Annotated in this window: 60 protein-coding genes (1 of these 60 running past the window's edge); 46 read left to right on the top strand and 14 right to left on the bottom strand. The window is 43.6% G+C overall.

All coding sequences use genetic code 11. The features are described from left to right. The 7 genes from L1286_RS19305 to L1286_RS19275 form a co-directional block, all read left to right on the top strand. Positions 1-651, top strand: partial view of an alpha/beta hydrolase gene (locus L1286_RS19305; protein WP_235408656.1) — the 3' portion only. Its footprint begins 195 nt before the window's first position; the window shows 651 of its 846 coding nt (coding positions 196-846); its start codon lies off the left edge, out of view; the stop codon is at positions 649-651. 10 nt (positions 652-661) lie between these two features. Next, positions 662-1894 (top strand): serine hydrolase domain-containing protein, encoded by a 1233-nt coding sequence (locus tag L1286_RS19300; protein ID WP_235408655.1) that lies wholly within the window; start codon positions 662-664, stop codon positions 1892-1894. Positions 1895-2045: 151 nt separating this feature from the next. Then, the gene (locus L1286_RS19295) at positions 2046-2201 is read left to right on the top strand and encodes a hypothetical protein (RefSeq protein WP_235408654.1); all 156 of its coding nucleotides are present in this window, start codon (positions 2046-2048) and stop codon (positions 2199-2201) included. Positions 2202-2738: 537 nt separating this feature from the next. Next, positions 2739-3878 (top strand): cytochrome c oxidase subunit II, encoded by a 1140-nt coding sequence (gene coxB / locus L1286_RS19290; RefSeq protein ID WP_235408653.1) that lies wholly within the window; start codon positions 2739-2741, stop codon positions 3876-3878. Beyond that, complete coding sequence (ctaD, locus tag L1286_RS19285) at positions 3878-5467, top strand: cytochrome c oxidase subunit I (protein ID WP_235408652.1); 1590 nt, start codon at positions 3878-3880, stop codon at positions 5465-5467. The genes coxB and ctaD overlap by 1 nt, the downstream gene beginning before the upstream one ends. Continuing rightward, positions 5464-6054: a cytochrome c oxidase assembly protein gene (locus tag L1286_RS19280; protein ID WP_235408689.1), complete on the top strand. Its 591-nt coding sequence runs from the start codon at positions 5464-5466 to the stop codon at positions 6052-6054. The genes ctaD and L1286_RS19280 overlap by 4 nt, the downstream gene beginning before the upstream one ends. Then, the gene (locus tag L1286_RS19275) at positions 6047-6922 is read left to right on the top strand and encodes a cytochrome c oxidase subunit 3 (RefSeq protein WP_235408651.1); all 876 of its coding nucleotides are present in this window, start codon (positions 6047-6049) and stop codon (positions 6920-6922) included. Before L1286_RS19280 ends, L1286_RS19275 begins: the two co-directional genes overlap by 8 nt. On the opposite strand, the gene L1286_RS19270 is transcribed toward L1286_RS19275, so the two are convergent. Next, on the bottom strand, positions 6810-7130 hold the full coding sequence (locus tag L1286_RS19270) for a DUF2909 domain-containing protein (RefSeq protein WP_235408650.1): 321 nt from the start codon (positions 7128-7130) through the stop codon (positions 6810-6812). The two genes, L1286_RS19275 and L1286_RS19270, sit on opposite strands and share 113 nt — an antisense overlap. A 45-nt stretch (positions 7131-7175) precedes the next feature. Here L1286_RS19270 and L1286_RS19265 point away from each other — a divergent pair, with 45 nt between their 5' ends. The 13 genes from L1286_RS19265 to L1286_RS19205 all read left to right on the top strand — a co-directional run bounded on the left by L1286_RS19265 (position 7176) and on the right by L1286_RS19205 (position 19638). Further along, entirely contained in the window at positions 7176-7871 is a 696-nt protein-coding gene (locus tag L1286_RS19265) for an SURF1 family protein (protein WP_235408649.1), read from the top strand. Beyond that, entirely contained in the window at positions 7864-8334 is a 471-nt protein-coding gene (locus tag L1286_RS19260) for a transmembrane cytochrome oxidase associated protein (protein WP_235408648.1), read from the top strand. The genes L1286_RS19265 and L1286_RS19260 overlap by 8 nt, the downstream gene beginning before the upstream one ends. Before the next feature lie 9 nt (positions 8335-8343). Further along, complete coding sequence (locus L1286_RS19255; protein ID WP_235408647.1) at positions 8344-9339, top strand: COX15/CtaA family protein; 996 nt, start codon at positions 8344-8346, stop codon at positions 9337-9339. Further along, positions 9336-10241, top strand: coding sequence for a heme o synthase (cyoE, locus tag L1286_RS19250; protein ID WP_235408646.1), 906 nt, complete (start codon positions 9336-9338; stop codon positions 10239-10241). The genes L1286_RS19255 and cyoE overlap by 4 nt, the downstream gene beginning before the upstream one ends. Before the next feature lie 26 nt (positions 10242-10267). Continuing rightward, on the top strand, positions 10268-10855 hold the full coding sequence (locus L1286_RS19245; RefSeq protein ID WP_235408645.1) for an SCO family protein: 588 nt from the start codon (positions 10268-10270) through the stop codon (positions 10853-10855). A 130-nt stretch (positions 10856-10985) separates the two neighbouring features. Further along, on the top strand, positions 10986-11258 hold the full coding sequence (locus L1286_RS19240) for an STAS domain-containing protein (RefSeq protein WP_235408644.1): 273 nt from the start codon (positions 10986-10988) through the stop codon (positions 11256-11258). Between the two features lie 9 nt (positions 11259-11267). Then, the gene (locus L1286_RS19235; protein WP_039607675.1) at positions 11268-11630 is read left to right on the top strand and encodes a response regulator; all 363 of its coding nucleotides are present in this window, start codon (positions 11268-11270) and stop codon (positions 11628-11630) included. Positions 11631-11649: 19 nt separating this feature from the next. Next, on the top strand, positions 11650-13800 hold the full coding sequence (locus tag L1286_RS19230; RefSeq protein WP_235408643.1) for a chemotaxis protein CheA: 2151 nt from the start codon (positions 11650-11652) through the stop codon (positions 13798-13800). Beyond that, positions 13797-14303 (top strand): chemotaxis protein CheW, encoded by a 507-nt coding sequence (locus tag L1286_RS19225; RefSeq protein WP_063373349.1) that lies wholly within the window; start codon positions 13797-13799, stop codon positions 14301-14303. The genes L1286_RS19230 and L1286_RS19225 overlap by 4 nt, the downstream gene beginning before the upstream one ends. A gap of 12 nt (positions 14304-14315) precedes the next feature. After that, positions 14316-17045 carry a methyl-accepting chemotaxis protein gene (locus L1286_RS19220; protein WP_235408642.1) on the top strand — a complete coding sequence of 910 codons (2730 nt, stop codon included), beginning with the start codon at positions 14316-14318 and terminating at the stop codon, positions 17043-17045. Between the two features lie 108 nt (positions 17046-17153). Next, the gene (locus tag L1286_RS19215) at positions 17154-17978 is read left to right on the top strand and encodes a CheR family methyltransferase (RefSeq protein ID WP_235408641.1); all 825 of its coding nucleotides are present in this window, start codon (positions 17154-17156) and stop codon (positions 17976-17978) included. After that, positions 17975-18598 carry a chemoreceptor glutamine deamidase CheD gene (gene cheD / locus L1286_RS19210; protein ID WP_063359162.1) on the top strand — a complete coding sequence of 208 codons (624 nt, stop codon included), beginning with the start codon at positions 17975-17977 and terminating at the stop codon, positions 18596-18598. Before L1286_RS19215 ends, cheD begins: the two co-directional genes overlap by 4 nt. 11 nt (positions 18599-18609) lie before the next feature. Then, entirely contained in the window at positions 18610-19638 is a 1029-nt protein-coding gene (locus tag L1286_RS19205) for a protein-glutamate methylesterase/protein-glutamine glutaminase (RefSeq protein ID WP_235408640.1), read from the top strand. 5 nt (positions 19639-19643) lie between these two features. Here L1286_RS19205 and L1286_RS19200 read toward each other — a convergent pair whose 3' ends face one another. Then, positions 19644-20690, bottom strand: a complete 1047-nt coding sequence (locus L1286_RS19200) for a polysaccharide deacetylase family protein (protein WP_235408639.1) — start codon at positions 20688-20690, stop codon at positions 19644-19646. A 27-nt stretch (positions 20691-20717) separates the two neighbouring features. Here L1286_RS19200 and dinF point away from each other — a divergent pair, with 27 nt between their 5' ends. Then, positions 20718-21986: an MATE family efflux transporter DinF gene (gene dinF, locus L1286_RS19195; RefSeq protein WP_235408688.1), complete on the top strand. Its 1269-nt coding sequence runs from the start codon at positions 20718-20720 to the stop codon at positions 21984-21986. Here the strand turns inward: dinF and L1286_RS19190 are convergent. Together L1286_RS19190 and nfuA are read right to left on the bottom strand one after the other, a co-directional pair. Next, positions 21931-22206, bottom strand: a complete 276-nt coding sequence (locus L1286_RS19190) for a hypothetical protein (protein ID WP_235408638.1) — start codon at positions 22204-22206, stop codon at positions 21931-21933. The genes dinF and L1286_RS19190 overlap by 56 nt on opposite strands. A 9-nt stretch (positions 22207-22215) precedes the next feature. Further along, positions 22216-22791 carry a Fe-S biogenesis protein NfuA gene (gene nfuA / locus L1286_RS19185; protein WP_235408637.1) on the bottom strand — a complete coding sequence of 192 codons (576 nt, stop codon included), beginning with the start codon at positions 22789-22791 and terminating at the stop codon, positions 22216-22218. 144 nt (positions 22792-22935) lie between these two features. On the opposite strand from nfuA, the gene L1286_RS19180 reads away from it, so the two are divergent. Continuing rightward, positions 22936-25470, top strand: a complete 2535-nt coding sequence (locus L1286_RS19180) for a M14 metallopeptidase family protein (RefSeq protein WP_235408636.1) — start codon at positions 22936-22938, stop codon at positions 25468-25470. A 1-nt stretch (position 25471) separates the two neighbouring features. Here the strand turns inward: L1286_RS19180 and L1286_RS19175 are convergent, their stop codons facing one another. Next, a complete protein-coding gene (locus tag L1286_RS19175) occupies positions 25472-26149 on the bottom strand; it encodes a ComF family protein (RefSeq protein ID WP_235408635.1) in 678 nt (225 codons plus the stop codon). A gap of 57 nt (positions 26150-26206) precedes the next feature. Between L1286_RS19175 and bioH the strand changes: the two genes are divergently transcribed. The 3 genes from bioH to L1286_RS19160 all read left to right on the top strand — a co-directional run bounded on the left by bioH (position 26207) and on the right by L1286_RS19160 (position 28273). Continuing rightward, positions 26207-26944 (top strand): pimeloyl-ACP methyl ester esterase BioH, encoded by a 738-nt coding sequence (bioH, locus tag L1286_RS19170; protein WP_235408634.1) that lies wholly within the window; start codon positions 26207-26209, stop codon positions 26942-26944. Between the two features lie 103 nt (positions 26945-27047). Then, positions 27048-27356, top strand: coding sequence for a hypothetical protein (locus L1286_RS19165; protein ID WP_235408633.1), 309 nt, complete (start codon positions 27048-27050; stop codon positions 27354-27356). Between the two features lie 2 nt (positions 27357-27358). Next, positions 27359-28273 carry a putative metalloprotease CJM1_0395 family protein gene (locus tag L1286_RS19160; RefSeq protein ID WP_235408632.1) on the top strand — a complete coding sequence of 305 codons (915 nt, stop codon included), beginning with the start codon at positions 27359-27361 and terminating at the stop codon, positions 28271-28273. A 54-nt stretch (positions 28274-28327) separates the two neighbouring features. On the opposite strand, the gene L1286_RS19155 is transcribed toward L1286_RS19160, so the two are convergent. After that, complete coding sequence (locus L1286_RS19155; RefSeq protein WP_235408631.1) at positions 28328-30661, bottom strand: Tex family protein; 2334 nt, start codon at positions 30659-30661, stop codon at positions 28328-28330. An 85-nt stretch (positions 30662-30746) separates the two neighbouring features. Further along, on the bottom strand, positions 30747-31220 hold the full coding sequence (gene greB / locus L1286_RS19150) for a transcription elongation factor GreB (RefSeq protein WP_235408630.1): 474 nt from the start codon (positions 31218-31220) through the stop codon (positions 30747-30749). Positions 31221-31369: 149 nt separating this feature from the next. Here greB and ompR point away from each other — a divergent pair, with 149 nt between their 5' ends. Both ompR and envZ read left to right on the top strand, forming a co-directional pair. Next, positions 31370-32089, top strand: a complete 720-nt coding sequence (gene ompR, locus L1286_RS19145) for an osmolarity response regulator transcription factor OmpR (RefSeq protein WP_063373335.1) — start codon at positions 31370-31372, stop codon at positions 32087-32089. After that, positions 32089-33390 carry a two-component system sensor histidine kinase EnvZ gene (gene envZ, locus L1286_RS19140; RefSeq protein ID WP_235408629.1) on the top strand — a complete coding sequence of 434 codons (1302 nt, stop codon included), beginning with the start codon at positions 32089-32091 and terminating at the stop codon, positions 33388-33390. The genes ompR and envZ overlap by 1 nt, the downstream gene beginning before the upstream one ends. Positions 33391-33613: 223 nt before the next feature. Here the strand turns inward: envZ and L1286_RS19135 are convergent, their stop codons facing one another. The 3 genes from L1286_RS19135 to hslR all read right to left on the bottom strand — a co-directional run bounded on the left by L1286_RS19135 (position 33614) and on the right by hslR (position 36680). After that, positions 33614-35152, bottom strand: coding sequence for a phosphoenolpyruvate carboxykinase (locus L1286_RS19135; RefSeq protein ID WP_235408628.1), 1539 nt, complete (start codon positions 35150-35152; stop codon positions 33614-33616). Positions 35153-35413: 261 nt separating this feature from the next. Then, complete coding sequence (hslO, locus tag L1286_RS19130; RefSeq protein ID WP_235408627.1) at positions 35414-36259, bottom strand: Hsp33 family molecular chaperone HslO; 846 nt, start codon at positions 36257-36259, stop codon at positions 35414-35416. Between the two features lie 10 nt (positions 36260-36269). After that, on the bottom strand, positions 36270-36680 hold the full coding sequence (hslR, locus tag L1286_RS19125) for a ribosome-associated heat shock protein Hsp15 (protein WP_235408626.1): 411 nt from the start codon (positions 36678-36680) through the stop codon (positions 36270-36272). A 263-nt stretch (positions 36681-36943) separates the two neighbouring features. Here hslR and gspC point away from each other — a divergent pair, with 263 nt between their 5' ends. From gspC to L1286_RS19060, 13 genes are all read left to right on the top strand, one after another. Next, positions 36944-37840 (top strand): type II secretion system protein GspC, encoded by an 897-nt coding sequence (gene gspC, locus L1286_RS19120; protein ID WP_235408625.1) that lies wholly within the window; start codon positions 36944-36946, stop codon positions 37838-37840. A gap of 28 nt (positions 37841-37868) precedes the next feature. Next, positions 37869-39929: a type II secretion system secretin GspD gene (gene gspD, locus L1286_RS19115; protein ID WP_235408624.1), complete on the top strand. Its 2061-nt coding sequence runs from the start codon at positions 37869-37871 to the stop codon at positions 39927-39929. After that, positions 39922-41475, top strand: a complete 1554-nt coding sequence (gspE, locus tag L1286_RS19110; RefSeq protein ID WP_268832609.1) for a type II secretion system ATPase GspE — start codon at positions 39922-39924, stop codon at positions 41473-41475. The genes gspD and gspE overlap by 8 nt, the downstream gene beginning before the upstream one ends. After that, positions 41475-42701 carry a type II secretion system inner membrane protein GspF gene (gene gspF / locus L1286_RS19105; RefSeq protein ID WP_235408623.1) on the top strand — a complete coding sequence of 409 codons (1227 nt, stop codon included), beginning with the start codon at positions 41475-41477 and terminating at the stop codon, positions 42699-42701. Before gspE ends, gspF begins: the two co-directional genes overlap by 1 nt. 76 nt (positions 42702-42777) lie before the next feature. Beyond that, on the top strand, positions 42778-43203 hold the full coding sequence (gene gspG, locus L1286_RS19100; protein WP_235408622.1) for a type II secretion system major pseudopilin GspG: 426 nt from the start codon (positions 42778-42780) through the stop codon (positions 43201-43203). Beyond that, positions 43203-43799, top strand: coding sequence for a type II secretion system minor pseudopilin GspH (gspH, locus tag L1286_RS19095; protein ID WP_235408621.1), 597 nt, complete (start codon positions 43203-43205; stop codon positions 43797-43799). The genes gspG and gspH overlap by 1 nt, the downstream gene beginning before the upstream one ends. After that, positions 43796-44185 (top strand): type II secretion system minor pseudopilin GspI, encoded by a 390-nt coding sequence (gene gspI, locus L1286_RS19090; RefSeq protein WP_235408620.1) that lies wholly within the window; start codon positions 43796-43798, stop codon positions 44183-44185. The genes gspH and gspI overlap by 4 nt, the downstream gene beginning before the upstream one ends. Next, on the top strand, positions 44185-44952 hold the full coding sequence (gene gspJ, locus L1286_RS19085; RefSeq protein WP_235408686.1) for a type II secretion system minor pseudopilin GspJ: 768 nt from the start codon (positions 44185-44187) through the stop codon (positions 44950-44952). The genes gspI and gspJ overlap by 1 nt, the downstream gene beginning before the upstream one ends. Further along, positions 44949-45935 (top strand): type II secretion system minor pseudopilin GspK, encoded by a 987-nt coding sequence (gene gspK, locus L1286_RS19080; protein ID WP_235408619.1) that lies wholly within the window; start codon positions 44949-44951, stop codon positions 45933-45935. Before gspJ ends, gspK begins: the two co-directional genes overlap by 4 nt. Further along, entirely contained in the window at positions 45932-47140 is a 1209-nt protein-coding gene (gene gspL / locus L1286_RS19075; protein ID WP_235408618.1) for a type II secretion system protein GspL, read from the top strand. The genes gspK and gspL overlap by 4 nt, the downstream gene beginning before the upstream one ends. Beyond that, the gene (gene gspM, locus L1286_RS19070) at positions 47137-47613 is read left to right on the top strand and encodes a type II secretion system protein GspM (RefSeq protein WP_235408617.1); all 477 of its coding nucleotides are present in this window, start codon (positions 47137-47139) and stop codon (positions 47611-47613) included. Before gspL ends, gspM begins: the two co-directional genes overlap by 4 nt. Positions 47614-47615: 2 nt before the next feature. Continuing rightward, positions 47616-48377, top strand: coding sequence for a type II secretion system protein N (locus L1286_RS19065; RefSeq protein WP_235408616.1), 762 nt, complete (start codon positions 47616-47618; stop codon positions 48375-48377). Further along, positions 48378-48962 carry a YecA/YgfB family protein gene (locus L1286_RS19060; RefSeq protein WP_235408615.1) on the top strand — a complete coding sequence of 195 codons (585 nt, stop codon included), beginning with the start codon at positions 48378-48380 and terminating at the stop codon, positions 48960-48962. Between the two features lie 37 nt (positions 48963-48999). Here the strand turns inward: L1286_RS19060 and L1286_RS19055 are convergent, their stop codons facing one another. Both L1286_RS19055 and L1286_RS19050 read right to left on the bottom strand, forming a co-directional pair. Then, positions 49000-49203: a hypothetical protein gene (locus L1286_RS19055; RefSeq protein WP_235408614.1), complete on the bottom strand. Its 204-nt coding sequence runs from the start codon at positions 49201-49203 to the stop codon at positions 49000-49002. Next, positions 49203-49559 (bottom strand): hypothetical protein, encoded by a 357-nt coding sequence (locus L1286_RS19050; RefSeq protein ID WP_235408613.1) that lies wholly within the window; start codon positions 49557-49559, stop codon positions 49203-49205. Before L1286_RS19050 ends, L1286_RS19055 begins: the two co-directional genes overlap by 1 nt. A gap of 215 nt (positions 49560-49774) precedes the next feature. Here L1286_RS19050 and ccoG point away from each other — a divergent pair, with 215 nt between their 5' ends. From ccoG to L1286_RS19030, 4 genes are all read left to right on the top strand, one after another. After that, positions 49775-51202: a cytochrome c oxidase accessory protein CcoG gene (gene ccoG, locus L1286_RS19045; RefSeq protein WP_235408612.1), complete on the top strand. Its 1428-nt coding sequence runs from the start codon at positions 49775-49777 to the stop codon at positions 51200-51202. A gap of 155 nt (positions 51203-51357) precedes the next feature. Next, positions 51358-52332 (top strand): serine/threonine protein kinase, encoded by a 975-nt coding sequence (locus L1286_RS19040; protein ID WP_235408611.1) that lies wholly within the window; start codon positions 51358-51360, stop codon positions 52330-52332. Between the two features lie 19 nt (positions 52333-52351). Further along, complete coding sequence (locus L1286_RS19035) at positions 52352-52978, top strand: thiol:disulfide interchange protein DsbA/DsbL (RefSeq protein ID WP_235408610.1); 627 nt, start codon at positions 52352-52354, stop codon at positions 52976-52978. A 13-nt stretch (positions 52979-52991) separates the two neighbouring features. After that, the gene (locus L1286_RS19030; protein ID WP_235408609.1) at positions 52992-53624 is read left to right on the top strand and encodes a thiol:disulfide interchange protein DsbA/DsbL; all 633 of its coding nucleotides are present in this window, start codon (positions 52992-52994) and stop codon (positions 53622-53624) included. A 50-nt stretch (positions 53625-53674) separates the two neighbouring features. Here L1286_RS19030 and trmA read toward each other — a convergent pair whose 3' ends face one another. After that, positions 53675-54772 (bottom strand): tRNA (uridine(54)-C5)-methyltransferase TrmA, encoded by a 1098-nt coding sequence (gene trmA / locus L1286_RS19025; protein ID WP_235408608.1) that lies wholly within the window; start codon positions 54770-54772, stop codon positions 53675-53677. A 161-nt stretch (positions 54773-54933) separates the two neighbouring features. Here trmA and L1286_RS19020 point away from each other — a divergent pair, with 161 nt between their 5' ends. Both L1286_RS19020 and murI read left to right on the top strand, forming a co-directional pair. Continuing rightward, the gene (locus tag L1286_RS19020; RefSeq protein ID WP_235408607.1) at positions 54934-56046 is read left to right on the top strand and encodes a DUF5610 domain-containing protein; all 1113 of its coding nucleotides are present in this window, start codon (positions 54934-54936) and stop codon (positions 56044-56046) included. Between the two features lie 75 nt (positions 56047-56121). Further along, a complete protein-coding gene (gene murI / locus L1286_RS19015) occupies positions 56122-56895 on the top strand; it encodes a glutamate racemase (RefSeq protein ID WP_235408606.1) in 774 nt (257 codons plus the stop codon). On the opposite strand, the gene L1286_RS19010 is transcribed toward murI, so the two are convergent. Beyond that, a complete protein-coding gene (locus L1286_RS19010) occupies positions 56879-57352 on the bottom strand; it encodes an RNA recognition motif domain-containing protein (RefSeq protein WP_235408605.1) in 474 nt (157 codons plus the stop codon). The two genes, murI and L1286_RS19010, sit on opposite strands and share 17 nt — an antisense overlap. Positions 57353-57671 lie beyond the last annotated feature (319 nt).

Here is a 57671-nt window from a genome sequence, read left to right as displayed (position 1 = left end):
ATCTATTACACTGATGCGGTATGGCAGATTGATCTGTTATCGGCTGCCACCACATTTTTGATGGATGAGGTCATTTTAGTTGGGATATCTTGGCAAAAAGACATGGATGAACAGATGCTGAGTGCGTCAGGGGCCCATCTTAGCCGTTTTCGTGACTATACCGTGACATCATCTAAAGATTTAAAACGTCAAGCAAAGTATCAATTTGGCAAAGCGAACGAACATTTGGCCTTTATCCGCCAAGATGTATTTAACTTGGTGGAGAAGCGTTATCGCACAAGACCAGCGCAACGCGCTTATTTTGGTTATTCGCTCGGAGGCCAGTTTGGCCTGTATGCATTGCTCGCACACCCAGACACTTTCAAGTATTACATTTTGGGCAGTCCTTCTATTGGTGGCAGTGTCGATTATTTGAGCATGCTTTTGGATAAAAAAAACAACATCAGCGCCAATGTATTTATTTCGTATGGCGATAAAGAGGGACGGTTAAGTCAGCACGTAGACACCTTACTTACCAAGCTTAAATCCAGTAGCCAGAGCAACATGTCACTGACACATGAAGTCATGAGGGGGGATCATTCTCAAGCCGTGCCTATGACGGCGGCACGCGGTGTAGCTTGGTTATCACAACACCAGAGTACAGTGCATTAAGGAGGCAACCATGTTTGAGTGTATTAACAGCACCGTGAAAAAGGCGATGATCGTAATGAGCTGTTTCTTTGCTATTGCACAGGCAGCAGCAATACCGGCTCCCGATTTAGCGCTTGCTCCACGCGCATCTCAGGCTGAAACTGAGTTGCCCTTTAGGAAACTACCGGATTTAATTGAACCGTTTGTTGATCTCTCTCCACAAAAGAAAGAAGACGGGATTATGGTGGGGGAGTTGGATAAAAATGGCGCGCGTAGAACTAAGATCATCACGCTGGCAAAGGCACTTTCAACACCACAGTTTGGTCGCTATGACAGTGTGTTGATTGCACAGCACGGTAAGTTGGTTTTTGAATCATATTTTCGACGTGGGCGCGCGGACCTTCCTCATTGGCAGGCATCGACAACCAAGGCGTATCTCAGTTTGGCGGTAGGCAGAGCGATTCAGTTGGGGTATCTAAGTATGGCCGATTTAAATAAGCCGATAGTGAGCTTTTTGGCAGAGTTAGACCCCGAGAAGTTTGTCGAAGGGGTGACAACCATTACGCTTCATCAAGCAATGACGATGCGTTCAGGGCTAAGGATCAATGCGCAACAAAAAGAAGTGCTACAAAACAGTCAAAGTAAAATGAAAGGCCAAAATCAAGTACAAGCATTTTTTGAAGCAACAGCGCCGATTACTGCACAACAACAAGTCTTTCATTATCAAAGTGAAGATCCCATTTTAGTGATGCAAGTGTTAAATGCCGTTGTGCCAGGTGGCGCACGAAACTTTATTGAGAATGAGCTATTAAAGAAATTGGGAATTAACAACTTTAACTGGCGAGATGATGTAAGCGGCTTGCCGATGGGACCGTATGGGTCGCAATTATTGTCTCGCGATATGTTGAAGATTGGGTTACTGGCTTCTAATGGTGGTAAATGGCAAGGCACACAACTTATCCCAGAAGTTTTTATGACGCGCTCTACTCATAAAATCATTGAGCACAAAGATGCCGATATCTTTTTTACTGGCGAGACTGTTCTCAATGCGGGTTACGGCTACTATTGGTGGCAAGCTGATATGAAGGTGGGCAGGCAATATTATAGTACGCGATCTGCGCAAGGGGGCGGTGGTCAATATATTGTTCTCGTTGATGATTTGGATTTAATTGTCGTGACAACGGCACATGAACGTAATGATGAAACAATGAAGTTAGTGTCTGAAAATATCCTTCCTATCTTTGCGGATGTGACAATAAATTAGCGACTCTAATTTTTATAATTAATAATGCCTATTTTAAAAATAAGCCTGATGTAGAGAATTAAATAATTTATAAATTATTATTTTTCATTGACTTAAATTATTCGCAAGGCTAGTTTGATATTTCCAACTACGGAAATAAAAAGGAATATTTATGAACATTAAAATTAAAAAAACACCGCTTAAAAACCTAAATCAAAGTAAAAAGTCTCTTTCTTTGGATGTAACGCCAAACATTGGCGGAGCAGGGCATCACAGGACGGCAAGCCACTGCATTACACAGCACGACAACACATTACCCTGTGCGTAATTAAGTTATTTAAAACTAAGTAAATGCACTTTCATGAAGCAGCCACACAGGCTGCTTTGTTCGATTTATGCTTCACAGTCATTGAGATTAAAGTTTGTCACGAATGTTAATCTTCTTTCACGTTTATACCTCAACTAGGTAAAGAACATTTTATTTAAATTGTTAACTCACAACTTATCCTTAACCGTCGTTAGCCTCACCGTGGTTGTTCCTTTTTCAACAGAGATTAAAAAGCGTTTTTAAATTAAAGTAACTGAAATTTTTAGCTATATTTTTTTATGACGTTTTAATTTAAAAAAAGAGGGACACTGTATTATTAGCAATGCATCTTATTCTCGTATCTGTACCTGAGTTTTTGTTGAGAATAGTTAACCTAAATAAAACTGGATATTCACAGTAATAAAACTTGCAAGCTGTTTATTTATTGACTAGTTGTTAAGGGAGTCGTGCGGTATTGGCAATAAATTATGCCTTTTGACAGTCACCCAATAATAAAAATCCTTTGAGCTTATCTCGACAGGAAAGCGGAGACGCCACATGAATCTTTATAAATTACAGGCTTTTGTTTTGTTATGGCTTTTTAGCACTCGTGCACTGTCTAGTGACTATAACCTACGTCAGGGTGTGACTGATGTGAGTCATGAGGTTTACGAGCTTCATATGACCATCTTTTTGATTTGTTGCGTCATTGGGATCATTGTTTTTTCTGTGATGTTTTGGGCCTTGATACACCATCGTAAATCCAAAGGTGCGGAGCCTGCTCAGTTTCACGAAAGTACTAAAGTTGAGATATTTTGGACTGCGGTGCCGTTTCTCATTTTAGTGGTGATGGCCATTCCGGCGACAAAAACCCTCATCGCGATGGAAGACACCAGTAAATCAGATCTCACAATCAAGGTGACGGGCTCGCAATGGAAATGGCATTACGAGTACATGGGGCATGACGTTGACTTTTTTTCTGTGCTCTCTACGCCCAGAGAGCAAATTAATAATCAAGAAACAAAACAAGAGCATTACTTGCTGGAAGTAGACAAACCGCTGGTCATCCCAACCGACCGTAAAGTTCGATTTTTATTAACCTCCGATGACGTTATCCACTCCTGGTGGGTACCTGACTTTGCAGTAAAAAAAGATGCGAATCCGGGCTTTATCAACGAGGCGTGGACCCGCGTAAATGAGGAGGGGTTGTATCGAGGCCAATGTGCCGAGCTGTGCGGCAAAGACCATGGCTTTATGCCGATCGTTGTTGATGCACGTAACCCAGAGGCGTTTGAACTTTGGTTAGCTGAAGCGAAACAAGCCAAACAGCAAGCGGCTGCGGCAGAAGCGGCTTCTGCCACAACAACCTTGTCTAAAGAAGCGTTAATGGCCGAAGGGGAAAGAGTGTATATGGCGTATTGTGCGGCATGCCATCAACCAACGGGTATGGGGTTGCCTGGCGTGTTTCCTGCGATGAAAGGAAGTCCTGTGGTCAATGGAGAACTCAAAGCGCACATCGATATTCTCGTCAATGGTAGACCTGGGACTGCGATGCAGGCATTTGGTAAGCAGCTGACACTGACCGAGATTGCAGGTGTGATTACCTACAAGAGAAATAGTTGGGGAAATGAAACTGGGGAAGTCATTCAACCAGGACAAATTCAAGCCTTTATCGATGCGACTGAGGAGAAAGAGTAATGTCTATTACTGCAGAAGAACAACAAGCATCGCACGAACATACTCACGGCGCACCTTCGGGATTAAAGCGTTGGCTCTATACCACAAACCACAAAGATATTGGGTCATTGTATTTACTGTTTTCACTGTTGATGTTTTTAACTGGTGGGGCCATGGCCATGGTGATCCGCGCGGAATTATTTCAGCCAGGTATGCAACTCGTTGATCCGCATTTCTTTAACCAGATGACGACAGTGCATGGACTGGTTATGGTCTTTGGGGCGGTGATGCCAGCTTTTACGGGTCTCGCGAACTGGATGATCCCAATGATGATTGGCGCACCAGATATGGCACTACCTAGAATGAATAACTGGAGCTTTTGGATTTTACCATTTGCTTTCGCAATTTTATTAATGTCACTTTTCATGGAAGGTGGTGGCCCTGCATTTGGTTGGACATTCTATGCACCGCTGTCTACCACTTACAGTAATGACAATACAGCGCTGTTTGTTTTCGCCGTGCACATTATGGGGATTAGCTCCATCATGGGGGCGATCAATGTCATTGTCACCATCGTAAACATGCGTGCTTCGGGGATGACGTGGATGAAGCTGCCTCTATTCGTCTGGACATGGTTGATCACGGCATTTTTATTGATTGCAGTTATGCCGGTACTGGCCGGCGCTGTAACCATGGTACTCACCGACAAATACTTTGGTACGAGTTTTTTTGATGCGGCAGGTGGTGGCGACCCAGTGATGTTTCAGCATATTTTTTGGTTCTTCGGACATCCCGAAGTATACATCATGATATTGCCTGCTTTTGGCATCATCTCGACCATCGTACCTACTTTTTCCCGCAAGAAATTGTTTGGTTATGCGTCGATGGTTTATGCAACGTCTTCAATCGCACTGCTGTCATTTGTTGTGTGGGCCCACCATATGTTTACAACAGGTATGCCATTGGCGGGAGAGTTGTTCTTCATGTATGCAACCATGCTTATATCGGTGCCGACAGGCGTAAAGGTGTTTAACTGGGTGGCGACAATGTGGCGTGGTGCGATTAGTTTTGAGATCCCCATGATGTTTGCAATTGCGTTTATTGTGCTATTCACACTAGGTGGCTTTTCAGGTTTGATGTTAGCGATTACGCCTGCCGATTTTCAATACCATGATACTTACTTCGTTGTGGCACACTTTCACTATGTACTGGTAACTGGTGCGGTGTTCTCCATTATGGCGGCCGCATATTATTGGCTGCCTAAATGGACTGGCAATATGTACAACGAGACGTTGGCACAGTGGCATTTTTGGATGTCGTTAGTCAGCGTAAACGTGCTGTTTTTCCCAATGCATTTTGTGGGTTTGGCAGGTATGCCAAGGCGGATCCCGGATTATGCACTGCAGTTTGCAGATTTCAATGCCATTATCAGTGTCGGTGGCTTTGTATTTGGGTTATCACAGTTGTTATTTGTAGCGGTGGTGTTCAAATGCATACGTGGTGGTGAGTCAGTACCTGACAAGGTGTGGGATGGCGCAGAAGGGTTAGAATGGCAGGTGGCATCACCTGCACCGTACCACACTTTCTCTAAGCCACCAAAGGTAGACTGATGCATACGCCATTACTGAAAAAGCTGGTTTTAGCCGTGTTGGGCATGTTTGCTTTTGCATTTGCACTAGTGCCTCTTTATGACGTGTTTTGTGACATCACTGGGCTGAATGGCAAAATGGACTTGGTGGTGGCAGAGCAAAGTAGTGAAATAGACAAATCTAGGAAGGTAGATGTCAGTTTCACTACTCACGCAAAAAGCAGTGCGCCATTTAGTGTGAAAGCGCAGCAATACTCCGTTACTGTGCAGCCAGGAAAACTGTCTGAGGTCGAGTTTGTGGCGCAAAACTTAAGTGATAAAGCGCGCGTCATGCAAGCGATCCCTTCAGTGTCACCGGGCCAAGCGGCGAAATACTTACACAAACTAGCGTGCTTTTGCTTTGACCAACAGAGTTTAGACGCACACCAAACGATGAAGTTTACGTTGCGCTTTTATGTAGATACTGAGCTTCCAGCGGATGTGCAAGAACTGACCTTGTCTTATACGCTGTATGACATTACAAGCAACACCGCACAAGCACAAAACAATTCGACGCCGTTACTGAGTGTCGCTGAGCATACCTACCTGCGAGGACAAAACAATGGATAAGGGCTATCAAACGTATTATGTACCAGAGCAGAGTCCGTGGCCAATTGTCGGCGCTGTAGCCATGTTTCTTATTGCCGTAGGGGCAGGCTTAACCGTCATGCAATTAAACAGCGATGCGAGCTACGGTGCTTGGGTCTTATTTGCCGGTATTTTAGTACTCATTGCGATGATTGTGGGGTGGTTTAGGCACGTGATAGATGAGTCGATGAGTGGTTTGTATTCAGCGCAAATGGATCGCTCATTCAGACAGGGTATGGGATGGTTTATTTTTTCTGAAGTAATGTTTTTTGCGGCATTTTTTGGCGCATTATTTTATGTTCGGATGTTTGCAGTCCCATGGCTTGGTGGCAGTAGCAACAATTTAATGACGAATGAAGTTCTGTGGCCGAGTTTTGACGCTGTATGGCCGTTATTAGTGACGCCCAGTGGCGAAGTAACACAAGCGATGCCTTGGCATGGGCTCCCACTGATCAATACCCTCATTCTACTAACTTCTTCTGTCACCCTACACTTTGCGCATACTGCGATTGAGCGGGATGAGCGAGCTAAACTCTCGGTGTTTTTAGGCGTGACAATTTTACTGGGCTTTATTTTCTTGGGTCTTCAAGTAGAAGAATACATTCATGCATACCAAGAACTTGGTCTCAAATTAGACTCCGGGATATATGGTAATACGTTTTTTATGTTGACAGGATTTCACGGTATGCATGTAACGCTTGGCGCCTTAATTTTACTGATCGTTTGGTTGCGGATCCTTAAAGGTCATTTAGATTCTCATCAACATTTTGCGTTTCAAGCTGCTGCTTGGTACTGGCATTTTGTTGATGTTGTGTGGTTGTGTTTGTTTGTGTTTGTGTATGTGTTGTAGCGGACGCAAAGCGGTTGAGTTTTATCAAGCCAAATTGACTAGACAGTGAAATAAATAAGACAACAGCAAGAGAAAAGAACACACGTTTACCCAGCTGTTTTGACATACTTTTTGAAGTCTCATGACCCTTTAACATGACAAACAATGCTCGGAATAAATGATAAAGAATAACAAAAAGTAGTGCGGTAATAATCCATTTTATTAGCATGAGGGTTCTGCCATTAGCCTGTTTAAAAAAAAGACTAGTACAGTAATGACAATTTTGGCAGTGACGATTGTGGTTTCTGTGTGTTTTCGGCTGGCTTTTTGGCAATGGCAAAGAGCGCAAGAGAAACAAGGGATAATTGCCCAAATTACCGCGAGTAGCAGTGAACAGTGGTGGCGAAAAGTCTCAGATCCTGAACAATTACAGGGCGCATCGGTGCAAATACAAGGTTACATTGATATGTCAAACTCGTGGCTGCTGGATAATCAAATTGTGGATAATCGAGTGGGATACGATTTGATTGTCCTATTTCAGCCCTTGGGCCATTCAGAGCATTATGTACTTAATTTAGGTTTTATCGCCGCGGGACAAGACCGTAAACAGTTACCAGAATTTGACTTGCCTTCCGGTCAAATCACGATTGATGTCGAGTTTAAAGTTGGTGATTGGGCAGGGTTTACACTGGCAAAATCACCGGATCAAAGTGCGCATCACCGCAATGTATTACAGTATTTAGATCGCGCTTTTTTTATCCAAGATACCGGGCAACAGGTATCGCCTTTATTGATGATCGCTAAGCACGCTTTATTTGATGGTGTTCAGCCTCATTATCAAGCGGTGGTCATGAGCCCAGATAAACACCGAGCATACGCATTGCAATGGTTGTTAATTGGTATCTCCGCCGGTGTGATCGCTTTTTTTGCATGTCGGTCTAAGAAACTAGGGAGAAGTCACTATGAATAAAACATTGGCGCTATTTATTGGCTGTTTTTTATTACCTGTCGCGGCAGCCGTTGCAGTATTGAAGTTTGATCTTGCTCCCTCCTCAACCACCAATTACGGGCGATTTTTGGAAAACGAAGTCATCTTGCCGATCAAGTCAGAAGACAAGATGTGGACTATCGTACTTAACTTACCCGCTCAGTGTCAGACTGCCTGTGAAGTACAGCGAGAAAATGCCGAACAACTGAAAGTGGCGTTGGGAAAGCATAGTCAAAAAGTATCCGTTGTTCTATTTGAAGAGACGTACTCTGCGCAGTCTAGTGGTTCACACGAGTTAGCCCCAGGGGCTTTTTATTTGGTTGATAAGCATGGTTTAGTGGTATTGGAATACCTGTACCAAGCCAACCCAGAATCAAACCGGTTGGTGCTTAAAGGATTATTAAAAGACATGAAAAAGCTTCTCAATTATGCACGTTCAAAATAAGGAGGGGGTATGTCGCAAGTATTTCATCGCGCAATCACATTTGCCTGCATATTGGCGATGTGTGTGGTGGTTCTGGGGGCTTATACACGCTTGAGTAACGCGGGACTTGGTTGCCCGGATTGGCCTGGGTGCTATGGGTTTTTGACAGTGCCAAATGAGTTACACGAGATTGCGATTGCTCAGCAAGAGTTCCCAAGCAGTCGATTAGAGCCGCGCAAAGCATGGATTGAAATGATACACCGTTACTTTGCCGGCGGGCTCGGTGTTGTGGTGTTGTTTATTTTCGCGGTGATCGTGCGTTCCAATCAACGACAAGCACCGAAGCTACTTGCGGCCAGTTTGCTGGTTATGATTTGCTTTCAGGCATTGTTGGGTATGTGGACGGTGACATTAAATTTGCAGCCGTTTGTTGTAATGGGGCATTTATTGGGGGGATTTACAATTCTCTCATTGTTGACACTGATCTATCTTAGGACTGTAAGGCATACCATTAATTTCGAGGGCAATGCATCAATTTGTTTAAACGCGGGACTGGCGTGTGCTGTCGTTTTAATTGTGCAAATTGCGCTTGGAGGCTGGCTTGCTGCCAATTATGCCGCGCCCCATTGCACAGGTTTACCACTTTGTTCAAATGGAGAACTTTTTTCTTGGAGTAGTTTGCTCAAAATTCCCGAACCCGCGAGTACCTATGAATATGGTGTATTGCCATTTGAAACGCGTTTGTCTATCCATTTGGTGCATCGAATATGGGCGGTTGTAACCGTGTTGTCGATCATTGCTTTAGCTGCGACTGTGCATGTAAAAATGCGCCAGCCAATGATTCGTCGAGCGGCGAATCTAGTGTTGGTACTGGTGTTAGCGCAAGTGGCCATTGGTGCAATTATCGTACACTTTGATTTCCCAATTTTGCTCACCTTGTTTCATAACTTGATGGCGGCTATTTTATTACTGTCTTTAATTCGGGTGTGCTACTTTCTTGGACGTGCGAAAAAGGTGATGCTATGAATTTATTGGCAGAAAAATATCGAGGGGCGATTTCGGGGTTACCTAAAAGCATCCATATTTACCTTAAAATATGCAAAATGAAAGTGGTACTAATGCTCATGGTGACAGCCTGGGTAGGGGTTGTGTTGGCACCTGATATGGACCGCTCGTGGGTGCTGCAGTTTGCCAGCTTGGCAGGTATTGGTTTGGTTTCAGCCGCCGCTGCGGCAATAAATCACGTCGTCGACCAAGATCGAGATCAACAAATGGCCCGTACTCGTCATCGGCCTCTTGTGCAGCAGCAATTGACGTCTAAACAAGCCTATTATTTTGCCGCTTGTATTGGCATAAGTGGCGTTGCGCTGTTGCTAATATTTAGTAATTGGCTATGCACATTACTGACAGTAGGGGCGTTGTTTGGTTACGCCGTCGTGTATTCCGTCTTTTTAAAACATATGACGCCACAAAATATCGTGATTGGTGGATTGGCGGGAGCGATGCCGCCGTTGCTTGGATGGATCAGTGAAACGGGTTCTTTTCACGCTGAGCCCTGGCTGTTAGTCATGATCATTTTCACGTGGACACCACCGCACTTCTGGGCGTTAGCAATAGCAAGAAGGCAGGATTATGAACGCGCGAATATTCCCATGTTACCCGTCACTCATGGCGTCAAATTTACCAAATTGTGTATGTTGATCTATTCGCTGTTATTAACATTGGTGTGTTTATTACCATTTTTGATTGGTATGTCTGGCTGGGTTTACCTCATTACTTCGAGTATATTAAATGCCCTGTTTGTTCAAAAAATAATTACACTTTATTTTGAATCAAACTCGGAGACAGCAATGTCCGTTTTCCGTTTTTCAATAACGTATTTATTGATACTCTTTATTGTATTATTCATCGATAAGCTGGTTTTATAATGCGATTAATATTAATGTTTACAGTCATGAGTATTCTAATCTGCATACTCTCTGCTTGCTCACCAGAGGAGTCGGTTTCTGAGTTAACCGTTCATTATCCCGAGCCAAAACAGCTAAACGCGTTTACGCTTTCTGATCAGTATGAGCAACCGGTGACAAATGCACATTTTTTGGGACGGTGGAATTTATTGTTTCTTGGGTATACTAGCTGCCCAGATATTTGCCCGATGACACTCTCCAAACTTACCCATATAAATACCAAAATCAGGCAATTGGCAGATTCTCAAGTGTGGTTTATATCAGTGGATCCCAGTCGCGATACAAGTGCAAAGCGTCAGGCCTATATTGCTTACTTTGATGACACATTTATTGCCGCCACGCAGCAACATAAAGTACTTTTTCCATTTGTACGAGACATTGGGCTTATATATGCAATCAATGAGGATGGAGGCTCAGATTACTATGTAGATCATAGTGCCTCTATCGCATTAATTAACCCGCAAGGTAAGCTAGAAGCGATTTTTAAACCAGAATTTAAAAAAGGTGAAGTACCAAATATCAATGCAGAGAAAATGGTGCGAGACTTTAGAATAATTTTGGAAAAAAGCAAGTAATGCGTCTGTGACGCAAGATCCTATTCTAAATACAAAATATTTAATTTCTTTTGCCAAGATTTTTGGCAATTTCATCATCAACGACTAATCTAATCTTATCTATAACTTTTACAGGGAATGTGCCAAGCGCATGATAAAACTTCCTTCAGAGTTAGTTATCAATAAAGTTGAAGAGCTGCACCAGCAGTTTGTTCACGAGCTGGAAACGGGGCAGCCCATCTGTATCGACATCCATGATGTGAGCAAAGTAGATACGGCAAGTATCCAGATGCTGTGTGCACTGCAAAAACGTTTGATGAATTCAGATCAACAGATTACTTGGCACGGTGAAAGCCCTGTTCTTTTTGAATCTGTTGAGCAGTTAGGTTTAACCGATATTTTATCCTTTAGCAGTAAGATTTAAGAGGTCAATATGAAAAAGATTTTAGCTGTGGATGATTCTGCTTCGATGAGACAAATGGTGGGCTTCACTCTTAAAAAAGCAGGGTTTGATGTCACAGAGGCAAAGGACGGTAGCGAAGCGCTCAATCTTGCGAAGCAGCAAGGATTCGATGCCGTGATCTCAGATGTAAATATGCCCGTGATGGATGGGATCACATTAATCAGAGAGTTAAGGAATTTACCTAATTATAAATTCACCCCTTTGCTCATGTTAACAACCGAGTCAGGGCTAGATAAAAAAAGTGAAGGAAAAGCGGCTGGTGCAACTGGCTGGATAGTGAAACCCTTCAATCCGGATCAATTGTTAGCAGTATTGAAAAAAGTCATCCGCTAGTACCACAAGAGGTATAGGCATGAGTATCGATTTAAGTCAGTTTTTTGATGTGTTCTTTGAGGAGAGCTTTGAAGGTTTGGATGCCATGGAGGCAGAGCTTTTAAATCTGGAACCAGGTAAAGAAGATTCCGAAACCATTAATACCATCTTCAGAGCTGCGCACTCTATCAAAGGAGGCAGTGGGACGTTTGGGTTTGTATCTGTTTCTGATTTTACTCATGTTCTTGAAACGTTACTTGATCAAATTCGTGATGGGCAAAGAGTACTTACTGCTGAGCATGTAAACTTACTGCTCAAATCTGTCGACTGTGTGAGAGGGTTATTGAGTGCGCTTCAAGCAGAAGATGAGCCAGATTTAAGCGAATCCCAAGAATTAAAGGCCCGCTTTGAAGCGATCCTCGGGGGTGAGGAAAGCGCGACTGAAAGCGCTGAACCCTCTCAGACAGAAGTTGAGACGTCGCAGAGTACGACTTATCAGATTGAATTTAAACCCGAACCTCACTTGTTTAAAACGGGAAATGAGCCGCTCTATATGTTCTCGGAGTTGGCAGAACTGGGTGAGTTAGAAACCAGTGCATTTCACGACGCCATTCCCGACTTTTTAGAGTTTGACCCTGAGGATTGTTTTTTACATTGGCGTTTTTTCTTGACGACTACCTGCGAAGAACAAGCCATTGCCGAAATATTCGAGTGGGTTGAAGATGACGCTGAAATAAAAATCGAAGCATGCGGCGGACTCTTTGACGACGAACCTGCACACCCTCAGCCCAAGCAAGAAACAGAGCAAACTACAGCGCCAAATTTAGAATCAGAAAGCGGTGTGAGCACAGTCAAACAAGATACAGTGACTGAGCAGGCACAACAAACGCTTGCCACAGTGCAGCAAAAAGTTGAAACCGTTAAGAATACCAAAACTGATGGCAGGAAAACCAATGATTCTGGGGCAACATCCATACGTGTAGGTATTGATAAAGTGGACTCACTTATTAATATGGTGGGTGAGTTAGTAATTACTCAGGCGATGCTCAGCCAAATTGGAGACCAAGACATAACAGAATCGAGCATTGCAGCGCTGCAAGAAGGGCTCACGCAGCTCGCCCATAATACTCGGGATTTGCAAGAAAATGTGATGCGTATCAGGATGCTTCCCATAAGTTTTGTCTTCAGTCGGTTTCCTCGACTAGTAAGAGATACATCTCAGAAATTAAACAAACAAGTTGAGTTAAAACTCGTTGGTGAGCAAACAGAGCTTGATAAAACAGTGATGGAAAAGCTTTCCGATCCGATGGTGCACTTAGTTAGGAACTCTCTCGATCATGGCTTAGAAACCCCAGAAGAGCGCATCGCCAACGGTAAAGATCCAGTTGGTACAGTCACCCTGAATGCATTTCATCAAGGCGGAAATATTGTCATAGAGATAATGGATGACGGTAAAGGGCTGGATACTGAGAAAATACGTAGCAAGGCCATATCCAATGGCTTAATTCAAGAATCAGATGAACTAAGTGTTGAGGAAATCAACGAGCTTATTTTTATGCCTGGCTTTTCTACCGCTGACAGTGTCAGCGATATCTCAGGGAGAGGTGTAGGCATGGATGTGGTTAGGCGTAATATCCAAGCATTAAATGGGTCGGTGGAAGTGACATCCAAGCAAGGGGTTGGCTCTACATTTACGATTCGATTACCACTCACTTTAGCGATTTTAGATGGCCAGTTAGTACAAGTTGCACAACATACTTACATCATTCCTCTCATTTCAATTGTTGAATCCTTACAAATTGATATCTCGAAAGTGAGCAAAGTGGGGAAAGGATTGGAAGTGTTGCGATTAAGAGAAGAGTACATTCCTATTTTGCGGTTGTACGACATTTTCAGCCATCAAGGCGCGCGTGAGGAGCTAGATAAAACGCTGTTGGTCGTTGTTGAAAGTGACAATTACAAAATTGGTTTGCTGGTGGATGATTTACTTGCTCAGCAGCAAGTTGTTATTAAAAGTCTTGAGGCGAACTATCAAAAAGTAGACGGCATCTCTGGTGCGACTATCTTAGGCGACGGGACGGTTTCTCTGATCATTGATATAAGCGGCTTGATAAAGCTAAGTGGACTACGCCGACCTGGTTCAACGGAGCTGTTAGTTGATTTGAAAGGCGAGGAGGCGGAACCTGCATGATTGATCAAGTGGGCGTAAATCAACAGTTGATGTTCGATGGAGAGTCGGACGAAAAGCAGTTTTTAACTTTTATGATGCACGATGAAGAGTACGGTATGGATATTTTGGCTGTGCAAGAAATTCGAGGTTGGGAGCCTGTCACAACGATCCCAAATTCGCCAAATTTTGTGCGCGGTGCAATGAATCTAAGAGGGACGATTGTACCTATCATCGATTTGCGGATGCGGTTTGGCATTGACGCAATTGAATATGGACCACTCACTGTTGTGATTGTTGTGTCAGTGCAGATAAAAGATCAGCAAAAAATAATGGGGCTAGTCGTGGACGCCGTATCAGATGTATACAGCATTGCAGAGGAAAAGGCGAAAGATGTACCTGACTTTCAGGACTCGGACAATGCGTACTTTGTTCACGGTCTGGTCAATGTAGGGCAAAAAATGGTTGTGCTTTTAAATCTAGAGAAAGTTTTAGATTTGAGTGATAAAAGTGGACTCAAGGGCTAATTGGGGGTCGAAATGAGTGAACAGAGTATCCAAAGTAGTATTAATAACAAGATCTTAATTACAGGGGTCATACTGGTTGTTAGTGTCATTCTTGGTGCTCAGCTTGGGCAAGCTGACTCAGAGCAAATGCGTATGCTTTCGTTTGTGGTGCCATTGCTTGGGATTGCAGCAGCGTTAATATTTATGAAGCAGGGCTTGTCTGGTTTAACCACCCAATTAGCCACTGTGTACAGTGCATTGCCTTATATTCAAGCACGGAACGAAGAGCAGCTAGGGCAGGTTGACTTTTCTCATTTTCCACAACTGTTTCGGGCACTATCAAAACGTGATGTTGAACAAGAGGAAGATCATCAAGACGACCATACACAAAGTTTGTTGCTGGCATTGAAAGGTTGTCAAGCCAATATCATGGTTGCAGACAGCGACAATAATATAGTCTATATGAATGACTCAGTCACCAGCATGCTTAGAAAAAACGAGCATCAATTAAGGCAAGATTTACCTAATTTCAATGTCGCGACTGCCATTGGTACCAATATAGATATGTTTCATGCTAACCCGAGTCATCAACGTAACCTGTTAGCAAACCTAAGAGACGTCTATAAAACACAAATCACCGTCTCGGGTTTAACGTTTGATTTGATCGCAACACCGGTGTTCGATGAAGACAATAATCGTATTGCAACGCTTGTTGAATGGGGGGACCTGACCCAACAATTGGCGATTGAGAAAAAACAAAAAGATGAAGCGGCTAAGAATGCACGTATTTCTAGTGCGTTAGATGTGTGTCAAGCGAATGTCATGTTGGCGGATGATGATTTTAATATTGTGTATACCAACCAGTCAGTTACACAAATGCTTAGAAAGAATGAAGCCAAACTTCAAGAGGCGCTACCACGTTTCAATGTGGATGGATTGATAGGCCAGAATATTGATATTTTCCATGTAAACCCTGCCCATCAAAGAAATTTACTGAACAGTATGACAGGCACATACAAGACAGATATCCAGGTTGCGGGCTTTACTTTCGGGTTAATAGCGACACCGGTCCACAATAATGAAGGACAGCGCATAGGCACTGTTGTTGAATGGGAAGATAAAACGGAGCGATTGTCGCAAGAGCGAGAAGCACAATCAATTGCCAATGAAAACTTGCGAGTACGTCGTGCTTTGGACAATGTCGCGACAAATACAATGATTGCAGATTCACAATTTAATATCGTATACATGAATGAGTCTGTTGCAGCGATGATGAAAAATGCCGAACGGGATATTCGTCAAGATTTACCTAACTTTGACAGTGCCAAACTGATTGGTGCAAACATTGATGTGTTTCATAAAAACCCAGCCCATCAGCGCAATATGGTGACGAATTTAACGGACACCTACAAAACGGAAATAAAGGTAGGAGGACGTACATTTGGCCTAGTGGCCAATCCTATTATAGCGGCGGATGGTGAGCGCATAGGTACGGTCGTTGAATGGGAAGACAGAACCGATGAAGTCGCCATTGAATTTGAAGTGAATGAATTGGTGGAATCAGCCCGCGCTGGTAATTTATCCGCAAGGCTAAATGAAAATGACAAAGAGGGTTTCTACCTCAGACTTGCTCAGGGCTTGAATGGCTTAGTATCGATTGTTGATGACGCGGTGTCAGACACCGTAAATATGCTTGATGCCTTGGCTAATGGAGACCTAACGCAACGCATCAATTCCAACTATAAAGGGGCCTTTGATAAACTCAAACAGGATGCAAATACGACGGCTGATAAGTTAACTGAAGTATTAAACCGCATTAGTTCATCTGCAGCTATGGTCGCCAGTGGCGCAGAAGAAATTTCTCAAGGCAATGCGGACTTAAGTCAACGGACTGAAGAGCAAGCTTCTTCACTTGAGGAAACAGCCTCTAGCATGGAAGAAATGACCAGTACGGTGAGACAAAACGCCGACAATGCCAAAGTCGCCAATGAGCTGGCATCCGAAACGAGTGAGAAGGCCGTGGCGGGCGGTGAAGTGGTTAACCGAGCTGTCGCAAGTATGTCTGAGATCAATGAATCCAGTAAGAAAATAGCGGATATTATCAGTGTGATCGACGAAATTGCATTCCAGACTAACTTACTCGCATTGAATGCGGCTGTAGAAGCAGCAAGAGCGGGAGAGCAAGGGCGTGGATTTGCTGTTGTGGCAGGTGAAGTACGAAATCTTGCACAGCGCTCTGCGGGGGCTGCGAAAGAAATTAAAGATCTGATCCGAGACAGTGTAGGCAAAGTAGAAGATGGCACCTTACTCGTAAACGAGTCTGGGGCAACACTCAAAGAAATTGTCGAAGCAGTAAAACGTGTGACAGAGATGATTTCGGATATTGCAGAAGCATCTGAAGAGCAGAGCTCGGGGATAGAGCAGGTGAATAAAGCGGTTGCTCAAATGGATGAAATGACGCAGCAAAATGCAGCCTTGGTTGAAGAAGCCTCTGCTGCTGGTGAATCTATGGCAGAACAAGCCAATGATATGAGAAGGTTATTAAACTTCTTTAACGTGGGAGAATCTAGCGGTGGCAATGGACTTTCTGAAGTGACTAATATCTCATCTGAGAGGTTGAGTAAACCCCAGCCAGTATCAGGGGGGACCGCGAGTATCAAGTTACCAAGTGCCACACCGAATGGCAGCGCAGATATGAGTCGAAATACGTCTGGCATGGCGAATCGCTTTGCCGACGACTCTGATGAATGGGAAGAATTCTAGAACCGATGGATAATGTTGGGTAGGGAACGCTAGCTTCCCTACTCAATACATTGCAGTACTTGTCATTAATTCCTAGCTAAAAAGTGAACTAAATATAAGTGTGCTCGTATGAAAGAATTCCCATTCACTGATAAGGATTTTCAGACTATTTCTGACAGAGTGTACAACGCTTGTGGCATTGTACTTGGCCCTCATAAAAGAGAGATGGTGTACTCAAGGTTAGCTAGGCGAATTAGGGCTAATGGGCTGAGATCTTTTGAAGACTATTTAGACTACTTAGATCATCAAGGTGATCATGAATTCAGCCACTTTATCAACGCGATAACGACGAACTTGACCTCGTTTTTCAGAGAAGCACATCACTTTGAATATTTAAAGTCAGGTTTGTTACCAAAAATTAAGGCTGACAACAAAGGGACAAAGCGCGTTCGCATTTGGTCCGCTGGGTGCTCAACGGGTGAAGAGCCATATAGCATTGCGATGACCATTGCTGAAGAATTCCCGAGTGATTGGGATGTCAAGGTATTGGCAACGGACTTAGACTCTAATGTGTTGCAAAAAGCCTCAGAAGGTACATATAACAGTACCTCGGTAACTGGGTTAGAAGAGAGCCACTTACGTAAGTGGTTTCTAAAAAGCAGTGATGGTAGTCAATATAGAGTTAAAGATAAGCTGAAAAGTTTTATCTATTTTAAGCGTTTGAACTTGTTGGAGCCTTGGCCGATGCGTGGCCCGTTCGATCTCATATTCTGTAGAAATGTTTTGATCTATTTTGATAAAGAGACAAAAGACAACTTGTTTAAAGGATATCACGACTTACTCGACAAAGCGCATGGGCACCTTTTTATTGGTCACTCTGAAACGATGAGTAAAGAGCGGACTGATTTTAAGAATTTAGGCAAAACAATGTATAAGAGGATCGACGCGGCATGAATCAGTTTAGACCGGTTATTCGGGGCTTTGAACATGTTAAACGATTTTGGGATGCTGGGCGCAGTAAGGTGGTCGCCAAGGTCTTGCCTGGTGAGTTTTATGTCTCAAAGAATGATGAACTGATTTCGACGGTATTAGGCTCATGTATTGCAGCTTGCGTGTATGATGAGAAATTAGGTATTGGCGGGATGAATCACTTTATGCTGCCAGGCGCGCAAAATATGAAAGAAATTACGAATGTACACTCCGATGATTTTAATTGTCGCTATGGCAACTGGGCCATGGAGTACTTGATCAATGAGGTGCTCAAGAATGGGGCGAGTCGTGATAACCTCAAAGTAAAATTGTTTGGTGGCGGTAAAATTATTAGTGCAATGACAGACATCGGCGTTGGAAACATCCGCTTTGCGCATGCGTATGTCGAAGAAGAAAATTTAAACTTAGTGTCGCATGATGTGGGGGGACCCTGGCCTCGTAAAGTTGTCTTTCATCCCCAGTCAGGCACCGCAAAAGTTAAAAAGTTGCGACAGATGCACAATGACACAATTGAGAAACGTGAAGTTAAATACCTTCATGATATTGAGATGCAAGATGCGCAAACTGACATCGAATTATTTTAGAGTAAACACCTATGATTAAGGTACTCATCGTAGATGATTCTCCTCTTTTAAGAGCGGTACTTAAAGCTGTATTAGAGCAAGCCGGAGATATTCAAGTGGTCGGCGCGGCTAAAGATCCTTACGAAGCGAGAGATATGATCAAAGCGACACAACCAGATGTGCTCACGCTCGATATTGAAATGCCAAAGATGAATGGATTGAGTTTTTTGAAGAACTTAATGCGATTACGGCCAATGCCTGTCGTGATGCTTTCAACGTTAACACAAAAAGGATCGCCCGAAACTTTGGAAGCGCTAGAAGTTGGCGCAGTGGACTTCATTGCAAAGCCCATGACTAATGTCGCCGAGCAGTTGGAAGCGTATGCGGATATTTTGTATCAAAAGATTCGCACTGCAAGTCGTGCAAAAGTAAGGGCGTTCAGGCCTGATAAAAATACGAGTGAGAAAGCAGCCAGTCGAGATACAAATTATAAAGTCAATAACATCATTGCAATAGGAGCTTCAACGGGCGGGACTGAGGCATTGAGAGAGGTCCTCAGTAAATTACCCGGCAATAGTCCCCCAGTGGTCATCACACAACACATTCCTCCTGTTTTTAGTGCTTCCTTTGCGCAGCGTATGGACCGTTGCTGTACTGTTTCGGTCAAAGAAGCTGAAGATGGCGATGTACTTGGTGAAGGAAAGGTTTTCATCGCTCCAGGGGACAAGCACTTACTTATTGCGCAAAAAGGCAATAAGCTCGTGTGTCAGCTGAAGGACGGTGAAAAGGTGAATCGACACAAGCCAGCTGTAGATGTGCTATTTGACTCTTTGTTACCAGTCGCTAAGCAAGTGCATGCAGCTTTACTTACAGGAATGGGAAGCGATGGGGCTCAGGGCCTGTTGAGACTAAAAAACGGGGGCGCAAACACGTTCGCACAGGACGAGGCATCGTGCGTGGTTTGGGGGATGCCTCGTGCTGCAGTGGAACTTAATGCCGCCAATAAAGTGGTCTCTTTAGACAACATGGCTGCAAATTTATTGAAGTCAGCAAGTCGCTGATGTGATTATTGTGCTTGAACTACCCAAGGTTGTGAAAACCAGTAAAAGTGGCCTTTGTGCGTTTTGGATGGTGCAGTACAGTTGTATCTTGAACGTCCGTTTGGTAAGGCTGAAGGGGAGGTAACTTGAACCTCTTTTTTACCATGCCAAACTAGCTCTGCGCGGCCTGCACCCGATACGAAACAAGCAAATTGACTCTGATAAAAATCCATCTCTTTGAATGACAGAGTAAAGGAGGGATTGCGCTCCGTGGTAACAGAATTTGTGTAGTTCAGCTTATCTATTTCAAAAGGCAGAGACTTAATTTTCACTTTTAAAGTTTTTAAGTTGCTGTAGATCCCAGAAGCTGGGAAACGGGGCACGCGTGTAAAGTCAGTTGTTACACCAACAGCACCGGAATGTTGACCGATACCAATCAGCCCTAATTCTTTTACCAGCGCTTGTACTGAGTTATCAAACTCTCCATATGGATAGGCGATATAGGGCAGGTTGTGACCGATTTCAGCGGCAATACGCTGCTGCGACCAGATTAGGTCATTGGCAATTCTCTTTTTCCACTGTGCGTCTGTCTCCCCTTTGAAGCGAAGATGCAAATAATCATGTTTTGCACTGTGATTGGCGATTAGTGCCCCGCGCTTTGACAATGCCCTGAGTTCATCCCAGGTCATGACATAGCTTTGTCCTTCATCAATGAGTTTAGGATTGACGAATATGGTGTATGGAAAATTGTACGCTTCTAATAGAGGCGCTGCGGCTTCAATATTATTATCGTAACCATCGTCAAAGGTAATAGCGACGGTATTGATTGGAAGCGGTTTGCCTGCTCTCAATTGCTCAATGAATTTATCGAGTGCAATTACATGGTAATTTTCTGATTTGAGATAGGCTAAATGTGATTTGAAAGTATCCGCACTCACGCTGGTTACGGGGGGAAGTTTTTCACTCACGTGATGATACTGTAGTATAGTTGCACTTTGCGCCGATGCGCTGACTAATCCAACAAATAGAACTAAATTATGAAGCTTTTTCATTACCTGCGTACACCTTATCATATTCCACTACTTACTCTCGCAGCGCCGATGATTTTATCAAATATTTCGGTTCCACTGTTAGGTTTAGTTGATACTGCTGTGATTGGACACCTCAGCCATGCACATTATCTGGCAGGCATTGCGTTAGGTTCTGGAAGTATCGCGTTATTGTTCTGGTTGGCAAGCTTCTTACGAATGAGTACAACAGGTGAAATTGCTCAGGCCTATGGTGAGCAAAATCAAACACGAGCGCTGCAATCCTTGTTCGCAAGTTTAATGCTTGCGCTGACTTTTGCTGTGACGCTCGTTGCATTGTCGCCATTCCTTTTGCAGGTAATTGCGCAGTTAGCCAATCCGACTGAACAAGTAATGACACAAGCACACATCTATTTTTCTACCCGTATTTATAGTGCCCCAGCGGCAATGATGAATTTGGTTTTACTTGGGTTTATGTTGGGGCTGCAATATGGCAGAGGGCCTTTCTACGTGGTGCTTTTTACCAATCTTGTCAATATTGTGTTGGACTTAGTGTTTGTTATTGGATTCGAGTGGGGGGTTGCTGGTGCGGCATGGGCATCAGTGATTGCGGATTACAGTGCGCTGATACTCGCTTGTGTGTTAACTGCAAAACTGCTGCGACGCAAAGGTTGGCAGCTGGCCATTTTACTGCCCAGTCGACCCCAAATAACACACTTACTTTCCCTCAATAAAGATATTTTTATCCGCTCACTGGTGTTACAACTGTGCTTTAGTTTTATGACGTTTTACGGCGCTAGATTGGGAGAAAATACATTAGCGGCCAATGCAGTCTTGCTTAATTTTCTGATGCTGGTTAGCTTTGCGCTTGATGGCATTGCCTATGCGGCAGAAGCGAAGGTGGGACAAGCGAAAGGTGAGCAAGATGTCACCAAGTTGAAAGCTTGGGTTAGGGTAAGCGTATTTTGGGGTGGTATTTTTGCTTTGTTGTACTGCGTTATCTTTGCTGCTTTTGGTCGGCTGATAATCACGTCTCTGACGAGTATTGAAAGCGTCATTATAACCGCAACTCATTACTTACCATGGCTCGTGATCCTGCCTATTATTGCTATGAGTTGCTTTTTATTTGATGGGGTATTCGTCGGCTTAACAAGAGCAAGAGAAATGCGCAATAGCATGCTGTTTTCTGCACTTTGCGGGTTCTTCTTGCCCTTTTTAATAATGAAAGATCTTGGTAATCACGCGCTATGGTTGGCGATGACTTGCTTTATGGCACTACGTGGTGTTACTTTGATTTATCGTTATCGAAAGCTTGACGCGCAGCAAGCCTTGCTGAAATAACCTGCGAAAAGCGATTAGCGAAGATCCCGACGTAGCCATAACCAGCAATGCCTAAAGCGGGGAACAATACCGCCAATCCAGCTTTTTGCCAAGCAGGGTCATGGTAATGCCCTAAGGCAAACAAGCCCATTGCACAGACAAATATACCGATACCAGTAAAAAAGAATTTTAGGCTGCGCTTGGGGTTAGACCCCAAGCGGTAAATTAATTGCGTAAACATCAGATTGACTTAGTAGTAAGAATGATCGCCGCGAGCGTGTTCTGTGATATCACGTACGCCAGTAATTTCTTCAAATTTGGCAACCATTTCTTTTTCGATACCTTCTTTAAGCGTGACATCGATCATGGAGCAGCCGTTACAACCGCCACCAAATTGCAGTACCGCAATGCCTTCTTCTGTTATTTCAACAAGGCTAACTTGACCGCCATGGTTGGCAAGCTGCGGGTTGACATCAGTCACAAGCATATGCTCAACACGCTCTTCCAGCGTTGCATCGCTTTTAAGCTTTTTAGCTTTGGCATTAGGTGCTTTTAAAGTGAGCTGGCTGCCCATTTTATCGGTTACAAAGTCGATTTCAGCTTCTTCAAGAAAGGGGGCGCTTTCTGCATCAACAATGGCGTCAAAGCCATTAAAGTTGAATCTAAGGTCACTGTCTTCAACGGCATCAGCTGGGCAATATGATACGCCACACTCTGCTTGCGCAGTACCTGGGTTGACGACAAAAACTCGAATACTGGTCCCCTCAGCTTGATCGCTAAGTAGTTTTGCAAAATGTGTTTGTGCGGATTCTGAAATTGTGATCATAATCTGGCTATACTTGACTAAATTACTCGGTTACTTCCTATGATACCCCCCTCATCCTGTTGTAGCTAGTGTTGGGCGTAAAAATTTGCGGCTAAATAGTATGAGTTGATAGCTTTAAGATAAGATTAAAAAGACGGAGTTGCTATGAGAATCACGTTGTTCTTGCTTGGGTTGTTGGCCTTTTACAGTCAGGCAAAACCGCTAAGTTACTATTTTCCATCCGATATAGTGTTTAACCAAAATATTACGACACCGAGCGAAGCGCTGGGCTACGAAGTTGGGCAGTGGCATGTGAGGCATGATCAACTGGTCAATTATTTAACTTTGCTGGCACAGCAAAGTCCCCGAATCACTGTCTCTACGATCGGCTATAGTCATGAGCGCCGGCCACTCATTTTGTTAGCGGTAACGACAGCAAAAAACCAAGGGAAGTTAGAGCAACTCAGGCAAGCACACCTCGAAAGTCTGAATGCCAATATCGATCGCAGTCAGTCGCCGAATGTACTGTGGATGGGCTACAGTGTGCATGGTAACGAGCCGTCAGGCAGCAATGCAGCAATATTGCTCGCCTATTATTTAGCCGCGGCGCAGGGGAAGGAAATCGATGCGTTGCTAGAAAACAACATTATATTGCTCGATCCGGCGTTAAACCCTGATGGTTTAGCACGATTTGCCCATTGGGCAAACAGCAACAGAGGGAAAACTCTGTCTGCAGATCCCGCTCACCGTGAACATGTTGAAGCATGGCCTTCGTCGCGGACTAATCACTATTGGTTTGACCTAAATCGTGACTGGTTACTCTTACAACACCCCGAATCTCAAGCAAGAGTGGCGCAGTTTCACCGCTGGAAGCCTACGGTATTGACCGACTTTCATGAAATGGGCACCAACAGTAGTTATTTTTTCCAGCCCGGTATCCCAAGTAGAACGCATCCGATTACACCAGCCCAGAATCAGACATTGACGCACAAATTAGCTGAATATCATGCCGAAGCATTAGATGCGGAGCAGCAGTTGTATTTCACCCAAGAAAGTTTTGATGACTTTTATGTGGGCAAAGGCTCAACCTATCCAGACATCAATGGATCCGTTGGCATTTTATTTGAACAAGCCAGTAGCCGCGGTCATGTGCAAGAATCAATTAATGGTGAGTTGTACTTTCATCGCACCATTAAAAACCAGCTTTTGACGTCTTTGTCTACATTTAAAGGGGCAATGGCCAATAAAGACGCGTTGATGGCTTACCAGCAGTCTTTTTATCTTGATGCCCAGAAGCTGGCAGATAAAGAAGATGTAAAAGGGTATGTGGTTTCAAAAGGCACTGATAAAGCACGCTTTGAAGCTTTTGTTGAGTTACTCAATCAGCATCAAATTAAGATGTATGCGCTCACCAAAGCGATAAAAGTTGCTGGCAAAACATATCAACCCGAAGATATCTTTGTGCCTCTCAATCAAGCACAATATCGTTTGGTTAAGGCCGTGTTTTCAACGCGAACTAGCTTCGATGATAACACCTTTTATGATGTATCCGGGTGGACACTGCCCTATGCGTTTGATTTGAACTTTACGCCGATTAAGAGCCGTTGGGGGCTAAAAATTGCTGATAAACCTAGGCAAGTACTACAGCGCCATACGCACCGGGAGCTGGAAAAAGGCGCCTATGCCTATGCATTTTTATGGGATGACTACACAGCCCCAAAATTGTTAAATCAATTACTTAAAGAAGGCGTTGATGCGCGAGTGGCGCTACAGTCATTTTCTGCGCGCACAGGTAAAGGTGAACACACCTTCTCACCTGGCACGATTGTCATTCCGGCGGGGGTTCAAACAAATGCGAATTGGCAAACGCGTTTTGCCGAAATACATCAACAATATCCTTTAGAGGTTTTCGCAATTCGCAGTGGACTTACTGCGCAGGGAATAGACCTCGGTTCGCGTCTAATGATGCCGCTGACTCAGCCGAAAGTTCTTCTAGTGGGGGGCCATGGGACCAGCCAGTATGAGGTAGGTGAAATGTGGTATCACTTGGATAGGCATCTGGGAATTGCACCGACGCTGATTGAACAGCATCGCCTAGCTCGGGCAGATCTTTCACGTTATACACACATCATCATGGTGGATGGCCGCTATCGAGGATTATCTCAACAAGTGAAAACAGCCATCCTTTCTTGGGTAAAAAAAGGCGGAATTATTTGGGGGCATAAGCGTGGCGCGCAATGGCTTATTGAGCAGCAGTTACTCAATGTAGAGACGATTTCTAGAAAGGAGATGCGCGCTCAATTTGAGTCTACAGATATGCCCTTTTCTGCACGTGAGTCACTTGCTGCACAGCAACGGATCGCGGGCGCAATTTTCAATGCCCGTGCGGATCTATCTCATCCGCTGGCTTTTGGGCTTGAAGATGAAATTTTACCCGTTTTTAAGAATAGTACATGGGTCATGAAACCCAATACTCAGCCGTTTACCAGTGTACTCAAATATACCGCGAATCCTTTGCTATCCGGTTATGCCGATCAGCGCAATGTAGATCAAATCGCATCGAGTAGCGTTGTTATCGCTGATGAATACGGTCAGGGAGTTGCCATTGCAATGACAGATAACCCCGTATTCCGAGGTTATTGGTATGGCACGAGTAAGCTGGTGAACAATGCGCTGTTTTTCGCCAATGCGTTGAAGTAAGTCAGACTTCTGTGAGGCAGGTGGCATAAGCCCATACTTGGGAGGCACCTGCTGCTTTGCAGAGTGCTGCAATGCAGTTTATTGTGGCGCCAGTGGTAATGACATCGTCTATTAAAAGGATGCGTTTTTTGGTGAGAGAATGCTTGATAAAGTAAGCTTGCATGACGTTGTGCGTTCGAGCGTGCTTGGTCATATTAACTTGAGATCTGGTGGCTCGCTTACCAATTGCATCTAGCATCGGAAAGCGTTGCTCTGTGAGTAACGGAGCCCACGTTTGATAAACCTGATTGTATCCCCTAAAAATTAGCCGAGTATTTGCCAATGGAACTAGAATACATGCGTCGATATCTACTCGACGAGCAAAGTTAGTCGTGTGCCAATGTGTTGTGATTAGCTGCCTAAGTACTTTAGTCGCCACACGATTATTGTGGTATTTCACCTGTTTTAACCAGTTTGACATAGCACCCTGATACCAAGCACATGCAGATAGCCCATCGCAATATGGTAGATGAAACATACGATTTATATCGGGACGCGTTAGCAAATTTATCTCATCATGTACGATATGAGGTAGGGTGGTGTGACAAGCTTGGCATAAGCCTGATTTATCAATCACAGTTTGGCACAGCTGGCACTGTGATGGAAAAAATCCTTTTCTTAGAGAGTGGAGAAGTGACATTGCTTTCATTCCTTGAATCGCTATCATATCGCTAATTTTGGCTTTAGGTATAAAAATATGCAAAGTGAAGTTGTACTCATACACGGTTGGGGTATGAATCAGCAAGTTTGGCAATTAGTTGCTGCGGATCTGTCTGTTGCGCTTAATCGGCCTGTTCGATCATTAAACTTACCAGGGTTTGGCGGAGAGGCACTGCCCAGTGGCGCTTATGACCTTGATGCTGTCATCCTTCACATTGAAGAGCATATTCAACCCAATAGTATTGTAGTTGGCTGGTCATTGGGGGGATTGGTTGCGACTAAACTGGCCGCAATGAGGCCCGAAAAAGTGTCGCAGCTGGTTTTGGTTTCTTCCAACATGCAATTTTGTGAATCAGAACAATGGCCGGGTATTAAAGCAGAAGTATTGGCGCAGTTTAAAGCTCAGTTGAGCAAAGATAGCCGTAAAACAATAGAGCGCTTTTTAGCTATTCAAGCAATGGGCAGCGAGCATGCAAAAGCTGACATTAAACAGATTAAAGAATTATTATTGCAGGCACCTGAGCCTTCAAATAGTGCACTGAGTGCTGGGCTTGATATTTTGCAAACGACAGACTTGAAAAAAGTGTTTAGTGAATTGCATTGTCCGGTAAGTGGCATTTTTGGTCGTTTAGACGCGCTTGTTCCCGCTACCGTGGCGATGAAATTGAGCCATATAAATCCATCTTTTCAGTATAAAATCTTACCAAAAGCGTCTCATGCTCCATTTATTTCACACCGCCTAGAATTTATTAGTTACCTAAAATCAGTCCTTTAAAATTTATCCATGGTAAAGGCGGCAAAAAATTGCCGTCTTTACTTTATTTTGGATATATTATGAGCAATAATTACCTTAGTGAAATTGTATGTAGGAGTGTGTTATGCCTATTGGAGACGTTCTCAACGCAGGCGTTGAAGGTTTTAACCGAGCGCAACAGAATATCGAGCGTGCGACTGCTGATATTAATCGGGCTACGGTTGATCAGCAAAGCGATGAGCAGTTGGCTCAACAGCGGCAGCTGCAAGCTGCGCGTCCAGAGGAAGCCGCGACGGCGCCGGTATCTCAACCTCCTAGCATAGACGAGTCTTTGGTTAATTTGAAAGTCGAAGAGTTCAATGCCAAGGCGAACGCACAAACGATTCAAACAGCGGACGAAGTGCTCGGTACTTTAATTGATATCAAAGTGTAGTGATGAATATAGTTACGCCTCAACCGGCGATAAACTTAAATACTGCCAATGTTCACACCGAAACAGCAAGGCGTGACAATGAACTGCGTGAGGTAATCCCAAAACCAGCAGCGGTTGCGCCTTCGTCTACAGAAAACAAATCCCTGCAAGATAATGACAAAACCCGCGGTGCGCAACAGGAAAACCAAGATACCTATGACGCAACGGGTCAGCTAAGAGAAAACAAAACAATAAAAGAAGGCAGTGAAGAAGACACTGCAGAGCAACAGAGCAAAGAGCGTAATGAAGAGCAGGCTGATGAACGCGAGCAGGCCCAACAAGAGCAAGATGAACAACAGATAATGGAGCTCAAAGACAGGGATCGGGAAGTGCGTTTACATGAACAAGCCCATGCCCGAGTCGGTGGACAATATGCTGGCGCTCCTAGCTATGACTATCAACGTGGACCTGACGGTAACAACTATGCAGTTGGCGGTCAGGTCATGATCGATGTGGCTCCTATCGAAGGTGACCCGCAACAAACTATCGAAAAAATGCAAACCGTCAGAGCCGCTGCATTAGCGCCGGCGGAGCCCTCCGGTGCCGATCGTGCGATTGCCGCGGATGCGACTTCCAAGATCGCCTCAGCGCAAGCAGAACTTGCGAAGCAATCAATAAGTGGTGAAGGTGAGGGAAGCGAACCGTCTAGGAGAGTGCAGGGGTTTCAAAATCGACGCTTAACAGAAGCGGGCTCGGCGCAGTCGGAGCAGCCAGTGCTAGAAAGAAAGCGCCTTCAGCAAGAAGCTGATCCGTTTGCAGTGGCATTACCGATCGAAAGAGATCCAGAGATTGAGTCGCGCGCGCTGAGAATTGAAGGCTTTTATAACCAAGTAGCCTCCCCTGCGGATGATATTACCCAGCTTTCAGTTACGGTGTAAGACGCAGACAAAAAAGGAAGGTATTGCGACCTTCCTTTTTCATGTTCGATTTAATTACTTTTTCAATTTAGCAAACGCTTCTGCAAAAGCGTTGCCCATTGCGGCGTTTCCTTGATCTCGGCGATTACCTTTATTTTCTCGACGCTCGGGTTTACGGCCTTGGTTATTTGAAGACTTACTGTGTGGCTTTTTACCTGCATTGTGCTCAGATGGAGCCGGTGTAGCGTCATTCAGTCGCATTGTGAAGCTAATACGTTTCCTGCTGACATCTACTTCAATGACTTTGACTTTAACAATGTCACCAGCTTTGACGACTTCTCTTGGATCTGAGATGAATTTGTCTGTAATAGCTGAGATATGAACCAACCCGTCTTGGTGTACACCAACATCGACAAAAGCGCCAAAATTGGCCACATTAGAGACGACACCTTCTAACACCATGCCAACCTCTAGGTCAGAAATTTTTTCAACGCCCGCTTTAAATTGTGCGGTCTTGAACTCAGGTCGAGGATCTCGGCCTGGCTTATCAAGCTCGCCAATAATGTCGGTCACTGTTGGCAAACCAAATTTCTCATTCACAAAGTCAGTCGGTGTCAATTGCTTGAGTACATCGCTATTGCCAATAATACTCTGAACTTCAAGGCCCCTAGACTTAGAAATCTCCTTAACAACAGGATAAGCTTCAGGGTGGACCGCAGATGCATCTAATGGGTCGTCACCATTTGGAATACGCAAGAATCCAGCTGCCTGTTCAAACGCTTTCGGACCCAAGCGTTCAACTTTTTTAAGTTGTTTTCGGTTGCCAAAAGAACCATTGCTATCTCGATATTTCACGATATTACTAGCGAGGGTTTTGTTCAGTCCTGACACGCGCGTTAACAAAGGTACGGACGCAGTATTTACATCAACGCCGACGGAGTTTACACAGTCTTCTACCACGGCAGTCAGTGCAAGGCCTAACTGACTTTGTGACACATCGTGTTGGTATTGGCCAACGCCTATAGACTTCGGCTCAATCTTCACAAGCTCGGCCAATGGGTCTTGTAGGCGTCGTGCTATAGATACCGCACCACGTAGGGACACATCTAAATCCGGAAACTCGTTTGCCGCAAATTCAGAAGCTGAGTACACCGAAGCGCCAGCTTCACTGACCATGATTTTAGTCAGTTGCAGATCTGACGCTGCTTTTATTACTTCCGCTACTAGCTTATCTGATTCACGAGAAGCTGTGCCATTACCAATGGCAATGAGTTGTACTTTATGCTGACGACTCAGTTGCTCAATGGTACGAATCGACTTATCCCAGTGATTTTGCGGCGCGTGTGGGTATATGGTTGTGGTAGACAACAGTTTGCCTGTGGCATCAACAATGGCAATTTTACACCCTGTTCTAAGACCCGGATCAATGCCCATCGTGACTTTTGGACCGGCGGGGGCGGCCATCAGCAGGTCTTTCAGGTTTTTCGCGAAAACGTCGATTGCCCCACTTTCTGCTTTTTCCCTGAGAGTACCTAAAAATTCATTTTCTAGATGCAAAGCGAGTTTGATTTTCCATGCCCACTGTACAACCGTCATTAGCCACTCGCTGGCCGCTGATCCTGAAATGGATAACCCGTAATGATCAGCAATCATTTGAGCACAGAATTGTTGATGATCCTCAGCCTCTGGTTCAGGATTAATGGTCAACTGCAAAATCCCTTCGTTGCGAGCTCTAAGCATTGCCAGTGCTCTATGTGAAGGCACTTTGCTCAGTAATTCACTGTGTTCAAAATAGTCTCTATATTTACTGCCATTCTCTTGTTGACCGTCAATGATAGTACTTTGCAGCTGTGCATTTTCCGTGATGTGGCGTCTGAATTTAGCGAGTAATTTGGCGTCTTCTGCAAAGCGTTCCATAAGGATAAACTTGGCGCCTTCTAACACGCTTTTTGTGTCAGCAAACCCAGCTTCAGTATTAATGAAGTCTTCTGCTAATTGGTTAGGAAGTAAGTTTGGGTCTGCAAAAAGTTGGTCTGCAAGCGGCTCTAGTCCTGCCTCAATCGCAATTTGGCCTTTAGTACGGCGCTTTGGTTTATATGGCAGATAGAGGTCTTCAAGTTCTGTTTTGCTTGTTGCAGCTGCGATGTCACTTGCCAGCTGAGCGGAAAGTTTACCTTGCTCTTCAATAGTTTTGACTATAAATGCCCGTCGCTCTTCCAATTCACGAAGATAAGATAGCCTTTGTTCGAGCAATCTGAGTTGTGTGTCATCGAGTCCACCGGTGACTTCTTTACGATATCGGGCGATAAACGGTACGGTTGCGCCCTCATCTAACAATGTGGTGGCTGCCAGCACTTGCTGCTCTGAGGCATTTAGCTCCTGGGCTAAACGAGCTGAGATGTTGCTCATGCAAAATCCTTATAATGTTCAATTAGCTACGCTAAAAATTCAATTAAGCTTAGGGCGCCATCATACCATATTTCAGTACGTATGATCAGGCCTGATATTCAATTCGGTTAACATACCACTGGGCTTCCCCCTGAGGGGTTTTAACGACAAAATCATCGTCTATCGCTTTACCTAACAACGCTCTTGCCATTGGAGAATCTATAGAAATATAGTCATTGCGCTCATATATTTCATCAGGACCGACAATTCTAAAGCGCTTAGTTTCACCGTCGTCATTCTCTATCTCAACCCAAGCGCCAAAATACACTTTACCTGCTTGCTGAGGATTGTATTCAATGACTTTTAAATCAGGTAAGCGTTTTCGCAAATATCTAACTCTTCGATCTATTTGCCTCAGTAGACGCTTATTAAAAGTATAATCTGCATTCTCTGAACGGTCGCCAAGGCTAGCTGCCCAGTTTACTATTTTGGTAATTTCAGGGCGTTTTTCGAACCAGAGGTGGTCATGCTCTTGCTGCAGTTTTCGGTAACCTTCTGGCGTGATCAAGTTAGTTTTCATAGTTTGTCGTATCAATTAACCCTATATGGGTACATATGTTTGGTGTAATTGTAACTTTCAGTAACAATCTAATCTGTATGTTATGGTGTCTAAGCAGCTAAATTTCAATTATATTTAACCAATATTATAGAGATAACAAGAAGAATCATATGGGAAATGAAACAACGAAAGTGCTCGTGGTCGATGATGACATGCGGCTACGCAGCCTCTTGGAACGCTATCTTGTCGAGCAGGGCTTTATCGTCAGAAGTGCTGCAAACGCAGAGCAGATGGACAGGTTACTAGAGCGCGAAAACTTCCATTTAATGGTACTTGATTTGATGTTACCCGGTGAAGATGGCCTTTCTATCTGCCGACGCCTACGTCAAAAAGAAAATGAAATCCCGATCGTGATGTTAACAGCCAAAGGCGATGAAGTAGACCGTATCATAGGGCTGGAATTGGGCGCTGATGATTACTTGCCCAAACCATTTAACCCTAGAGAGTTGTTGGCACGGATAAAAGCAGTTTTAAGAAGAAAAACCAAAGAAGTACCTGGTGCACCAGCAACTCAAGAGAATGAAGTGGAATTCGGTATATTCCGGTTAAATCTGGCGACGAGAGAAATGCAAAAAGGGGATGAAACCATTGCATTAACCAGCGGTGAATTTGCGGTATTGAAAGCGTTAGTCAGTCATCCTAGAGAACCTTTAAGCCGAGATAAACTCATGAACTTGGCTCGTGGACGAGATTACAGTGCGCTAGAACGCAGCATCGATGTACAAGTGTCTCGACTGCGCCGCATGATTGAAGAAGACGCTTCTAACCCAAGATATATTCAAACCGTTTGGGGCTTGGGCTATGTATTTGTGCCAGATGGCGAGAAGTAATGGGCATTTTTCCGCGTAGTGCCTTTGGCCAAACGGTCTTTTTCGTAGCTGCGTTACTGTTGATCAACCAAATTGTTTCTTATATCACGGTGACGCTATATGTTTTCAAACCCACTTTTGAACAAGTAAACCTGATGTTGGCTAAACAGGTCAAAACCGTGTTTATTGATTGGGAAGAAGGGGTTGAAGTTGACTCTGAGCTGTCTAAAAAGTTCTTTGAAATAACCGGCATTGATGTAATGTCTCAAAAAGAGGCTTATCGCAATGGGCTAGGTCAAGCGAGAGAGTATAATCTGCTTTCGCGTAGCATGTCAGAGCAACTTAATGGTTCTGCCAGAGTTCGTATTAGCCAAGGAGATCCGGTGGTTTACTGGGTAGAAGCACCTCAAGCGCCGGGTTACTGGGTGAGGGTACCGCTGTCCGGCTTTTCAGAAACCAAACTCGAGTTCCTCGTATTCTATTTATCCAGTATCGGCTTCCTAAGTGTGTTGGGTGGGTGGTTGTTTGCGCGTCATTTAAACCGACCCTTACGAGCGCTGCAGACGGCTGCAAGCCGAGTGGGCGCTGGGGATTTTTCAATGCGCTTGGTGGAGCAAGGTTCTACTGAAGTGATTGAAGTAACACGCGCATTTAATCAGATGTCGAAAGGGATTGCAGCACTGGAAAGTGACAGGCGACTACTTATGGCGGGCGTGTCACATGATTTGCGTACACCATTAACCCGGATCCGGCTGGCAACAGAAATGATGTCGGACGAAGAAGATTATCTCAAAGAAGGGATTATCGACGACATTGAAGATATGAATGCCATCATTGACCAGTTTATTGAGTATCTACGCCACCACAGTAGCGGAGAAATGAATTTAGACGATGTGAATGCTTTAGTGGAAGAAGTTGTGCATGCTGAACAACAGCACAAACGTGTCATCAACTTTACCATGGCACCCAGTTTACCTTCTATTTTGATGAATACAGTGGCTTTAAAACGCGTGATCACCAACATGATTGAAAATGCGATTCGCTATTCTAGCGAAGACATTGAGGTTGTGACATTACTGGAGAAAAAGTGGGTCATTATACAAGTAAAAGACAGTGGGCCAGGTATTCCTGAAGCGGAGCTTGAGTCTGTATTTGAACCTTTCCAGCAAGGGGATCAAGCCAGAGGCTCTGAGGGCAGTGGTTTGGGACTCGCTATTATCAAACGTATTGTTACGACGCATGGGGGACTTGTGGCGCTTTCTAACCGCAAAGAAGGTGGGTTGTGCGCTGAGGTACGATTGCCTGTGGCTAAGAAAAGCTAGACCTGACCTATCACTTATACAGCACTGATTAATGTTCAGTGCTGTCATTTCTCAATGACTTTTTTCACAGTACGGTTAGTGCAAAGACTTTGCTAATTAGACTGCGCGAGGTGCAGTGAAAGTTACACTTTTCAAAATTACTCAGTCTAATTTAGCTATTAAACAATACGCACAAAAAAACGCCCAACGAGGGGCGCTTTTGATAAAGGAATCGAGTTAGCGATTAGCCACGAGGACCTGCTGACTTAATTGTGTCAGATACGTCGTATTTCTCGAAGTTCGCTTTGAAGTCCGCTGCAAGTTTTGCCGCGTACTCGTTATATTTGTCTTTATCTTCCCAAGTGTTAATTGGATTAAGCAGCTTCTCATCAACACCTTCAACTGACACTGGAACGTCTAGGTTAAGTGCCTCAATATGTTGTGTTTCAACACCTTCAAGTGTGTCGTTAACGATAGCGTCAATCACAGCACGTGTCGTTGGGATGTCAAAACGTTTACCCACACCGTAAGGACCACCAGTCCAACCCGTGTTTACAAGGTATACTTTTGCACCGAACTCACGTACACGCTTCATTAGTAGCTCTGCGTACACGCCTGCTGGACGAGGGAAGAATGGCGCACCAAAACACGTTGAGAACGTTGACTCGATGTCAGACGTTGAGCCGATTTCTGTTGAACCAACTTTCGCAGTGTAACCACTTAAGAAGTGATATGCAGCGGCTTCTTCTGACAAGATAGAAACAGGTGGTAACACACCACTTACGTCACAGGTTAAGAAGACGACGGCACGTGGTTCACCTGCACGGTTCTCAACTTTGCGCTTTTCAACATGCTCTAGCGGGTAAGCGGCACGTGTATTTTGTGTAAGACTGGTATCGGCAAAGTCAGGTACGCGGTTTTCGTCTAGTACCACGTTCTCTAGGATTGTACCGAACTTAATTGCATTCCAGATAACCGGCTCATTCTTTTGAGATAGGTCGATACACTTTGCATAACAACCACCCTCAATGTTGAATACGCTACCTGGTGCCCAACCGTGCTCATCATCACCGATAAGAAAACGTTTAGGGTCTGCAGAAAGTGTTGTTTTACCAGTGCCTGAAAGACCGAAGAATAATGTTGTATCGCCCGCTTCCCCAACGTTTGCACTACAGTGCATTGGTAATACACCTTTAGCTGGTAGTAGGAAGTTCTGCACAGAGAACATTGATTTCTTCATTTCACCGGCGTAATGCATACCTGCGATTAGCACCTTGCGTTCTGCAAAGTTGATAATGACAGTGCCATCACTGTTTGTGCCATCTCGCTCAGGATCGCAGACAAATGAAGGTACATTCATTACCTGCCATTGGGGTAAATCAGCAGCATTGTATTTGCTAGGTTCGATAAACATGTTCTTCGCAAAGATATGGTGCCATGCAGTTTCAGTTGTAACCACAACTGGTAAATAGTGCTCTGGATCTGAACCAACTTCTAAGTGAGAGACAAAGTGGTCGTTGCTGTGTACGTGTGCTTCTACACGTGCCCATAGCGCATCAAACTTTTCTGCATCGAATGGGCGGTTTACATTGCCCCATTGGATATCATTTTCAGTGCTTGGCTCTTTAACGATAAAACGGTCGTTTGGCGAACGACCTGTGCGGCGGCCTGTTTTTGCTACAAAAGCTCCATTAGCTGCTAAAGTCCCTTCACCACGCGAGATGGCGTGTTCGACAAGTTCAGCTGCAGTTAAATCGACAAAACGAGTAGCGCTTGAAGTCATGTTTTTACCTAAATGTGAGAATTGAACGGGATAGCTCTGGTTAATTTAGTACCTAAAGCTTGATTTCATACTAACAGAAGCATTTGTGATATTCGAGCCCTAAAGGGGGGAGAAATTGCAATTTTTTGTCAAAAAAAGTGAATAATTTCAATGATACCGGTGTCATGAAAAGTCACTTTAAAATGACACCGGTATCATATTTTTGTAATAAAAAACCGCCAAAAAAGCGGCTTTCATTAAATTAAACAAGATGTACCTTATTTAATTAAAAATTGACTTGATGTCTTGTTCAGAAAAACGGTAATCAGTCAGACAATAATGACAGCTTAGTTTAACTTCACCGTGCTGTTCTATATCTTCCAATAACGCAGCTTGACCAACATTTACTAAGGCACTGATGGTTTTCTCTCTGCTACATCCGCATACAAAGTTCACCGCTTGTGGCTCAAACAGCTTAGGGTTGTCTTCGTGATACAAGCGCGTTAATACTGTTTGTGCATCTAATTCTAACAGCTCTTCATCTTTAATGGTGTCACTGATTGCTTCTAAATGTTCAAAATCACTTTGCGACTTCTCTTTATTGACAGGAAGCACCTGCAAGAATAAGCCGGCAGCTTTCACTGACGTTTCATTGATGTCGGTGGCAAACCACAAACGCGTTTGCAGCTGCTCAGATTGCATAAAGTAGTCTTCAAGACATTTTGCTAAAGAATCAGAAGTCAAAGGTACGACACCTTGATAACGTTCACCTTTCTCTGGTGAGATGGTGATGATCATGTGCCCCTTACCAATTAAATCGCTAATAGCTGATCCATTGATTGCGCCTTCTACTCGGGCAATACCGCGCATATTTTGCTGATGGTTGCCATTGATGACCGCGTATTTAACTGGACCGTCTCCTTGGAGCTGAACAGCGATATCACCTTCAAACTTTAAAGTTGCTGTTAGCAAGCTTGATGCAACTAATAGCTCTCCAAGTAAAGTTTGCACTTCTGCTGGGTAGTTATGACCCGCTACGATATCTTTTAATGTGTGCTCGATCTGCACGAGTTCGCCTCGTACGTCGAGATCGTCAAAAATATAGCGATGAAGTAAATCTTGTTTCATCTAAGAGACCCTAATTTGATTTCAGTTTAAGCAGCTCACGGCGCTGCTTTTTATCTGGTTTATGCTCCGGACGTGGAGCAAAGAAACTATTATTTTTTCTGGCTATGGCGTTTTGCGCGCGCTTTTCAATACTCTCTGCTGATTCTTCATAGAGAGTTTGTGCAATCGGCGCAGCTTGGCGTTTTTCCATTAACTTCAAAACGGTGATATGTTTTTCGTCGTGACCCTGCGCCAATTCTATTTTGGCACCGACATCAACAGTGCGACTCGGTTTACAGCGTTGGCCATTGTATCTCACTTTGCCGCCTTGGATCATTTCACGGGCGATTGTACGCGTCTTATAAAATCGCGCAGCCCAAAGCCACTTGTCCAATCTGACTTTCAAATCATCTTGGTTGTTTTCTGGGTTGACTTTTGTCACAATTCGTTAACTATATTGGCATCTTGCTCAGAGGCGAAACTTATCATATTTTGACCGCCAAAAAAAGCATAGCACCGCCGTAGGCAGGGAAGGTACTTCATCGAAGTCTGAACAAATGGTTAATGTTGTGTTCATTTGCTTCGTGTCATACCTTGTACCGATTAAATTAAAGTTTCATATTTGGGCGCTTGTTGAATCGAGGTTGAAACGGTACACTGAGGCGCTCAACAGAATAAGAAAAAGTCTCATTAAAGAAATTTTATATGGAATTACAGATACAACAGTTACAAAAGATAATACAAGGCTTACCCCATGCGAAACTCAGTCGCGCCGTGGTGTTTCTGGCTGTTGTATATATTGCATTTCTTCTCTCCCAGCTATTTTGGCTACTCTGGCCAAAATCAGAAACGAAGCTTATTTCCACCACCCCAATTCATACCCAAAGTTCACAGCAAGCAGTAAATAGTAGCGCTATTTTGGCACAGCATATTTTTGGTAAAGCGAATGAAAAGCCAAAGGCCGAAGCAAAGCCTCAGCCTGTGATTTCTAATGCCCCAGAAACTCAATTAAATGTGCGCTTAACGGGGATTGTAGCGGTTAGCCAAAATGACGTAGCGGGTCTGGCAATTATAGAATCTCAAGGGCGTCAAGAAACTTACTTAGTGCAAGACGCTATAAAAGGCACTCGAGCAAAATTAGCGCAAGTATTACCAGATCGCGTTATTTTGGATGTAAGTGGGCGTTTTGAAACATTAATGTTGGACGGCTTGGATTTTACTCAAAAAGTCGCGATGCCAACGACTCCAAAGCGCAATTCAGAACCCAAGTCTAGAAAAATCAGTGAGGACACGCGTTCGGAGCTGGCTCAGCGTCGCCAAGAGCTACTCAATGAACCAGGTAAACTATTTGATTATATAAGAATTTCGCCAGAGCGTCGCAATGGCCAATTAGTTGGTTATCGTCTACGTCCAGGTAAAGATCCCGAACTTTTCAAAAAGATGGGGCTAAAAAATAACGATCTAGCCATTGCTATTAATGGTTACCAACTCACGGATATGAAACAGGCTATGACGGCAATGAATGAGCTCAGAGAGAGCACAGATGCTAACATAACAATAGAACGCGATGGCCGCATCTTAGATGTGCAATTTAGCCTGTAAAAGACACTAATTTTGGAGTTTAAGAATAATGGGTAGAAAGCTACACCTCACAAGAATCAGAAAAGGGTTAGCTAAATATGCAGCTCTGTTGTTTGCGGCTGGTTTGTCATTGTCTGTTTCTGCTGTTGAGTATGCGGCAAACTTCAAGGGTACCGACATAAATGAGTTTATCCTCATCGTAGGAAAAACACTCAATAAAACAATCATCATCGACCCTAATGTGCGCGGCAATATCAATGTTCGAAGTTTCGAACTCATGGATGAAGAGCTGTACTATCAGTTTTTCTTAAGTGTATTAGAAGTTTACGGTTACTCGGTTGTAGAAATGCCAAATGGCATTATGAAAGTCGTGCGTAGCTCTGATGCTAAAAAATCTAACGTTCCTCTGGTTAATGACAACAGTGAAGGTGACGGAGATGTCATGATCACCCGTGTTGTTGAAGTTAAAAACGTATCAGTTCAAGAGCTGGGTCCATTGATCCGTCAGTTTAGTGATCAAAAAGATGGTGGTCACGTAACAAACTTTAACTCTGCCAACGTAATGATGCTGACGGGGCATGCGGCATCGGTAAACCGATTAGTAAACATCATCAAATCTGTTGATCAGGCGGGTGACCAACGTGTAGATATCGTTCGATTGAAGCACGCTACGGCGGATGATGTGGTTCAGGTAGTTGAAAAAATTTATAAAGATACAGGCAAAGGCCGAGTACCTGAGTTTCTTATTCCTAAAATTGTTGCCGACGGTAGGACTAACAGTGTTGTTGTGAGTGGTGAAAGCCAAGCGCGTACCAAAGCAATTGAACTAATTAAACGTCTTGATGATGAGCTCGAAAATCAAGGTAACACGCAAGTCTTCTATCTTAACTATGCCAAAGCAGAAGACTTGGTAAAAGTCCTTCAGGGCGTTAGTAAAACTTTACAGGAAGAAGCGCAAGGGGGCGGTAAAGCAACGCGGACACGCAGTAGCAATCGCAATGAAACCAGCATTGAAGCGCACGCTGATTCCAACTCTTTAGTGATCACCGCTCAACCAGATACGATGCGTTCATTAGCAAACGTCATTGAGAAATTAGACGTACGTCGTGCACAAGTATTGGTTGAGGCGATTGTTGTTGAAGTACTCGAAGGCGACGGCATCAACTTTGGCCTTCAGTGGATCACTGAGCAAGGTGGTATGTTGCAATTCAATAACGGGACAACCGTACCAGTTGGTGCATTGGCCGTTGCTGCCGAACAGGCCCGAGACAAAACGATTAAAAGAACGGTTACTGGTGAAAATGCGGAGCTAAATGACTTCGAAGAAACCGTAGAAGGGGATTTAAACGCATTGGGACAGCTGCTTGGTGGTGTGAACGGTTTAGCTGCGGGCGTTGTTAAAAATGACTGGGGTGCGATCATTCAAGCGGTTTCAACGGACACCAATTCTAACATCCTTGCGACGCCGTCAGTAACCACAATGGACAATGAAGAGGCGTCCATGATTGTGGGTCAAGAAGTACCAATTATTACCGGCTCTGCGGCAGGTGACAATAACTCTAACCCATTCCAGACTGTGGACCGTCAAGAAGTGGGTATCAAATTAAAAGTGACCCCACAAATCAACGATGGCACAGCCGTTCAATTGACGATTGAACAAGAGGTTTCTAGTGTCAGTGGTGCAACGTCTGTTGATATTTCTGTGAACAAACGTGCGATTAACACAACCGTCATTGCTGATGATGGTGGCATGGTGATTTTAGGTGGCCTAATTGATGAAGACGTACAAGAAAGTGTGTCTAAGGTACCTCTATTGGGTGATATCCCTATTCTAGGGCACTTATTTAAGTCAACTAATACAAGCAAGCGTAAGCGTAACCTGTTGGTATTTATCCGTCCAACGATTGTACGTGATAGCCGTAGCATGAATGAATTGAGCCATGCTAAGTACAAGTTTATCCGTAATGAACAGTTGAAGAAGCATGACGATGGGATTGACTTAATGCCGTTTGAAGATGCGCCAGTACTGCCTGAGTGGAATGATGCGATGGTACTTCCACCAACGTATGAAGAATACTTACACCAACAAAACGAGAAGAAAGATGACTGATGCCAACTTAAGTGTTGTAGAGGCGCCAGTCGAAAGTGAAGTCTCCGCCGCTGCAGAAGAAGTGTTTGAGGAGCAGGCACAGCTGAGGCTGCCATTCTCTTTTGCTCGTCGTGAAGGTGTATTGCTCAGCGATGACCCAAAAGGGCTAAAAGTATTTCATAAAGGGACTGTGTCTTTGGATGCATTGCTGGAAGTACGCCGAGTTGCAGGGGCGAGCTTCTGTGTAGAAATCATCGATGAAGAAAAATTTGAATTGTTACTGGAAGCCGCTTACCAACGTGACAGCTCAGAAACACAACAGATGATGGAAGACATTGGTAACGAAGTGGATCTGTTTTCATTGGCAGAAGAGATGCCACAGACAGAAGATTTGCTCGCGGCCGATGACGATGCGCCTATCATTAAGCTGATCAATGCAATGTTAAGTGAAGCAATCAAAGAAGGTGCTTCTGATATTCATATTGAAACATTCGAAACCGCGTTGGTTATTCGTTTCAGAGTCGATGGTGTTTTGAAAGAGGTATTGCAGCCTAATCGTAAGTTGTCATCACTTCTAGTATCTCGTATTAAAGTAATGGCAAAGCTTGATATTGCTGAAAAACGGGTACCGCAAGATGGCCGTATTAGTTTAAGAATCGCAGGGCGCGCCGTCGATGTCCGTGTATCCACAATGCCTTCAAGTTTTGGTGAGCGTGTTGTATTACGTCTATTAGATAAGAACAATGCGCGCTTAAACCTTGAAGATCTGGGCATGACAGAGCGCAACCGTGAATTGTTCTCAGAAATTATCGCTAAACCGCACGGAATTATTTTAGTTACTGGCCCGACAGGGTCGGGTAAAAGTACAACGCTGTATGCGGGGATGACGCAGATCAACTCTAAAGATCGAAATATTCTAACGGTCGAGGACCCGATCGAGTATGAGATCCCAGGCATTGGTCAAACACAGGTAAACCCAAAGGTAGATATGACGTTTGCAAGAGGCCTTCGTGCTATCTTACGTCAAGACCCTGATGTTGTGATGGTGGGTGAGATCCGGGACTTAGAAACGGGTCAAATTGCTGTACAAGCGTCCTTAACCGGTCACTTGGTTATGTCGACGTTGCACACCAATACGGCATCTGGTGCGATTACCCGTATGGAAGATATGGGCGTTGAACCGTTCCTGTTGTCCTCTTCATTACTCGGTGTATTGTCACAGCGCTTAGTTCGTACCCTTTGCCCGAGCTGTAAAGAGCCGCATTTAGCAGATGAGCGTGAATGTGAGTTATTGGGGGTGGATAAAGATGCTAACACCACTATCTTCCGTGCTGTAGGTTGTGAAGAATGTAACTTTAATGGTTATAAAGGCCGAACCGGCATCCATGAACTATTGGTCGTGGACGAGCATATTCGTGAGTTGATCCACAATGGTAAAGGTGAACAAGCGGTAGAGAAATATATTCGCAAACACAGTCCCAGTATCCGCCAAGATGGTATTGCTCGAGTTTTAGACGGGCAAACAACACTTGAGGAAGTCATGCGAGTAACGCGTGAGGAAGGGTAATGGCTGCATTTGAATATCGTGCATTAGACGCGAAGGGTAAAGAAAAAAAAGGTATTTTAGAAGCGGATACTGCCAAGCAAGTTAGGCAAATGCTGCGTGAAAAGGGCATGATGCCATTGGATGTGGAACCCGCTGCAGAGAAAGAAAAGTCTCAAGCCAGTGGTGGCTTTAGCTTCTCGAGAGGCTACAAGCCGTCAGTCAGTGATATTGCACTAATCACGAGGCAACTCGCAACGCTTATTCAGTCTTCGTTACCTGTTGAGGCCGCAGTTATGGCAGTGGCTGAACAATGTGAAAAGCCGCGTTTAAAGCGCATGTTAATGGCTGTTCGCTCAAAGGTTGTTGAAGGCTATACCCTTGCTGATGGCATGTCTGAATTCCCTCATGTATTTGATAATTTATACCGCTCAATGGTGGCAGCTGGTGAAAAGTCTGGTCACCTAGATGAAGTCCTCAATCGTCTGGCTGATTACACTGAACAGCGTCAGTACATGCGCAGTCAAATCACACAGGCGATGGTATATCCAACGATTCTTGTTGTGTTTGCTATTGCGATTGTGTCGGTGTTGCTGGGGACTGTGGTACCAGAAATATTAAAGTCTTTTGAAAAATCTAACCAGGTTTTACCTTGGACAACAGAGTGGGTGTTGGCAGCCAGTCATTTCGTACAGGATTTTTGGATGCAAGCAACGATCGCTTTAGTTGGGTTAATCGTGGCCATTCAGCAAACGTTAAAACGTCCCAAAGCACGCTTTTGGTATGACACCAAATTATTACAAATGCCCGGTATTGGTAAAATCAGCCGTGGTATCAATACCGCGAGATTTGCAAGAACATTAAGTATTTTGTCATCAAGTGCGGTGCCTTTATTAGAAGGAATGAAAATTTCGGGCCAAGTACTTGAAAACGAAAAAATAAAAGCAGCGGTAGCAGAGGCGGCAACACATGTAAGTGAAGGCGCCAGTCTTAAAGCTGCACTACATCAAACCAAACTATTTCCACCCATGATGCTGCATATGATTGCCAGTGGTGAAAAGTCAGGTGAACTGGAACAAATGCTTGAAAGAGCCGCCAATAACCAAGACAAGGAATTCGAGAGTATGGTTAACGTTTCACTGAAACTACTAGAGCCTGCAATGATTGCCAGTATGGCACTGATTGTTCTGTTTATTGTCATGGCGATACTTCAGCCAATTATGGCAATGAACAAAGCGATAGGCCTGTAGTCAAATAATTTAAAGATAAACGCAAGCAACGCCGCGTGAAGCGCAGTGTAATGCAAACAGCATAGAGGTATAAATTGTGAAGAAACAATCCGGTTTTTCATTGTTAGAAGTAATGGTGGTATTGGTTATTATCGGTATGATCATGTCTATTGTGGCACCAAACATTATCGGTAACCAAGAACAAGCTGCAATTGATAAAGCAAGACTTGATATCACTCAAATTGAAAGTGCAATGAAAATCTACAAGTTGCAAAATAAGCGCTTCCCAACAACTGAGCAGGGTCTAGACGCACTGGTTGAAAAAACAACGATTGACCCTGTGCCAAAGCGCTTCCCTGACGGTGGTTTTTTGAATGAATTACCGCTAGACCCTTGGGATAATCCTTACCAACTCGTTAGCCCAGGTGAAATTGGCAAAGTCGACATTTTCTCAATGGGTCCAGATGGTGAAGTAGGTACCGAAGACGATATCGGTAACTGGAGAGATGAAGAAGACCGCTAATGTCGTTACTTGTGAAGACTCCAACTGTAAATGTATCAAGATCTCGAGGGTTCAGCCTACTAGAGATCTTGGTGGTTCTCCTGATAATCGGTTTCTCAATCCGGCTAGTGACTTTCACCGTGGGTGAGAGTGACGAACAGCTACTTGAAAAAGAAGCACGCAAGTTACATGGCATTGTTAATTTAGCGTCTGAATTTGCGGTATTAAACCAGGTTGAGTTGGGTCTTCATCTAGATAAGCAAACAATAGAGTTCTTGGTCTTCGACGGTGAGCAATGGACGACTTTCGAAGCCGAAGAGCTTTATAAGCCGATAGAATACGCGGAAGAGTATAAAATCGAGCTAAATTTAGAAGATCTCGCTTGGTCTCAAGATAACCTGCTAGAGCAATCCAACTGGCAAGAGATTATGGGAACAGGTGAAGATGACAATTTATTAGAATTGAAAAAAAAGAAGATCCCACAAGTATTAATTTTATCTTCTGGTGAAGTGAGTGCCTTTCAAATCTCTTTGGAACTCAAAGAAGAGTCTGAACCTGTCTACTTTATAGAGGGTGAATTTATGGCCCCCGTTAAGCTAAGGCAGGAACCCGAATGACAATCAAGTCTAAACAAGCTGGATTTACTCTTTTAGAGGTAATGGTTGCGATGGGGATCTGTGCAATTGCTGGTGTTGCCGCATTACAGGCGACTGGTGCGCACATTAGTCATATGAGTACCATTGAGCAGCAAACCTACGCGGCTTGGGTCGCAGAGAATCAAATGGTAATGACCAGAGCGAAAGCCAGTGGTGGTAAATGGAATGGTAAAAATACGGACAAGGGCGATGAAGAGTTTGCGGGGCATACTTGGTATTGGAGTCAGCAAGTTGAGAAGACCGAAGACCCTCAGTTCGTCAAATTAACAATTGAAGTGTTTGAAGACGAGCGACGCGAACATTCTATTTATGATTTGACCACTTTTCTGCATAAGGGCAAAAAGTGATGGAGCAAGCTAAGCGCCTTCAAACGGGTTTTACATTAATTGAAGTGATGGTTGCTTTGGTGATTTTGGCGTTCATTGTGACTGCATCTCACCAAATACTCGATACTTCTATCAAAGCTAAAGAAGCATCGGACGAAACGATTGCGCAGCTTGAAGGGTTACAAACAACTTTTCGTTTGATGGACCAAGACTTTAACCAAATGACCAAGCGAGAAGTACGCAATGAAGCGGGTGATTTTAGCCCAACTTATATCATTCATGGCCGTTACTCTCTTGAAAGCCAGTATGATGGCATTGCATTTATTCGAGATGGTTGGACCAACCCCGTGAGTTTATTACCACGATCAGAGCTTCAGGCGGTAGGTTATCGAGTTAAAGATGACAACTTAGAGCGTATTTACCGAATTTATGTCGATGAGTTGGATGGCTCAGAGCCTCGTGCTCAAGTCCTGTTAGAAAATGTCGAAGAACTTAAAATTGAGTTTCTTGATGATAAACATAAATGGCAGGACAACTGGCAAATTAAGGCGCTTCCACTTGCCGTTGCAGTGACTATTCAACAGCAAGATGAAGAGCCACTACGTCGTATTTTCCTCACACCTGGAGATGGCAAGGTAGCGCAAGCTAAGACAGGCCAAAGTGGCGGCAGAAATAGCCCTGGCAATAATGGACTTGATAGTGCCGGTGACGATTTAAATAACAATGACAATAGAAATGGCAATAATAACAGGAATGGCAATAACAGCCAGCGAGGAGGTCGACCGTGAGAAATCAACAAGGCGCAGCGCTGATTATTGTATTGTTTATTGTTGCTCTGGCTGCTAGCTTAGCGGCAGAAATGTCGTCCTCTTTGATGGTGCAAGTACAAAAAGCCGCAAACATTCAAACTCATCAGCAGGCCAAATGGTACAGCTATGGCGCGGAAGAGTTGGTTAAAAAAGTGTTGCTTGAAAGCCGCAAAGACGATCCAGATAAAGTCCACCTTGGCCAACCTTGGGCCATTGATGAAGTGCCATATCCCGTGGATCATGGCACTTTAAGCGGTAAAGTAACGGATTTACAAGCGTGCTTAAACTTGAACGCGCTAAGAGCGCCAAAAGATAATAATGCGAAGAGCAGCAGTACTGCGACAAACCCTGCGCACAAGGCATTATTGGAGTTGTTGAAAAACATCGAGGATCTGCCATCACAAGAGAGTGAAGAGGCTATGGCAGATAGTGTCTATGATTGGCTGGACGAAGACAGTATTACTTTCCGCTCAGGTGCGGAAGAAGATGAATACATGTCTCGACAAATGCCTTATATGACGGCAAATAATCTCATGGCTTCGGAGAGTGAGCTCCGAGTCATAAAAGGATTTAACCCTTTGGTAATGGAAAAGCTACTGCCGTATGTCTGTGTGATCCCAGGTAACACGGAATTGTCAATTAATGTTAATACGGTGCTACCTGAACAGGCATTACTCATAAGTGCACTCATAGAAGGTTTGAGCTTATCTGGTGCTGAAGCCGTCATTGCAGCTCGTCCAGAAGAAGGGTTTGACAGCCTTCAGGATTTCATTACCGAAGCGAAGAATCAAGGCGCTCAGGATACCAAAGATACTGAGAAAATATTCACAATAACAAGCAATTATTTTAAGTTGCGTGCTAAAGCATCGTTTGATGAGCGGTTGTTTAAAATGACCTCAATACTCGAAATAAAAAGCGGTCAGGCAACTGTGTTAGCACGTAAATTTGGAGGCGTTCAGTGACAGAAAAATTATTGATCCGGGTAGGTCAGTCACAACAAGAACCGGTCAATTGGTTAATATGGTCTGAGTCAGATGCTCAGATCATTGCCAGTGGAGAACTAGAACACAGTGGCTTAATCGGTGAGCTAACTGAAAAAGCGACAACGCGCAGTGTTGCGCTGTTATTACCAGCCTCAAGTGTGCAGTTAAAGCAAGTTGAACTGCCAACCAAGTGGAGCCGCAAGTTGGAGCGGGCGTTACCTTTCATGCTTGAAGAACAGGTCGCCTCTGATATTGATGAGCTCTTCATTGCCATTGGTAACCCAGTGTTAGTGGACGAGAAACATTTTATCAATATCGCTTTGTGTGATTTGCAGTGGCTGGCAGAGTGGGTCGCTGTTTTGTCTGATTTTGATATCGAGCCAGCAATTATCACCCCAGACGCGCTACTGCTTCCCAACCCTGAAGACAACGCGTTAAGTGCAATTCAACTGCATCAGCAGTGGCTTTTTAAAGGAGCTGACTGGCATATCAGTGGGGTTGAAATAGATTGGGTCAGTGATTATTTAATGTTGGCACCAGAGGCTGAGCTGATTCACTATAGCCCGACACACGGTTTAGCTACGACCAAGAGTCTTCAGGCAAGAGAGTCAGAATATGATTTGCCGTTGGCAATTTTTGCTCAGGGGTTAAATACGTTATCCATTAACCTTCGCCAAGGTCCATTTGCAGCGAAGAAAAAGCAGCCTCAATGGTGGCGAGATTGGAAAGCCGGTACGATTGCCGCAAGTATCGCTTTGCTGGCATTTGTTTGTGTCAAATCTACTCAGTTGGTCATGCTGCAAAGCGAAGCTGCTGAATATAAAGCGCAAGCAATGAGTACGTATAAACAAGCGTTTCCTAACAAAGTTGTGCGGCCGCACTTACTGCGTAAACAAATTCAAAATGAGTTGGCAGCATTATCTGGAACAGAACAGAGTGGTTTCTTGGAGCTAACCAACCACTTCGTGTCAATCTATGGTCAGGTAAGTGACTTTGCACCTGAAACATTCCGCTATGACCGCAAACGTAATGAACTAAGAATTCGTGCAAAAGCGAAGGGTTTCCAAGTGTTTAGTCAAGTGAAGTCGATTCTTGAACAGCGTGGTATGTCGGTTCAGCAAGGCGCACTAAACAATGACGGTGACTATGTGATCGGTGAGATTAGAATTCGAGGTGCTGCATGAAACAGCAAGTGATGAACTATTGGCATTCGCTTAAAGAGCAAGAGCAAAAGTTGTTGATTGTAGCTGGGGTTGTCTTTGTCATTTTTACGTTGGTTATGGGGGTTATCAGACCGCTAAACGACGGGGTACAGGCAGCGCAAAAAGATGTACAAAAACAACAAGAATTACACGCTTGGGTGGCAAAAAGTGTTGCCCAACTAAAAGCCCGTGGGAGTAATCAAGCCGTTGCTGGTAATCGTAACTTAACTCAGCTGGTTAATAGAACACGTGGCAGGCATGGCATTCAGATCAGCAAAATGCAGCCAAGAGATAATACATTACGCATTAATATAGACAACGTAGAGTTTAATAAACTGGTTAGTTGGATTGACGAATTAACTAATCAACACGGGGTCAAAGTGGCTAATTTAGACTTAGGCGAGGAACAGCAACAAGGGTATGTGCGTGTAAGTCGACTGGTGTTAGAGATTTAAATATGAAAAATGCAGTTAGTATTACTTTGGTTTTTTTGTTTTCTTTCATTGTATTTACAGTGGTCACGATCCCTGCATCGGTTGCACTACAGCTTGTGCAATCACAGATCCCCAGTAATGTTCGTATGGGGTCGGTCACAGGTACCCTATGGCAAGGGCAAATAAGTGGGATCAATTATCAAAATTTACAGCTTCACAATGTTAAGTGGGAACTGAATGGTTTAGCGCTGTTAACCGGGCAGCTCAGTGGTAAGATCAATTTTGGCAATGCACGTGACACATCAGAGATTTCAGGCCGCAGCAATTTTGCGGTGTCACTACTTAGTAAAAATATTGAATTAAATCAAGCTAAGTTACGTTTTAGCGTGGAGCAGGCCATGCAGCAGATCAAGTTACCCATTCCCGTTGACGCCAGTGGACGTGTCATTCTTGAAGTGGCGCAATACAACAGTGGCAAACCGTACTGTGAAGCACTGCAAGGCGATATTAGTAGCCCAGAAATTAAAGTAAAAGGCATGTCTGGTTGGTTCAGTATTGGCGACTTAAGTGGGGCACTTAGTTGTAAATCAGGTGACGTGGCTATTATTGTTGAGCCAGAAAATCTTTTAGGCTTGCGCGCCGATGCAACTTTGGCCGCAAACATGCAATTCCGTATTGCGGGCAATATTAAGCCAGACGCTTCTTTACCTAAAGAAGTTCATGATGCAGTCAAATTTATGTTTGGTCGTCCTGATTCACAAGGCCGCTATCCAGTGAGCATGTAAATGATGATGGATTTTAACTTTTTACCTACGCATCAATCACTGTTAAATGACTACCTCAGTTCACGTAGTAACGGGGTTGAGGCTATGACGTTGGATACCGTACAGGGCTTTTTGTTTGCGGTTGTATGTAGTCCCGATGGGGTTGAACCTGAGCAATGGTTAAGTGAGGTCACGGGGGCTGATGAAAGCGTGACAGAAGATGTCGTGTTTGCATTTTTGGCCCTCCATCACCAGATCAGTGAACAGGTATTTACAAGCGGCTTCACGTTACCTTTCGAAGACGTTGCGCCTTGGTCTGTGATGCATCAATGGAGCTTGGGTTTTTTGCGTGGTAGTCAAGGATATCTTAGCACGCTTTCTCAGACCGATATTTCTGAAGAGCTTAAAGAGGCGTTGATCAGCACCACTGAGTTGTTAGGCTTTTTTAGCCTTGAGCATGATCAAGTTAAAACCTACTGTCAGTCTACTGGCATTGAATTGACCGCGTTTTGCAAAGCACAATACGAACTTGCTGCACAGGTTGCCCCAGCGTTTGCTGAGCTGATAGAGCAAATCGCAGTAGCCAGTGGGTTGTATGAAGAGTAATTTATCGGATCGGAGAGGAAGATGGCTTGACCTTAGGTTAAGCCATATCTAATTCAATGTAAGTGCAGCCTTTTTGACACTTTGCGTAAGCCTTTTCACCCTCTTTTACAGCAACATTTAACTCAATAGCTTGATTGCACGTTGAACACAAAACGGTTTGTCCTTTGGCTATTTTTTTAAGTAGCGCCTTTTGTTCATTAAATGAACGTGCACGTAACTTATTGAACTGGGCCAAATCCATTACATTTCTGCCTTTTTAATGGCTTTAGCAGCAGCATCGCAAATGGTTTTTAGTTTTGGACCATAAAAATACATATTGAGTTCATGTTCTTGGCAATAGCGTAAATGGAAGATTTTTACTTTTTCATCCGTAGCCAGTGCGGTTTTTAAATATGAACGCTCTGATTCAGACAACTGTATTGATTGGCTGATGAGTTGCCTGGCTTGTTTTGCAGCCAAGCTATATTGGGTCTCACTGGTTTCGCCCAAAGTTTCTACACCCTGTTGCAGCAGCTTGTCTCTGGGTTCTTTGATCAGGGGATGATCTATGGTGAATAGTGCCAATACAATTAACACTAACAAAAGATATTTTTTCATAAAGCTCGCTAATTTGATCTATTCGACTCAATCAAAGTGACAGTGTAATAAAATGCAAGAATCAAAAGCAAGCGAAATGCTCAGGAAATATTCGTAGTTTTTGATTTCGTCGTGCGATTTTCGGCTCGCTAACAGCGCGCTGTTGCATATACTAACCTTAGTAAATATAAGGTCACTGTAGCAAGTAACCTGTCCGAAGCGCTTAAGGAGCTTTTATGGACAATAAGATCAAAGTAAAAAATATTCCCGTCGATGTAAAAATTCAAAAGCCAGAAGACCTACAGCCAGATAGGTTTAACCCACGCAATCGAATTTATGTGCGTGCGGTGAAAGGGATGCATCAAATACTTCGCCAGCGCATTGGCTTTTTAGGAATGCTCATGTTTATGGCGCTTCCTTGGCTCAACTATAATGGTCAACAAGCTGTTTTATTCGACCTTTTTGAGCAAAAATTCAATATATTTGGTCTGACGCTGTGGCCGCAAGATCTCACTATCTTGGCATTCATTCTCATGATTGCCGCATTTGCTTTGTTTTTAGTGACCACCTTTTATGGCCGTGTTTGGTGTGGTTATACCTGCCCGCAAACGGTCTGGACCTTCATCTTTATATGGTTTGAAGAAAAATGTGAAGGATCAGCAAATCAGCGTAAAAAGCTCGATCAAAGGCCAATGGATATGGATAAGTTATTGCGCAAAACCGCGAAACACCTGTGTTGGTTAGCGTTTTCTTTATACACAGCAATCACCTTTGTTGGCTACTTTACACCGATCCAATCCTTGTTACCCGACTTATTGCGCTTTTCTGCCAGTGGCTATGCTGCACTCAGTGTTGTTGTATTTGCGGTATGTACATATGGCAACGCCGGCTGGATGAGAGAAATTATGTGTTTACATATTTGTCCATATTCTCGTTTTCAATCAGCGATGTTCGATAAAGACACCTTTACGGTGAGTTACGACAGTAAGCGAGGTGAAAGCAGGGGGCCAAGAGGGAGAAAGCAAAATCCTAAAGAGATAGGGCTAGGCGACTGCATCGACTGTAAACTATGTGTTCAGGTTTGCCCCACGGGGATTGATATTCGTAATGGCTTGCAATATGAATGTATCAATTGCGGTGCGTGTATCGATGCATGTGATGGAGTCATGGATAAGATGAATTACACCCGAGGCTTAATTTCATACACAACGGAAAGAAATTTAGAAACGGCGCAGAAAACAACTAAACCTATTAGAGCTAAACTAATAGGCTATGTGATGATTTTACTGGTGCTCAGTGGCGCGCTGGTTGTCAACATTGCGATGCGTAAGACATTTGAGCTGGATATTGTTAGAGATCGAAATCAATTGTATCGGGTAAATTACGATGGGTTGGTAGAGAATACTTACACTCTCAAGCTGATCAACAAAGCCCAAGTAGCTCAGACTTTTACAATTTCTGTCAATGGTCTTGAGCAATTCGAGTTGATTGGTAAACAGCAAGTTACGGTTTCAGCTGGCTCGACGATTGATGTGCCGGTATCAATTTCCATGGATCCGTATGACTTGAATAAGCTAGTCACTGAATTTAATTTTGTGCTGACGAGCGAATTAGATAAGCATGCACAAATCTCACAATCAACGAATTTCTTCAAAGGCCGTTAAGGCATTTTCTAAATAGCAGCCACAACCGTGTGGCTGCACGTCTAAAGATGACAATAACCTTTGCTTCATCGTACTGTTCCCTTTATCCTAGGTCGTTAAATTTAAAGGCAGATAAGGTCATCATTCGACCTTTCTTATATTAATGGATACCCGTAATGAGTGATTTTAGCTATCAGAATCTCACCCCAGATTTGATTTTGGATGCCATTGAAAGTATTGGTATCTACCCTGAATCAGGGTTACTGCCTCTCAATAGTTATGAGAACCGTGTTTATCAATTTCGTAGTGATGACGCCAAGCGTTACGTCGTAAAATTTTATCGTCCAAATCGGTGGAGCAATGCGCAAATCAAAGAAGAGCATGCCTTTTCATATGAAGTAGCAAAAGCTGAAGTGCCTGTTGTTTGTCCGCTGGAACGAGAGGGTGAGAGCTTATTTGAACATCAAGGCTACCGCTTTGCTTTATTTCCAAGTGTTGGAGGGCGTCAGTTTGAAATGGATAATCTCGATCAATTGGAAGTTTTAGGGCGATATATCGGTCGTCTCCATAGTGTGGCAAAACAATATCACTTTGCCCATCGTCCAAGTGTGGATACACAAAGTTATTTGGTCCAAGCAAGTGAGGATATTTTAGCAAGTGAGTGTTTGCCATCTTCTTTGCAATTGGCATTTTCTACTGTGTTAGAGCAAGTTGTTAAGAAAACAACGGAAAAGTTTGTTGTAAATGATACGATCAGATTGCATGGTGATTGTCATGCTGGCAATATTCTGTGGTCTCAAGAGCAATTAATGATTGTTGACTTAGATGATTGTCGACAAGGCCCTGCCATTCAAGACCTATGGATGATGCTAAGTGGTGACCGCCAAAATCAAGCTTTGCAATTAGACACACTACTGGGCGGATATGAAGAGTTCAGTGAATTAGATATGCGCCAATTACAGCTGATAGAGCCATTGAGAGCAATGCGAATGGTTCACTATATGGGCTGGTTGGCCAAACGCTGGGAAGATCCTGCGTTTCCACGGAACTTTTCATGGTTCGCAACAGACAAATATTGGGAACAGCAGATCTTGGCATTGAAAGAACAATTGGCTGCGCTGGATGAGCCAGCACTAAGTATTTATCCATAAAAAATTAAGAGAGAAGCATATGTTAAAATCCATTAAAGTAGCATTATTGGCACTGTGTATGCCACTTGCTGCTATGGCAGCAGACTACAAGGAAAATGTTCACTACGAAACATTATCAGTGGAAAAAAGCAAATCGCCACGTGTTTTGGAGTTCTTTTCTTTCTATTGTCCTCATTGTTACAAGTTTGAAGGACCTGCTAGAGCATTAGAAGCGAGCCTTCCTGCTGACGTTCCTTTTGTTAAAAGCCATGTGAATTTTATGCGAGGCTTGCCGCCTGAAGCACAGTCTTACTTGAGTTTTGCTTATATTGTTGCAAAACACCATGGTGTTGATTCGCAAATTGTGGATGAAATATTTAAAACTATCCATGTCCAGCAAAGTCAGTTTAGAACTATGGATGACGTGAAAAAGTTACTTGCGGCTCACGGCGTGTCTGCAGAAAAGTTCGATGCTGCATTGGCGAGTATGCCCGTTATAAGCGCTGAAAAAGCAATGCAGGATGAACAAAAAAGGTTCAGTGATGCAGGTGCATTAAAAGGTGTACCTAGTTTTATCATCAACGATAAATACATCGTGAAGATTAGTTCACTTTCCAGTCAGGCTGAGTTTAATAATCTTGTCAAATACCTATTAGAAAAAGAATAGAACGGAGAGAAGCATGTTGAAAATGATTAAAGCGGCACTATTAGCCTTAATGTTGCCCGTCGCAGCGAATGCGATGACATTTGAAGAAGGGACACACTATGAAGTGATTGCTGAGCGCGGTACTAAAAAGCCTGAAGTAACAGAGTACTTTTCTTTTTACTGCCCTGCATGTAATAACTTTGAAGGCTTAATTGATCAATTTAAGCCAAAACTAGATGACGGTGTTAAGTTTAAAAAAAGCCATGTTGACTTTGTTGGGGTGAGAGACCCTAAACATCAAAAGATGATAGCAACGGCATTGGCAACTGCGAGTGTACTGCCGCAAAAAGATGATATTGTGTCTGCTATTTTTACGCACATTCATACAAAGCGCGCTAAGTTCAATGAGCTGGCTGATATGAAAGACGTTTTTGTTGCTGCTGGAGTAGATGGCGCTAAGTTTGATAAAATGTACAAGAGCTTTTCGGTTCGTACCAAAGCTTCAAAAATGGCTAGGCAACAAAAGCAGCTTCAAGATAAAGGCGCATTGTCTAGCGTGCCAACGTTCATCGTAAATGGCAAATATAAGCTTATTCTGAGTAGAGAGTCGGGCGTGACTAAACCAGATGATATTGCAAAGCTAATTAATTACCTTGCAAGCAAATAGATAAAAGAAAGCCCCGCTATGTAGCGGGGCTTTTTCATTTCAATCATGAATTACTTACGCGTTAGAAATACGCCCGATTCAACATGGTGGGTGTAAGGGAACTGATCAAAGATAGCAATTCGTGCAATAGTATGTGTTTTGCAGAGTGTTTCTAGGTCTCTTTCGAGGGTATCTGGATTACATGAAATATAGATAATATTGTCATAGTTGCTGACTAATTGGCAGGTCAACTCATCCATTCCGGCTCTCGGTGGATCTACCAAAATCGTCTGACAGTTGTATGATTTCAAGTCGATGCCATTGAGTCGAGAAAACTGACGTTTGCCTTGCATTGCGTCTGTAAATTCCTCGCTCGACATGCGAATGATGTCTAAGTTCTCTACGTTATTTGCCGCAATATTAAATTGTGCAGAGTGTACGGAAGACTTTGAAATTTCAGTTGCCAGTACGCGGTCGAAATGTTCAGCCAATGCAATAGAAAAGTTACCGTTCCCGCAGTATAACTCTAATAGGTCATTGGATAATGTGCGTGAAATAGATTTCGCCCAAGAAAGCATTTTCTCATTGACCTTGGCATTGGGTTGGGTAAAGCTATTTTCTACTTGCTGGTAAATATACTCTTTGCCATCTACGGACAGTTTTTCAGTGACATAGTCATTACCAAATACCACCTTCTGCTTGCGTGCACGGCCAATGAAATCGATCTTGTAGGTTTTTTGTAACTCATCTCTAAGTTGACTCATTGCGGATTGCCACGCTTCATCCAATGGCTTGTGATACAGCAAGCTAACAAGAATTTCCCCGCTTAAAGTAGATAAGTAGTCTATTTGAAATAGTTTGCGACGCAGTAATTCATTGTGGCGCAATTTGTCCATCATTACTTGCATAAGCTCATTAACGAGCGGCGCACCAGGATCAAATTCATCAACACGAATTTTCTCTTTGCTTTGTTGATCAAACATGATGTGGTATAGATCTTCACCATCGTGCCAGACGCGGAATTCACAACGCTGTCGATAGTGACGTTTCTCGGAGTCAAATACTTCAAGCGTGGGTGCATTGAAGCGCGCGAACTGTGCGCTTATACGCTGTTGCTTCTCTTCGAGTTGTTGTTCGTATTGCGTGTTATCAATAGTGATCACAGCCATGCTAAAACTACCTTTAAATATTGCGAGGAGGCGCTATTTTAGGGGGCGTAGAACATTTGTCCAGTGTTCGCTATTAAAATTGTGTTTTTATTGTACAAATTAACTTCAGCTTTTACGTATATAGCCGATAATAAACTGATAGAGTATAGCGGAGAGCAATCATGAAAATCGGACAGTTGAATCAGCTGTTAAATCCAGCGATGCAGCATAAAGCTGCGCAAGCAAAATCGCCGATCCCGAATATCTCAATAAACTCGGACCAATATCAAGGTAATAAATCTCAAGTTGCCGCTAAAATTCTTGATGACAAGCTAGCAGAAGCATTAGGAATAGAGAAAAAAGAAGCGCCTAAAAAGCCATTGTTTGACTTTGAGGAAATCGTTAAAAATGTACTGGGGTTTGTGCAAGGTGCAATTAACAAAGCGAAAGCTGATGGCAAAGATGATGATACGCTCATGGATATGCTTGAACAAGCACGTAAAGGTGTGCAAACAGGTATTGATGATGCGACTGACGAATTGACAGAATCTGGTCTGTTTAACGATGACATTAAAGACGGTATTGAAAAGTCTAAAGAAGGCATTTTCAATGGCTTAGATGAGTTTGAAAAAGAGCTTTTCAATCCCAGTCCTCAAAATGTATCCCTGAGCGCTGCACAATTTGCCAGTTTATCCAATAAAGCAGAATATGCATTTACGACAGCAGAAGGTGATGAAGTGGTGATCTCTTTTAATGATGCTTACAGCCAAAGTAGCGCTGCCAGCTACTATCAAGAAGGAGAAAATCAAGGTTTTGCATACGAACAGAGCAAGTCTCGAGAGGTTAACTTCTCTATTAGTGTGAATGGTGAGCTGAATGAAGAAGAGCAAGAAGCCATTAATGCAATGATGGAAGACATTCGAGATGTCAGCGATTCATTTTTTGCTGGTGAGTATGATGACGCTTTTGAATTGGCGCAGGAGTTGAGTTTAAACAGCGAGCAAATCACTAACTTTACCATGGATCTAAGGCAGAGCAAGACGTCGGCTGCTATTGCACAGTACCAACAAAGCAATCCAATGAAAGAGCTCGAGCAAGCATTCGCGCCTTTGGATAAGCGTTTGGAAGGTATTAATGAGGAAGCCGGTACACTCGGTATTGAGTCACAATTACCAGATATCTTGGCTTGGATGAATGAAGGCCAGCAACGTCTCAATCAATTCTTAGATTATGCACAAAACTACTTTAGCGCACTTAACGATAAGTCTGGACCGCAAAACGACCAAATAAGCTAGATAGTCAGGGTGCCTGTTTATTTTAATTGACTTGCGTGGCAAACTGCAGCTCTTACGAAAGGGGGAGAGTGTAGTTTGCCACATGTTTTAGTTTTTGATTCCGGGATTGGTGGGACGAGTGTCCTTTCTCATCTTCAGTCGACTATGCCACAGGCGCAATATAGTTATGTCATGGATAACGAACTTTTGCCCTATGGTCTTCAGTCACAAGAAATAATCAAAAGCAGGTTGGTGGCTTTACTTCATTGGATTAAGCAAACAGAGAAATCGGTAGATGTGATTGTCATTGCATGTAACACCGCATCGACATACGCATTGGCAACAGCTAGGCAGCATACAGACATCCCGATTGTTGGTGTTGTACCTGCAATAAAACCTGCAGCAAGCTCAAGTGAAAAAAAGCACATTGGTCTTTTGGCAACGCCTGCAACTTCAAAAAACACATACACTGCGAATTTAATTAGTTCATTTGCAAATGACTGCCAAGTTGAAATTTATCATTCAACACAATTAGTGAGTATTGCAGAGCATTACTATTGGTATGAAGAATTGCAAATAGAGCGATTAAAAACTGAATTAGAGCGCATCAATATATGCCCAGAAATAGATAGATTGGTCTTAGGGTGTACCCATTTCCCGATTATTGGAGAGCACCTTCAGCAATACCTTTCTCAAAAAATAACACTGATTGATTCTGGTGAGGCCATTGCTAGGCGTGTGAAACACATCTTATCTACGTGCAGTCTAGAAGAGAGGGGGATAGGTTTAGGGCCGGTGCATTGGTACGCAACGGCCCCAGATAAGTTGGAAAAGTCAGTAAATATTAACTTACTTAAGCTGGTGAACTAGATTCCGACTCTTCTTGCTTTTGTTTCGCTTCACGCACTTTTAAAGTACGTTGTTGGAATTCCATTTCGTTCAAGTCTTTGATAGCTTTATTTGCATCTATCTCTGACATCTCAACAAAACCAAAGCCTCTTCTCTTACCTGTATTCTTATCCTTGAGTAAACGTACAGAGAAAACTTGGCCTTTTTCTTCGAAGAGTTCTCTTACAGCTTGCTCATTTGCACGGTAAGGTAAGTTACCGACATAGAGTGTTTTGGTTGGAACTGCTTGACCAGTGTCTGACTGAGAAATAGTTGTTCTATTAATTGTCATTGTAGCCAGACCACCTATTGCAATCCCAATGGCAAATACTATCGACGTATCGAGTTGGTTATCTGCCAATAAAAAGCTTGCTGCTACATATCCCAAAATTGCGAGGATAAGAACAGTAAGCATTGTTTTACGATCTGAAGAATTCATAACGATCTACCAATAAACAGTGAATACACATTAATTTAACAAAGAAAGGTGCTATCTTAACGACTTAATTAAACATCGCAATAATAAAATATAGATGTTGTGGAAAATTGTGCCGTTTTATTGAGCTTAATATGGTGTTTTACCAGTGTTTGCTGGGTTTTTGAGCGTTTAAGTGTCTTTTTAAAATTTTAATAAAAAAACGCTTGACCCTAATTGAGAACTCCCTATAATGCGCACCCACTGACACGGCGGGATGCAGCGAAAAACGCAAACCAAAGTGAAGGGCAAAGTTAAATTGAAAGGTTGATTTAAAAAATTA

Origin of the sequence: Pseudoalteromonas sp. SMS1, assembly GCF_021530565.1 — a bacterium.
Classification (GTDB): Bacteria; Pseudomonadota; Gammaproteobacteria; order Enterobacterales; family Alteromonadaceae; genus Pseudoalteromonas.
The sequence above is the reverse complement of the archived record's forward strand: the minus strand, read 5'-3'. Positions and strand labels throughout refer to the sequence as shown.

Bases quoted from the DNA above. Each gene is read 5' to 3' on its own strand.
- cyoE (WP_235408646.1), top strand. From the start codon at position 9,336: ATGAATTTATTGGCAGAAAAATATCGAGGGGCGATTTCGGGGTTACCT.
- L1286_RS19275 (WP_235408651.1), top strand. From the start codon at position 6,047: ATGGATAAGGGCTATCAAACGTATTATGTACCAGAGCAGAGTCCGTGG.
- envZ (WP_235408629.1), top strand. From the start codon at position 32,089: ATGGGCATTTTTCCGCGTAGTGCCTTTGGCCAAACGGTCTTTTTCGTA.
- greB (WP_235408630.1), bottom strand. From the start codon at position 31,220: ATGAAAACTAACTTGATCACGCCAGAAGGTTACCGAAAACTGCAGCAA.
- L1286_RS19255 (WP_235408647.1), top strand. From the start codon at position 8,344: ATGTCGCAAGTATTTCATCGCGCAATCACATTTGCCTGCATATTGGCG.
- L1286_RS19010 (WP_235408605.1), bottom strand. From the start codon at position 57,352: ATGAATTCTTCAGATCGTAAAACAATGCTTACTGTTCTTATCCTCGCA.
- L1286_RS19225 (WP_063373349.1), top strand. From the start codon at position 13,797: ATGATTGATCAAGTGGGCGTAAATCAACAGTTGATGTTCGATGGAGAG.
- L1286_RS19030 (WP_235408609.1), top strand. From the start codon at position 52,992: ATGTTGAAAATGATTAAAGCGGCACTATTAGCCTTAATGTTGCCCGTC.
- L1286_RS19200 (WP_235408639.1), bottom strand. From the start codon at position 20,690: ATGATAAGGTGTACGCAGGTAATGAAAAAGCTTCATAATTTAGTTCTA.
- cheD (WP_063359162.1), top strand. From the start codon at position 17,975: ATGAATCAGTTTAGACCGGTTATTCGGGGCTTTGAACATGTTAAACGA.
- L1286_RS19060 (WP_235408615.1), top strand. From the start codon at position 48,378: ATGATGATGGATTTTAACTTTTTACCTACGCATCAATCACTGTTAAAT.
- gspM (WP_235408617.1), top strand. From the start codon at position 47,137: ATGAAACAGCAAGTGATGAACTATTGGCATTCGCTTAAAGAGCAAGAG.
- L1286_RS19135 (WP_235408628.1), bottom strand. From the start codon at position 35,152: ATGACTTCAAGCGCTACTCGTTTTGTCGATTTAACTGCAGCTGAACTT.
- L1286_RS19035 (WP_235408610.1), top strand. From the start codon at position 52,352: ATGTTAAAATCCATTAAAGTAGCATTATTGGCACTGTGTATGCCACTT.
- L1286_RS19155 (WP_235408631.1), bottom strand. From the start codon at position 30,661: ATGAGCAACATCTCAGCTCGTTTAGCCCAGGAGCTAAATGCCTCAGAG.
- L1286_RS19300 (WP_235408655.1), top strand. From the start codon at position 662: ATGTTTGAGTGTATTAACAGCACCGTGAAAAAGGCGATGATCGTAATG.
- L1286_RS19265 (WP_235408649.1), top strand. From the start codon at position 7,176: ATGACAATTTTGGCAGTGACGATTGTGGTTTCTGTGTGTTTTCGGCTG.
- L1286_RS19235 (WP_039607675.1), top strand. From the start codon at position 11,268: ATGAAAAAGATTTTAGCTGTGGATGATTCTGCTTCGATGAGACAAATG.
- gspJ (WP_235408686.1), top strand. From the start codon at position 44,185: ATGGAGCAAGCTAAGCGCCTTCAAACGGGTTTTACATTAATTGAAGTG.
- gspF (WP_235408623.1), top strand. From the start codon at position 41,475: ATGGCTGCATTTGAATATCGTGCATTAGACGCGAAGGGTAAAGAAAAA.
- hslO (WP_235408627.1), bottom strand. From the start codon at position 36,259: ATGAAACAAGATTTACTTCATCGCTATATTTTTGACGATCTCGACGTA.
- L1286_RS19160 (WP_235408632.1), top strand. From the start codon at position 27,359: ATGAATATAGTTACGCCTCAACCGGCGATAAACTTAAATACTGCCAAT.
- L1286_RS19065 (WP_235408616.1), top strand. From the start codon at position 47,616: ATGAAAAATGCAGTTAGTATTACTTTGGTTTTTTTGTTTTCTTTCATT.
- bioH (WP_235408634.1), top strand. From the start codon at position 26,207: ATGCAAAGTGAAGTTGTACTCATACACGGTTGGGGTATGAATCAGCAA.
- ompR (WP_063373335.1), top strand. From the start codon at position 31,370: ATGGGAAATGAAACAACGAAAGTGCTCGTGGTCGATGATGACATGCGG.
- L1286_RS19245 (WP_235408645.1), top strand. From the start codon at position 10,268: ATGAGTATTCTAATCTGCATACTCTCTGCTTGCTCACCAGAGGAGTCG.
- L1286_RS19020 (WP_235408607.1), top strand. From the start codon at position 54,934: ATGAAAATCGGACAGTTGAATCAGCTGTTAAATCCAGCGATGCAGCAT.
- gspC (WP_235408625.1), top strand. From the start codon at position 36,944: ATGGAATTACAGATACAACAGTTACAAAAGATAATACAAGGCTTACCC.
- L1286_RS19230 (WP_235408643.1), top strand. From the start codon at position 11,650: ATGAGTATCGATTTAAGTCAGTTTTTTGATGTGTTCTTTGAGGAGAGC.
- dinF (WP_235408688.1), top strand. From the start codon at position 20,718: ATGATTTTATCAAATATTTCGGTTCCACTGTTAGGTTTAGTTGATACT.
- nfuA (WP_235408637.1), bottom strand. From the start codon at position 22,791: ATGATCACAATTTCAGAATCCGCACAAACACATTTTGCAAAACTACTT.
- ccoG (WP_235408612.1), top strand. From the start codon at position 49,775: ATGGACAATAAGATCAAAGTAAAAAATATTCCCGTCGATGTAAAAATT.
- L1286_RS19240 (WP_235408644.1), top strand. From the start codon at position 10,986: ATGATAAAACTTCCTTCAGAGTTAGTTATCAATAAAGTTGAAGAGCTG.
- L1286_RS19260 (WP_235408648.1), top strand. From the start codon at position 7,864: ATGAATAAAACATTGGCGCTATTTATTGGCTGTTTTTTATTACCTGTC.
- L1286_RS19040 (WP_235408611.1), top strand. From the start codon at position 51,358: ATGAGTGATTTTAGCTATCAGAATCTCACCCCAGATTTGATTTTGGAT.
- L1286_RS19220 (WP_235408642.1), top strand. From the start codon at position 14,316: ATGAGTGAACAGAGTATCCAAAGTAGTATTAATAACAAGATCTTAATT.
- L1286_RS19295 (WP_235408654.1), top strand. From the start codon at position 2,046: ATGAACATTAAAATTAAAAAAACACCGCTTAAAAACCTAAATCAAAGT.
- L1286_RS19270 (WP_235408650.1), bottom strand. From the start codon at position 7,130: ATGCTAATAAAATGGATTATTACCGCACTACTTTTTGTTATTCTTTAT.
- L1286_RS19190 (WP_235408638.1), bottom strand. From the start codon at position 22,206: ATGTTTACGCAATTAATTTACCGCTTGGGGTCTAACCCCAAGCGCAGC.
- L1286_RS19215 (WP_235408641.1), top strand. From the start codon at position 17,154: ATGAAAGAATTCCCATTCACTGATAAGGATTTTCAGACTATTTCTGAC.
- L1286_RS19175 (WP_235408635.1), bottom strand. From the start codon at position 26,149: ATGTCACTTCTCCACTCTCTAAGAAAAGGATTTTTTCCATCACAGTGC.
- L1286_RS19050 (WP_235408613.1), bottom strand. From the start codon at position 49,559: ATGAAAAAATATCTTTTGTTAGTGTTAATTGTATTGGCACTATTCACC.
- gspD (WP_235408624.1), top strand. From the start codon at position 37,869: ATGGGTAGAAAGCTACACCTCACAAGAATCAGAAAAGGGTTAGCTAAA.
- coxB (WP_235408653.1), top strand. From the start codon at position 2,739: ATGAATCTTTATAAATTACAGGCTTTTGTTTTGTTATGGCTTTTTAGC.
- trmA (WP_235408608.1), bottom strand. From the start codon at position 54,772: ATGGCTGTGATCACTATTGATAACACGCAATACGAACAACAACTCGAA.
- ctaD (WP_235408652.1), top strand. From the start codon at position 3,878: ATGTCTATTACTGCAGAAGAACAACAAGCATCGCACGAACATACTCAC.
- gspI (WP_235408620.1), top strand. From the start codon at position 43,796: ATGACAATCAAGTCTAAACAAGCTGGATTTACTCTTTTAGAGGTAATG.
- L1286_RS19180 (WP_235408636.1), top strand. From the start codon at position 22,936: ATGAGAATCACGTTGTTCTTGCTTGGGTTGTTGGCCTTTTACAGTCAG.
- gspH (WP_235408621.1), top strand. From the start codon at position 43,203: ATGTCGTTACTTGTGAAGACTCCAACTGTAAATGTATCAAGATCTCGA.
- L1286_RS19165 (WP_235408633.1), top strand. From the start codon at position 27,048: ATGCCTATTGGAGACGTTCTCAACGCAGGCGTTGAAGGTTTTAACCGA.
- gspE (WP_268832609.1), top strand. From the start codon at position 39,922: ATGACTGATGCCAACTTAAGTGTTGTAGAGGCGCCAGTCGAAAGTGAA.
- L1286_RS19205 (WP_235408640.1), top strand. From the start codon at position 18,610: ATGATTAAGGTACTCATCGTAGATGATTCTCCTCTTTTAAGAGCGGTA.
- L1286_RS19055 (WP_235408614.1), bottom strand. From the start codon at position 49,203: ATGGATTTGGCCCAGTTCAATAAGTTACGTGCACGTTCATTTAATGAA.